This window comes from Micromonospora sp. RTBAU3-60, from assembly GCF_054963695.1.
Genome location: NZ_JBUEGB010000002.1, coordinates 339,707 through 389,859, shown reverse-complemented (window position 1 = coordinate 389,859; position 50,153 = coordinate 339,707). Strand labels below are relative to the sequence as shown.

The window sequence follows — 50,153 nt, the reverse complement described above, 5'->3', positions numbered from 1 at the left end:
TCGACAGTGGCGGCGGCCAATCGGCGGTGGACGGTCGCCGGGCGCCCCCTTCACCGTGACCACCCACGGCAACCGACAGTTGTGGACGGCCCGCTACAGACCTGATGTCGTAAACGAATCAGGGAGGTCGGGCCGTCCCGGCTCAGGCGCGGCCGCGCGGACCGCGATCACGTGAGCCGTCTGCGCCATCAGGTTGGTAGCCACCGACCGGGCCAGGAGCCGGCCCACCGGAACCGCACGCCAAGCCGGGCCTCGCAGCGGAGCCGGATCTGGCGGCGCAGCCGGGCCAGGCGACCGAGCCCCGACCACGCGGCAGAGCCGGGTCAGGCAGCGGCGAAGTAGCCCTGACGCAGGACCGGCACCACGTCGGAGACACCCACCTGGACGGCGACCTCCACGTCCCCGGCGAAGCCGCCCTCAACGAGTTCCCGCCCGGAGACGCACCCCCGCACGGCGGCGGGTACGTCGGGCGTGCTGGCCAGCGCGGCCAGGGCCATCGCCGCCTCCACCGAGAGCCCGCCCGGCACTCCGGACAGGGCGTCGAGCACGCTGGCCGCCCCGAGCTGGTCCTCCACGCAGGGGCGCAGTGAACCGTCCGGCCAGCGCTCACCGGCGGCCACCACACCGACCGGCGCGTCGTTCGAGCCGTACCCCTCGGCGCGCAGCCAGCGCCCGACGGCGGGTGCGTTACGCAGGCACGCCGCCACCACCGGCACGCCGGTGGCGCTCGCGGCGGCGCTGATCGCCGAGCCGTTCGGCGAGGGCAGGACCAGGTCGGCGACGACCGGTGCGGTCCGCAACGCCGCCGGCGAGAGCGACCACGGGTGCTCCGGGGTCACCCGCCGGCGGCCGACCGCGGCGACCGCCCCGACCCGGCGGGCGTACTCGGCGGCCTGCTCTCCCCAGGGGAACGGGTGCACCCGCATGCCGCGGCTGACCGCCACCTCCACGGCGGTGGTGAACGAGAGCACGTCCACCACCACCAGGGCGGCACAGACCCGGCCGAGTTCCGCCGCCCCGGTCAGCCCCCAGTCGAACCGGGCGCCGGCACCGGGTTGTCCGTAGACGGCCAAGGCCAGGGCCTCAGCGCTGATCTGCCGCAGGGGCCTGCTCGTCCGGGTCACCGGCAGCCGTCGCGGAACCCGCCGGCCCGGCCTGCGCCGGTCCGGACGCTGCCTCGGGGCCGTCGGCCGGGGCGTCGTCGGGCGCGTCGCTGGCCGGCGCGGCCGCCACAGCCTCCGCCTGGGCGTCGACCGCTGCGGAACCAGCCTCGGCCGGGGCATCGGCCGCTGCGGAACCAGCCTCCGCCGGGGCGTCGGCAGCCGCGGCGACGGCCGCTGCAGCGTCCGTGGCCGACCCGGGCTCGTCCGCCGCCACCGGCTCCGCCACCGGAGGAACCGCCGCCTCCACCGCAGTGTCCGGGGCCACGGCGGCGTCCGCGGCCTCCGCCGGGGCGTCACCGGTCGCCTCCGCCGCGCTGACCGCCGCCGCGTCGCCGAAGAGGCGCGGCAGGGTCGCGGTGTGCGCGGCGCGCAGCTCGTCGAGGCCGATCCGGAACTGGTCGTGCACCTCCAGCGCACCGCTGGCCGGGTCGGTGACCCCGATGAACTCCCACGGCACCCCGTGCTCGGCGCAGAGCGCGGTGAACGCCTTCTCGTGCCCGCGCGGCACCGACACCAGCGCGCGGCCGGCCGACTCGCTGAACAGGAAGACGAACGGCATCGACCCGCCGGCGAAGTGCTCGGGCACCGCGACCCGGGCCCCGACGCCGCGCCGCAGGCAGGACTCGACCAGGCTCTGGGCGAGGCCGCCGTCGGAGAGGTCGTGCGCGGAGCTGAGGTGCCCCACCCGGGCGGCGGCGGCGAGCAGCTCGGCGAGCTGCCGCTCGCGGCCCAGGTCGACCTGCGGCGGGATGCCGCCGAGGTGCTCGTGGGTCACCCACGCCCACTCCGAGCCGGAGAGTTCGACGTGCGTCTCACCGAGCAGGAAGAGCTGGTCGTGGTCGCCACCCGCGCGCGGCACGAAGCCCATCGGCACCCGGTCCGCGACGTTGTCCAGCACGCCCAGCACGCCGACCACCGGGGTCGGGTGGATGGCCGCCGCGTTGGTCTGGTTGTAGAAGCTGACGTTGCCGCCGGTCACCGGGATCCCCAGCTCCAGGCAGCCGTCCGCCAGGCCGCGGACGGCCTCGGCGAACTGCCACATCACGCCCGGGTCCTCCGGCGAGCCGAAGTTGAGGCAGTTGGTCACGGCGATCGGCTTCGCGCCGGTCACCGCCACGTTCCGGTACGCCTCGGCCAGCGCGAGCTTCGTCCCGTGGTACGGGTCGAGGCGCGCGTACCGGCCGTTGCCGTCGACGGAGAGGGCGACGCCGAGGCCGGTCCGCTCGTCGATCCGGATCACGCCGGAGTCCTCCGGCTGGGCGAGCACGGTGTTGCCCAGCACGTACCGGTCGTACTGCTCGGTGACCCAGGTCTTGTCGGCCAGGTTCGGCGACGCGATCATGCGCAGCACGGTCTCCCGCAGCGCCTCCGGGTTGCTCGGCCGGGGCAGCGTCTCCGCCCGGTCGGCCTGGAGCAGGATCAGGTCGGCCGGCTCGCGCATCGGGCGGGCGTACACCGGCCCGTCGTCGACCAGGGAGCCCGGCGGCACGTCCACCACCACGTGGTCGCGCCAGGTGATCAGCAGGCGGCCCGGCTGGCCGTCCGGCGCGGGCGGGGTGACCTCACCGATCGCGGTGGCGAGCACGCCCCACTTCTCGGCGGTCTTGAGCACCGCGTCGAGCTTGTCCGGGGCGACGACCAGCAGCATCCGCTCCTGGGACTCGCTGGCCAGGATCTCGTGCGGCTCCATCGAGGGCTCGCGCAGCGGCACCCGCTCCAGCCAGACCCGCATGCCGGTGCCGGCCGCCGCGGCGGTCTCGGTGAGGGCACAGGTCAGGCCGGCGCCGCCGAGGTCCTGGATGCCGACGACCAGCTCGGCGTCGTACAGCTCCAGGCACGCCTCGATCAGCAGCTTCTCGGTGAACGGGTCGCCCACCTGGACGGACGGGCGGCGCTGCTCGCTGCCCTCGTCGAAGGTGGCGCTGGCTAGCACCGACACGCCGCCGATGCCGTCCCGGCCGGTCTTGGCACCCATCAGCACCACGACGTTGCCGGGGCCGGCGGCCTCCTTCTTCTGCAGCCGGTCGACCGGCAGCACGCCGAGGCAGAGCGCGTTGACCAGGGGGTTGCCCTGGTAGCAGGGGTCGAAGACCACCTCGCCGCCGATGTTCGGCAGGCCGAGGCAGTTGCCGTACCCGCCGACGCCGGCGACCACGCCGGGCAGCACCCGGGCGGTGTCCGGGTGGTCGGCCGCGCCGAAGCGCAGCGGGTCCATCACCGCGACCGGACGCGCGCCCATGGCGAGGATGTCGCGGACGATGCCGCCGACGCCGGTCGCCGCACCCTGGTACGGCTCGACGAAGCTCGGGTGGTTGTGCGACTCGACCTTGAAGGTCACCGCCAGCTCGTCGGAGACCTGGACCACCCCGGCGTTCTCCCCGATGCCGGCCAGCAGCCGGTCGCTCGGCGGAGCCTTCTCACCGAACTGGCGCAGGTGCACCTTGCTCGACTTGTAGGAGCAGTGCTCGCTCCACATGATCGAGTACATGGCCAGCTCGGACTGGGTGGGCCGGCGGTCGAGGATGTGCCGGATCCGTTCGTACTCGTCGTCGCGGAGGCCCAGCTCCGCGTACGGCTGCAGTTCGTCCGGCGTGTCGGCGGCCCGGGGCACGGTGTCCACGCCCGGGGTCCAGTCGTCGGCCGGGCCGGCCTGCTGCACCACGGCGGCCGTACGCGGCTCCGCCGGGTCGGCCGGGAGGGCGCCCGGTGTCTCCCGCAGGGCCGGGTCCGGATGGGTGGTCATGACCTCTCCTCGCTGCGCTCGCCGCCGGGGCGACGGGTGAGCCGACCGTTGATCCCGCCGCGCACGGTCACGCCGGCGCCCCCACCAGGTGCTTGAGCACCGAGGTGAAGAAGCCGAGACCGTCCAGGGAGGGGCCGGTGAGCGCCTCCACCGCGTGCTCGGGATGCGGCATGATGCCGACCACGTTGCCGGCCTCGTTGGTGATCGCGGCGATGTCACGCTGCGAGCCGTTGGGGTTGCCGCCGAGGTAGCGGGCCACAACCCGGCCCTCGGCCTCCAGGCGGTCCAGCGTCGCCGGGTCGGCGACGTAGCAGCCCTCGCCGTTCTTGACCGGGATCAGCACCTCCTGGCCCGGCTGGAACGCGTTGGTCCAGGCGGTGCCGACGGCCTCGATGCGGAGGATCTGGTCCCGGTTACGGAAGTGCAGGTGCTGGTTGCGGGTCAGCGCGCCCGGCAGGAGGTGGGCCTCGCAGAGGATCTGGAAGCCGTTGCAGATGCCGAGCACGGGCAGGCCGCCCCGGGCGGCGTCCACGATCGTCTCCATCACCGGGGCGAACCGGGCGATGGCCCCGCAGCGCAGGTAGTCACCGTAGGAGAAGCCACCGGGCAGCACCACGGCGTCCACGCCGTGCAGCTGCGGGTCGCCGTGCCACAGCTGGACCGGCTCGGCGCCGGCGATGCGTACGGCCCGGGCCGCGTCGCCGTCGTCGAGCGAGCCGGGGAAGGTGACCACACCGATCCGGGCGGTCACTGGTGCGCGTCCACGGGCTCGTCGGTCTCCACCAGGCGGACCGTGAAGTCCTCGATGACCGGGTTGGCCAGCAGCTTGTCGGCGATCTCCCGGGCCCGGTCCAGGTCCGGTTCACCGGTGAACTCGATCTCGATCCGCCTGCCGATCCGGACCGAGGCGACGTCGCTGACGCCGAGCCGGGGCAGCGCGTTTGCGACGGCCTGGCCCTGCGGATCGAGGATCTCGGGCTTGAGCATGACGTCGACGACGACGCGAGGCACGGGGCACTCCTGACTGTGTACGCAGTTGGGTGCCGGCCCATCAACGGGCGAGCGCAGCCAGCCTACCTGGCAGATACCGCCCCGGCCGAACCGGCCGGGGCGCGTCCGGGCAGTGATCGACGTGACCGCCCCGAGGGGGCTGCGCCGGATGTCCCGCCCTGCGCGGAACGCCCCCTTACCAGCGCCGACGCTGCGAAATTGTTACATCGGTTAATCTCTATCGACTTCTTGCCAGCGCCGGGCCGGAGCCCTACCGTACATCGATGTAAGTCGATGCATTGCCCGGCGACCACCCGTCGCCCGCTCCCCGTCACCCGGCGACCCCGGGTGCCCCGACGTAAGGAGTCCCCCCGATGCGCATCCGTTCCCTGCTCGCCACCGTCGGCGTCGCCATGATCGGCGTCCTCGGCACGGCGTCCGGCGCCGTCGCCGCCCCGGCCGGGCCGCAACCGATCATCGGCGGCGGCACCGTCTCCTCCGCGCCCTGGGCCGCCGCGGTGTTCAGCAACGGCTCGTTCACCTGCTCCGGCAGCGTCATCGCGTCCCAGTGGGTGCTCACCGCCCGGCACTGCATCAGCGGCAGCATGTCCGTTCGGGTCGGCAGCGTCTACTACGCCTCGGGCGGCACCACCCGCACGGTCAGCGCCACCTACACCCGCTACGACCTCGCGCTGATGCGGCTCTCCAGCCCGGTGACCACCTCCGCCGTGTCGCTGGCCAGCAGCAACCCGCCCATTGGGTCGACCAACTCGATCTACGGCTGGGGCATGACCTGCTACAGCGGCTGCAACCCGTCCAGCCAGCTCAAGACCGCCACCGTGCAGGTGACCAGCAACAGCGCCACCGACGCGTACGGCGGGCAGGCGATCCGCAGCAGCAGGATCAGCGGCAACGCCTGGCGGGGCGACTCGGGCGGCCCGCAGTTCTACAACGGCCGGCAGGTCGGCGTCGCCTCCACCGCCGACGGCGTGAGCATCCAGAATTACGGCAGCGTCGCGTACAACCGGTCCTGGATCACCTCGGTGGCCGGTGTCTGACGGTTAGCGCCGGTCACGGCGCGGATGGTCGGTGCCGCGCCGACCGTCCGCGCCGCCTCGTTTCGCAGCATCCGATCAGGTGAACAAGGCTCGCGAACCGGCCGCCGACCGGCTGACAGCATCGGAACCGTGCTGGTCGTGACGACGGATCAACTGCCCGGCTACGAGATCCGCCAGATCCTCGGCGAAGTGGTCTCCTCAATGGCGAGAACGCGGAACCCGTACCGCGAGGGGGTCAAGAACCTGCGCGGTGGCGCCTACGACCCGATGGCGCCGGACAACCTCACCCGCTGGCGTACCGACTCGGTGGCGCGGCTGGGCGAGGAGGCCCGGCGGCTCGGCGCGAACGCGGTGATCGGCATGCGGTTCGACAGCCGGGACTGCGGCGAGATGTGGATGGAGATCTGCGCGTACGGGACGGCGGTGATCGTCGTACCCAAGATGCCGGACGTCATGCCGCCCGACCAGCCGCTCGTCGCGGCCGACACCGCCACCGAGCCGGAGATCGCGTCCGCCCCCGGCGGCATCGCCGAACCCGCGAGCGCCCCCAACCTCTCCTCCGCCGCCGAAACCCCCACCCCGGGCTCCTGACCACCGGGCCCGCACGCGTTGATCATGAAGTTGCGCCGAAGTGGATCTCCGGGACCGCCGCCAACCTCATGATCAACCGAGCGGAGGCAGGGGTCAGAGGATGGGGGGTGGGGAATAGGCCGCCGCGTGGGGGTGGGATTCGACGATCTTGGCGATGCGGGCGGTCACCCGGTCGACCTGGGTGGCGGCGGCGCCGACGAAGGCGTTCCGGTCGGCCACCAGGGCGTCGATCTCGGCCCGGGTCAGGCCCAGGCGGCCGTCCGCGGCGAGGCGGTCGAAGAGGTCGTTCTCGGCGGCGCCCTTCTCCCGCATGGCCAGCGCCACCGCGACCGCGTGCTCCTTGATCACCTCGTGCGCGACCTCCCGGCCGACGCCGCGCCGGACCGCCGCGACCAGGATCTTGGTGGTGGCCAGGAACGGCAGGAAGCGCTCCAGCTCCCGGTTGATCACCGCCGGGTACGGGCCGAACTCGTCCAGCACGGTGAGGAAGGTCTGGAACAGCCCGTCGGCGGCGAAGAACGCGTCCGGCAGGGCCACCCGGCGGACCACGGAGCAGGAGACGTCCCCCTCGTTCCACTGGTCGCCGGCCAGCTCGCCGACCATCGACAGGTAACCGCGGATGATCACGGCGAAGCCGTTCACCCGCTCCGACGAGCGGGTGTTCATCTTGTGCGGCATCGCGCTGGAACCCACCTGGCCTGGCTTGAAGCCCTCGGTGACCAGCTCCTGGCCGACCATCAGCCGGATCGTGGTGGCCAGCGACGACGGTGCGGCGGCCACCTGGGAGAGCGCGGCGATCACCGCCACGTCGATCGAGCGGGGATAGACCTGCCCAACGCTGTCCAGCACCCGGCTGAACCCGAGGTGCTCGGCGACCCGGCGCTCCAGCTCGGCCACCTTCTCGGCGTCGCCGTCGAAGAGGTCGAGCTGGTCGGCGGCCGTGCCCACCGGTCCCTTGATGCCACGCAGCGGGAACCAGTTGATCAGGTCATCCAGCCGCTCGTACGCAATCAACAGCTCCTCGGCGGCCGAGGCGAAGCGCTTGCCCAGCGTGGTGGCCTGCGCCGCGACGTTGTGCGACCGGCCGGTCATCACCAGGCCGGAGTACTCGTGGGCGTGCCAGGCGAGCCGGGCCAGGGTGGCGACCACCCGGTCCCGGATCAGCTCCAGCGAGGCACGGATCTGCAGCTGCTCGACGTTCTCGGTGAGGTCGCGGGAGGTCATCCCCTTGTGCACGTGCTCGTGCCCGGCGAGCGCGCTGAACTCCTCGATCCGGGCCTTCACGTCGTGCCGGGTGACCCGCTCACGTGCCGCGATCGAGGCCAGGTCGACGGCGTCGACCACCCGCTCGTACGCCTCGACCACCCCGTCCGGCACCGGCACGCCGAGGTCCCGCTGGGCCTTCAGGACGGCGAGCCAGAGCCGCCGCTCCATGCGGACCTTCTCCTCGGGCGACCAGAGGGCGACCAGCTCGGGCGAGGCGTACCGGTTGGCGAGCACGTTCGGGATCGTCGTCACGGCCCTCATTCTCCCGTACCCGCCCGGGACGCTCCGGGCGGGCCGCCGGCCGGACCGGTACCGGCCAACCGCTCAACTGGGGGCTGGATAAGGTGATCATCCGGTGCAATCGACTGACGAGAATGGGGAAGCGTGTCCAGACTTACCGGCAAGGTCGCCCTGGTCACCGGCGGGAGCCGCGGTATCGGTGCCGCCGTCGTACGCCGCCTGGCCGAGGACGGAGCCCACGTCGCGTTCACCTACCGCGAGGCGGGGGACAGCGCGAAGGCCGTGGTCGCCGACATCGAGGCGTACGGCCGCACCGGCCTGGCGATCCAGGCCGACAGCATCGACCCGGCGGCCGTGGTCGCGGCGGTCGAGCGGACCGTCGCCGAGCTGGGCCGGCTGGACATCCTGGTCAACAACGCCGGGGTGTTCGCGGCGGCGCCGATCGAGGAGGTCAGCCTCGACTACCTCGACCGGGCCATCGCCGTGCACGTCCGCGGGGTGTTCCTGGCCACCCAGGCGGCGGTACGCCACATGCGCGCCGGCGGGCGGATCGTCAACATCGGCAGCAGCTTCGCCAGCCGCGTTCCGGCCCCCGGCGTAAGCGTCTACGCCATGACCAAGAGCGCGGTCAACGGCCTGACCAGGGCCCTCGCCCGGGAACTCGGCCCGCGCGGGATCACCGTCAACGTGCTCCTGCCCGGGTCCACCGACACCGACATGAACCCGGCGGACAGCGCCGGCGCCGACGCGCAGCGGGCGCACATCGCCCTCGGCCGGTACGGGACGCCCGCCGACGTGGCGGCGACGGTCAGCCACCTGGTGGGCGACGGCGGCCGGCACATCAGCGGCGCGTCGATCGCCATCGACGGCGGCACCACCGCCTGACCCGGCGGCCCTGACCAGGGCACCACCTCGCCGATCCGGCGGCATCCCGGGCCACCCGATACCGCCATGTCGCCGACCCGGCGCCCTGGGCAGCGGCCGCGAACCGCGTGACCGCTGCCCAGGCAGATCGGCTACCGCACGGGGGCCAGGGCGATCGCGGTGTCGAACGCGACGGCCTGCTGCTGCGCGGCGGTCAGCGGGAACTTCCCGTCGGGCGGGTCGCCGGTGAGGGTGACCGCCAGCCAGGAGCCGTCCTTGCGCCGGACGCTGACCGTGCGCTCGGCCGAGCCCGCTCGGCTGTTGGTGACGGTGCGGTACCGCTCCCCGTGCGGCCCGGTGCCCGACTTGCAGCTGTAGACGGTGGTCGACTTTCCGCAGGTCGAGTCTCCGGAGAAATCCGGATCGCGCCGGCTGATCTGCACCGAGAAGAGCCCGGCCTCCGTGCCGACCAGAATCCGCCCCTGGCCCCAGTAGCTGTCGGCGGTGTTGTCACCCCCGGTGTCCGTCCAGGCCGATTCCAGGTCGGTGCCGTTGTCCGCCCTGACCTCGGGAGCCTGCCGGCGCAGCGCCAAGAACACCGCGCTGTCGATGCGCCGCTGCTGTGCGGAATCGAACGGGCCACTGAGCCGGGTCGGGGTCGACGTGGGAGTTGGCGTCCGCGGCGCCTCGGAAGGCAGCGGCGGCGGGGTCACCACCACTCCGGGCGGCAACGGGCCCAGGGCGACAGCCGGGTCGAGCGCGATGGCGGTCTGCTGCTCGACGGCCAGTGGCAGGCCGCCCTCCGGCGACGTGCTCAACAGGGTCACCGTGAGGTACGTGTTGTCCGGTCGGAGGACGGTCACGTCCCGGGTTGTGGATACCCGCGGCTGGCCCTTCCGGTCCTGGTCCACCCGGCTGCTGACCCGCGTCTTGATTCGCTCGCCGTGCGGCCCCGCACTCTCCCGGCAGGTCAGATGCTGTTCCGGCAGGTCCACACAGCGCCCGGTGAACAGGTCGGGCCGTTGCCGGTCGATTTGCACCATGAAGTGTCCTTCGATCCCGTCGACGCTGATCCCGCTCTGGCGGAAGTACGTCAGGAGGGTCTTTGGCTGTTTGCCGCCCTCCGAGCGCCAGCGGGGCGTACCCGGGGAGGCCGGGTTGATCCACACCGCTCCGGGCGCCTCACGCTTCACCGCCGCGACGACGGCGTCGTCCAGCCGCGCCAGGTCCTCCGGGGTGCCCGCCACGGTGGTGATCCCCGGGCGTACGGCGGGTGCCGGTGGCGGCTCGGCCACCGGTGACAGCAGGGCCGCCGTGGCGGTCACGCCCAGCACGGCCGCCGCCGCGGCACCGCAGGCCGCCCAGCGCCGCAACCGGAGGTTGCGGCGCTGCCGCGTGATCACCTGACCGACGTCGATCGTCGAGGCCGGCGAGTCGCCGATCGCCTCGTCCAGCAGTTGGCGATAGCTCATGCCCACTCCTCCATCGCTCGACCCGACGCGTTGGTGGCGAGGACGCGGAGCGTGTCGAGGCCGCGGGCCGCCTGGCTCTTCACGGTGCCGGGGCTGATCCCCAGCGCCTCGGCGGTCTCCTCCACCGACAGGTCGCAGTAGAAGCGCAGCACGATCACCGCCCGCCGCCGTGGCGGCAACTGATCCAGCAGTTCGAGCAGGGCCTGCCGGTCGGTCAGGGCCGCCTGCGGCAACGCCAGATCGACCTGGTCCGGCACCTCGTCGGTCGCCCGCTCCCGCCGCCACGGCCGGCGCCGCTCGTCCAGCCAGGCGTTGGTCAGCATCCCGCGCACGTACGCGTCGACGTTCTCCACCGCGCGGACCCGCCGCCAGTGCCGGTAGAGCTTGCCGATGGTGATGGAGACCAGGTCATCGGCCATGTGCCAGTCGCGGCAGAGCAGGTACGCCGTGCGCCGCAACGCCTCCAGGCGGGCGACCACGAATTGCCGGTACTCGTCCTCGTCGGCCCGGTTCACGATCCGGGGTCCCTCGTTCGCCTCATGCCCAGGTGACGGAGGGACCCTGGGCGGGGGTTGCCCGGGAGCGGATCAGGACGGCGCGGGTCGTCCGGTGAGGGAGGTGTACAAACCGGCAGACGCCTCCTCCTCGGTGTCGAACCGCTCGCGGACGTCGTACACGCCGCGCTCGTAGAGGCCGATCTCCCAACCGCCGCCGGGCGAGCGGCGGAGGAACCAGAAGTCGGGAGGAACCGGCACGTGCTCGTGCACATCCTCCAGTTCGAAGGCGTCCGGCGACAGCCCCGCCGCCAGCAGGGCGCCGCGCACCTGATGCCGGTCCACTCCCGACCTCAACCTCCCGATGAAGGACGATCTACACATCGCAGCCGGCCACGCCCTACCTCGTGGCGTTGTTCGCGGCTATTCTACGAGGATTGATGTCCTGCGGGGGGATTGAGTGACCAGGGCCGATTTGAAAATTCTAGTTCTCATTATTGGAATGTTTTTCATCCCATTGAGCTTGGCCGGATGCGGAACCAACGGGGAGTCGGGCGGGGAAACCAAGATCTTCGAAATTGCCAACACGGCAGAAGTGCTCGGAAAGCCGGATGAAGGAGAGGTGACCATCAGGAAGCATTATATGATCCTGAACCCACCCAAAGATCTGACCCAGTTGAAAGAATTGGTTGAAAAATACAGCAAGGACCACCCGATCGAGGGAGAACCTGAGGCAGCAGGACGCAAGGCCAGGTTCTTCCACATGTACTTCTATCGGGAAAGTGACGATCTGCCGAGAGACTGGCAGCCTGACGAAGGCTACCTGAGCACAGATCGCTTGGAACATCACAGGAACGATCTCATTGCCTCGATAACCTGGTCGGATGCCGACCCGCGAAAAGAATACGACAGCTACGACAAAACCAGCACGGGCAAGATCATCAAGAGGATGCGCTTCATTGAGGATCAGCTTGTCGGGTAATGCTGGGCGAGGCGCTGCGCCGCGACGGGTCGGCGTGAGCTGAAAGCGTCGGTTCGCCGCCAACCACAGCGCCGGGGTTGTTTGGAGTCAGCGCTCCAGGATCGCCGTCACGCCCTGCCCGCCCGCCGCGCAGATGGAGATCAGGCCCCGGCCGCTCCCCTTCTGATCGAGAAGCTTCGCGAGGGTGGCCACGATCCGGCCGCCGGTGGCCGCGAAGGGGTGCCCGGCGGCCAGCGAGGAGCCGTTGACATTGAGCTTGTCCCGGTCGATCGACCCGAGCGGCGCGTCCAGGCCCAGCCGCTCCTTGCAGAACTCCGGCGACTCCCAGGCGGCCAGGGTGGCCAGCACCTGCGAGGCGAACGCCTCGTGGATCTCGTAGAAGTCGAAGTCCTTGAGCGTGAGGCCGGCCCGGGCCAGCATCCGGGGCACCGCGTACGCGGGGGCCATCAGCAGCCCTTCGTCGCCGTGCACGAAGTCGACCGCCGCGGTCTCGCACCAGGAGAACCAGGCCAGCACCGGCAGGTGGTGCTCCCGCGCCCACTCCTCCGAGGCCAGCAGCACCGTCGACGCGCCGTCGGTGAGCGGGGACGAGTTGCCGGCGGTCATGGTGGCCCGCTCGGCGTCCGCGCCCTTCGCACCGAAGACCGGCTTCAGCGAGCCGAGCTTCTCCAGGCTGGTGTCCGGGCGCAGGTTCTGGTCCCGGGTCAGCCCGAGGTAGGGGGTCATCAGGTCGTCGAAAAACCCCTTCTCGTACGCGGCGGCGAGCCGCTGGTGCGAGCGGAGTGCCAGCTCGTCCTGGGCCTGCCGGTCGATGTTCCAGCGCAGCGCCGTCCGCGCCGCGTGCTCCCCCATGGACAGCCCGGTACGCGGCTCCGCGTTGCGCGGGATCTCCGGCTTGAACGGCTGGTGCGGGCGCAGCTTCGCCGCGATCTTCAGCCGCTCGCCGAGGGTCCGGGCGGAGTTGAGCGCGAGCAGCGTACGGCGCAGGTCCTCGTTGATGGCCAGTGGCGCGTCCGAGGTGGTGTCGACGCCGCCGGCGATGCCGACCTCGAGCTGCCCGAGGGCGATCTTGTTGGCGACCAGGATGGCGGCTTCGAGCCCGGTGCCGCAGGCCTGCTGGATGTCGTACGCCGGGGTGTGCGGGTCGAGCCGGGAGCCGAGCACCACTTCGCGGGTGAGGTTGAAGTCCCGGGAGTGCTTGAGCACCGCGCCGGCGACCACCTCGCCGACCCGCTGCCCCGCCAGGCCGAACCGGGCGACCAGCCCGTCGAGCGCCGCGCCGAGCATGTCGGCGTTGGACGCGTGCGCGTAGCGCGAGTTGGACCGGGCGAAGGGGATGCGGTTGCCGCCGATGACCGCAACCCGCCGGACACTCTGCACGATCGGCCTCCTCGATTCGGTTGCCCGTACCCTACTCGCCAGTAGGCTACGCCGCCGGACGGCGGCCGCGCGAGTCCTCAACGCATCGACCCGGCACGCACCGCCACGTGCCGGCCCGGCGCGGACCGGCAGTTGTCAACGGGCCCCCGGTACGACGCGAGGCGTTGACCGGGGGCCTTCCATTCAGCTCAGCGGCCGAGGTCGCGCTGGGCGAACCGCAGGATGCCCATCCCGAGCAGGACGGCGGTGGCGGCGGCCAGGACCAGCGGGCCGGTCGGCTCGAAGCCGTACCGCAGCGGTTCGCCACCGAGGTAGTGGTGGAACGGGGTGAGGTGACGCGCCCACTCGGCGCCGAGTTGAGGAGCGAACCCGTTCAGGGCGTAGCCGAGCACGCCCAGGCCGGCGGTGAGCCCGAAGACCGTGGCCCGGCTCTTCCCGGTGGCCGCACCGAAGGCCGTCGCGAGTGCGCCGAAGAAGACCCCGAGCAGCGCCAGGTTGACCGCCTGGGCGGTGAAGTTGGCGACGCTGATCGAGTCCAGGCGGGCGGACGCCCGCACGGCGAGCACGGCGGCCAGGACGGCCGCGGAGATCACCACAGCGCCGACGGCCAGGGCGGCGAACCGGTGCAGCACCAGCCGGGCCCGCCCGATGGGATGCGCCAGCAGCAGGTCGAGGTAGCCGGACTCCTCGTCCGAGGAGATCATCCGAGCTCCGGTCGCCGCGCCGTAGAAGGTGGCGAGCAGCGGCACGAGCAGCCCGAACACCGCCCCCTGGAGGTAGCCGGCAGCACTGGCGGTGTCGTCCAGCCCGAAGCCTCGCATCGCCTCCGGCACGCTCGGCGCGGACTCGGCGGACAACTGCGGGTAGAAGATGGCGTACGCCATGGCAAGCAGACCAGTGGCCAGCGCCCAGACGGTCAGGACCCGGCGGTTGTCGTAGATCGTCTTGCCGAACATCGACCGGCTGAAGACCCAGGCCAGCCTCGACGTCCCGGGGACCGGGCCGGCAGCGGTGGGGCCGATCTGCGTCGCTGGTGAATTCATCGTGCCGCCGTTCGTCGTCGCGCCCTTTCGGGCGGCGGAGTGGGTGGAGGGGAGGGAGGTGCGGGCATCAGGCGACATCGGCCATCTCCCGCCGCGCCGGGTGGCCGGTGTAGTAGCCGTGGAACAGTTCCTCCAGGTCCGGGGTGTCGGCGTGCAGGCCGGTAACGGTGTGCCGGGCGGCCGCTTTCAGCAGCGCGTCCGGGGTGCCGTCGATCCGGCAGTCGAGGTCGGAACCCCGTACGACCAGGTCCCGGACGCCGGGCAGGCCCGTGAACTCCGCGGCCCGGACCGGCTCGGCGAAGGTGATTCGGACCCGCAGATGGGACCGAGCGCGCAGGTCGGCGACGGTGTCCAGGGCGACGAGCCGCCCCTCGCGGATGATCGCGACCCGGTCGGCGACCGCCTCGACCTCGCTCATCACGTGGCTGGACATGAAGACGGTCCGCCCGTCCTGCCGGGTCTCGGCGACCAGTTCCAGGAACGTCTGCTGCACCAGTGGGTCCAGCCCCGACGTCGGTTCGTCCAGGATCAGCAGTTCCGGCCGGTGCATGAACGCCTGCACCAGCCCGACCTTCTGCCGGTTGCCCTTGGACAGGCTCCTGATCCGGGCGGTCAGGTCCAGTTCGAGGCGGTCGGCCAGCTCGATGATCCGAGCCGCGGGCACGCCGCCGCGCAGGTTGCCGAGGAAGGTCAGGCACTCCCCGGCCCGCTGGCGGCCGTCGACCACGAAGTCACCGGCGAGGTAGCCGATCCGGCGGTGCAGGTCGACGGCGTCGGCGGCGGGATCCAACCCGAGTACGCGGGCGGAGCCCGCGGTGGGGCGGATCAGGTCCAGCAGCAGCCGGATGGTGGTGGACTTCCCGGCCCCGTTGGGGCCGAGGTAGCCGAACACCTCGCCCGGCTGCACGTCGAGGGTCAGGCCGGCCAGGCCACGCCGGGATCCGTACGTCTTGGTAAGCCCGTTGAGCTCGATAGCGGGAGGCATGAGGAGAAGTTATCAGAGGTTTCAGAGGTTTTTGAAGACTGAGAGATGCTAGAGTTGGGCCGATCACACCGGAGGAGGGCGACAACCTTGGCGGACACCACGGCGGCGGCCGAACACATGGCGCTGATCCTGTCCCAGGGCGGGCTACAGAAAGCGACCGCGCGGGTGATGGCGGCCTTTCTCTTCGCCGACTCGGAGAGCGTGACCGCCACCGAGCTCACCGAGCAGCTCGGCGTCAGCTCAGGCTCGGTGTCGGGCGCCATCAAGATGCTGTCGACGGTGGGCCTGATCGAACGGGTGCCGGCACCGGGCAGCCGCCGGGAACACTACCGGCTGCGGGAGGGCGCCTGGGCGACCCTGATGTCCACGCAGAACGGCATGGTCAAGTCCATGTTCGAGGCGGCCGACCAGGGGATAGCCGCCGCGGGGAAGGACAGTCCCGCCGCCCGGCGGCTGGCCGAGATGCGCGATTTCTACGGCTTCATGTTCCGCGAACTCCCCGCCCTGGTGGACCGCTGGCGGGCCGAACGAAACGCCGGACCGAGTTCCGGCACCTGACGACCGGCTGGGGCGTGGCAGGGGTTGCGTCCAACCTACTCGTCAGTAGGCTACGGTCATGAGCGACCGCTACGCGAGCTTCGTCCAGACGGGGGCCGGCCGCGCGCTGGTCAAGCGTCTCGGGCTGCCCGACCCGCCCCGACTGCGCCGGCACACGCCCGGCGACCCGCTCGTTCCCGGGCCGGTCCTGCTCGGCTCGTCGACCAGCGGCCGGCTCGCCGAGCCGGTCGGCAAGACCCTGACCGCCGCCGGGGTCGAGCTGCCCGACCCGGCCGCCGTCACCGGCGCCACCTCGCGCTTCGCCGCCCTGGTGTACGACGCGACCGGCATCACCGACTCCACCGAGCTGCACCAGCTCTACGACTTCTTCCACCCGCACGCCCGGGCGCTGCTCCCCTGCGGTCGGGTGATCGTGCTGGGCACCCCGCCGGCCGAATGCGACTCGCCCCGCGAGGCGACCGCACAGCGCGCCCTGGAGGGGCTGACCCGCAGCATCGGCAAGGAGTTCGGCCGGGGCGTCACCGCCCAGCTCGCGTACGTCACGAGGAACGGCGACGGCGGCACCCCGGTCAGTCTGGAGTCCACGCTCTGGTTCCTGTTGTCGGGCCGGTCCGCGTACGTCTCCGGGCAGGTGATCCGGGTCGGCACCGGCACCGCCACCGCACCTGCCGACTGGGACCGGCCGCTGGACGGCCAGGTGGTGCTGGTCACCGGGGCGGCCCGGGGCATCGGCGCGGCCCTGGCCCGGGTGCTCGCCCGGGACGGCGCCCGGGTGGTCGCGCTGGACATCCCCGCCGCCGGGGACGAGTTGGCCGCCGTCGCCAACGAGGTCGGCGGCAGCGCGGTGCAGCTCGACCTGACGGCGGCGGACGCCCCGACCCGGCTGGCCGAGCACCTGGCGCGCCGGCACGGCCGGGTCGATGTGGTGGTGCACAACGCCGGCATCACCCGCGACCGGACCCTCGGCCGGATGGACGCCGACCGCTGGGACTCGGTGATCGACGTGAACCTGTCCAGCCAGGAGCGGATCAACGACGTGCTGCTGGAGCGAGACCTGATCCCGGCCGGTGGGCGGATCGTCTCGGTCTCCTCGATCGCCGGCATCGCCGGCAACCGGGGGCAGACCAACTATGCGACCAGCAAGGCCGGCGTGATCGGCCTGGTCGACTCGCTCGCCCCGGTGCTGCGCGAGCGCGGGATCAGCCTCAACGCGGTCGCGCCCGGGTTCATCGAGACCCGGCTGACCGCCCGGATCCCGCTGATGATCCGGGAGGCGGGCCGCCGGATGAACAGCATGGCCCAGGGCGGCCTGCCGGTGGACGTGGCCGAGACGATCGGCTGGCTCTCGTGGCCCGCGACCGGCGCGGTCAGTGGCAACATCATCCGCGTGTGCGGCCAGAGTCTGCTGGGGGCGTGATGGCGCGGCGTAAGCAGCGGCGGTCGGCGGAGCCGATCGAGGAACTGTCGGTGCACGAGCTGATCGAGGGGCCGACCCAGGACCTCACCGCGGCCCGGGCCGCCGTGGCGGGGGCGGACGCCGACCCGCGCCCGTCCGCCGAGGCGACCCAGGACCTCTCCGGCCTTGCCGCCGAGGCCACCCGAGACCTCTCCGCGGCGGCCGCCGAGGTCACCCGGGACCTGTCGACCGTCGCCGGGGCGGCGGTCGCACCGGCGACCGGCGGCACCGAGGGACGGGTCCGGATCGACCTGCCCCGGATGCCGGCGGCCGGCGTGCTCTACCGGCGGGCCCTGCTCGGCGCGCTGCCCGGGATGGGCGGCCGGCGCGGCCGGGAACTGCCCGAGGTGGAGCTCGGCGTCACCGGCGTGACCGTGGACCCGGCACACCTGGCCGACTACGACCGGGTCTGCGGCTTCCGGCTCACCGACCGGCTGCCGGCGACGTACGTGCACGTGCTGGGCTTCCCGCTGGCGCTGCGGCTGATGACCGCGGCGGAGTTCCCCATCCCGCTGACCGGGGTGGTGCACGTGGCGAACCGGATCACCGTGCACCGGCCGATCGAGGCCGGCGAAACCCTGGACTTCCACACGTACGCCGAGAACCTGCGCCCGCACGAGCGGGGCCGGCAGCTCGACGTGGTGCTGGTCGGCTCGGTCGACGGCGCGGAGGTCTGGCGGGGCGTCTCGACGTACCTCGGGAAGGAGCGGACGGCGGGCGGCGGTCCGCGGCGCGACCGGGGTGACCGCCCGAGCCCGCCGGCCGCCTCGGCGCACTGGCGGGTGACCCGCCGGGTGGGGACCGACTACGCCCGGGTCTCCGGGGACCACAACCCGATCCACACCTCGCGGCTCGGGGCCCGCCTGTTCGGCTTCCCCCACCCGATCGCCCACGGCATGTGGAGCAAGGCGCACTGTCTGGCCGCGCTGGAGAGCCGGCTGCCGGAGGCGTTCACGGTGGACGTCGCGTTCAAGCTGCCGGTGCCGCTGCCGTCCACGGTGGCCTTCAGCGCCACCGCGGCCGACGCGACCTGGGACTTCGCCCTGCACGACGCGCGGTCCGGCGGACCGCAGTTGGTGGGCGCCGTCCGCTGAGGGAAGAAGGGCTTGGCGTTCCCCCCTTCGTACGCTAGGTTGTTCTCACCTTGAGTTGTTCTCATAGTGAGAGAGATACCGTGAACGAGCAGGACTACCTCGCCGCGTACGACCCTCGGGACTACCCGGCGGTGGCGGTCACCGTCGACGTGGTGGCGCTGACCATCCGCGAGGGCGCGCTGCACCTGCTGCTGATCCGCCGCGGCGCGCCGCCGTACGAGGGGCACTGGGCGCTGCCCGGCGGCTTCGTCCGCCCCGACGAGGACCTGGCCGCCGGCGCCCGGCGGGAGCTGGCCGAGGAGACCGGGCTCGGCGGCGAGCGGCTGCGCCGCATCCACCTGGAACAGCTCGGCAGCTACGGCGACCCCGACCGCGACCCCCGGATGCGCGTGGTCTCGGTGGCCCACCTGGCCTTCGCCCCCGACCTGCCCGACCCCGCGGCCGGCACCGACGCCGACGAGGCGATCTGGCTGCCGGCGACCGCGCTGACCAGCCGGCAGCTCGCCTTCGACCACGCCCGGATCATCGACGACGGCCTCGAACGCGCCCGCTCCAAGCTGGAATACACCCCGCTGGCCACCCGCTTCCTCGAACCCGAATTCACCATCACCGAGCTGCGGGCCGTCTACGAGACGGTCTGGGGGCACCCCCTGCACGCCGGCAACTTCCACCGCAAGGTGCTCTCCGTGCCGGGCTTCGTGGAGAGCACCGGCGCCAGCACCGAGCGCGGCGGCGCGCGGGGCGGACCCCGGGCCAGGCTCTACCGGGCCGGCGACGCCCGGCTGCTCCACCCGGCGCTGCTGCGCCCCGCCCGGGAGGAGACGGTGCGGTGAGAACCGAGGAGGCCATCCGCCTGGTCGCGGCGGCCCGCAACGACGCCGACCTGTTCGGCACCGACGCGCCGGCCCGCCGCTACCGGAAGCTGGTCGCGGCCCTGCACCCGGACCGGCTGGGCGCGGCCGACCCGGACGTACGCGCCGCCGCCACCGACGCGCTCGTCGAGGTCACCACCCGGTGGCGGGGAGGAGGCGGGACCATGCTCGGCGACTATCCACTCCGCCGGCTCGCGTACGTCGGAGACCTGGCCGACCTCTACGACGTGGGGGCGGACCGGCTGCTCAAGCTGCCCCGCAACCCGGCCGACAACGACCTGACCGTCCGCGAGGCCCGGGCCCTGAAGGTGATCGAGGAACGGGGCGACCCGCGACACCTGCCGTACGTGCCCCGGCTGGTCGACTCGCTCACCGCCCGGGACCCGGCGACCGGCGCAGCACGGTGGGTCAACGTGCTGGCCACCGCGCCCGGGCTGCACAGCCTGGACGAGGTGCGCCGGGCGTACCCGGACGGGCTGGACCCGCGCGACGCGGCCTGGATGTGGCGGCGGCTGCTGGTCGCCCTCGGCCTGGCCCACCGGGCCGGGGTGGTGCACGGCGCGGTGCTGCCCCGGCACGTGCTGATCGAGCCGGACGCACACGGCCTGGTGCTGGTCGACTGGTGTTTCTCCGTGGTCGGCGAGGGGGCGGTCCCGGCGCTGGTCCCCGGCCACGAGGACTGGTACCCGCCGGAGGTGACCGGGAAGCGGTCCTGCGGCCCCGGCACCGACCTGGCCATGGCCGCCCGCTGCATGACCTGGCTGATGGCCGACCGCATCCCACCCGAGCTGCGCGCCTTCGCCGCCGGCTGCGCGCGACCGGCCCTCAACGCCCGGCCCGACGACGCCTGGCGGCTGCTCGGCGAACTCGACGAGGTGCTGGAGCGGCGCTACGGCCCCCGCACCTTCCGACCCTTCACCCTCAATCCCTAGGGAGGCTGCCATGGGCAGCGGAATCTGGTCCACCGACGTGTACGACGCCGCCGACCGCTACCGCCGGGCCACCGGCACGAGCGCCTTCTCCTACAGCGACAGCGGGGCCCGCGCCGTCCACCCGGCGCTCGACCCCCGCGGCGCCGTACGCGAGAGCCGCGACTCGGCCGAGCACCCGCAGTCGCTCGCCATCGCGGTCCTGTTCGACGTGACCGGCTCGATGGGGCACGTCCCCCGGATGCTGCAGACCAAGCTGCCGCAGCTGCTCGGCCTGCTGCTGCGCCAGGGGTACGCCCGCGACCCGCAGCTCATGTTCGGCGCGATCGGCGACGCCACCTGCGACCGGGTGCCGCTGCAGATCGGCCAGTTCGAATCGGACAACCGGATGGACGACGACCTCGGCCGGATCGTGCTGGAGGGTGGCGGCGGCGGCCAGATGACCGAGTCGTACGAGCTGGCCCTGTACTTCATGGCCCGGCACACGGTCACCGACTGCTGGGAGAAGCGGGGCCAGCGCGGCTACCTCTTCCTCATCGGCGACGAGCTGGCGTACCCGCGGGTGGACCGGCGGCAGGTGGCCCGGCTGATCGGCGACGAGTTGGCCGAGGACGTGCCGGTACGGCAGATCGTCGACGAGGTGACCCGCCGCTGGGACACCTACTATCTGCTCCCAGCCGGCAGCGCGTACGCCGGCAGCCGCAAGGTGCTGGACTTCTGGCGCGGCCTGCTCGGGCAGCGCGCCGTCGAACTGGACGACCTGGACGCGGTCTGTGAGACCATCGCGCTCACCGTCGGCCTCGGCGAGCAGGCCGTCGACCTGGACGAAGGGCTGCGCGACCTGGCCCGGGCCGGCTCGACGGCCGGCCGGACGGTCTCGAAGGCGCTGGCGAAGCTGGGCGGCGACCGGCCGGCGTCGGTGGCGACGGTGCCGTTCACCCCGACCGCGGAAAGCGGGGTCACCCGGCTGTGAAACACGTGATGGTGGTCGACCTCGGCTACGGCGACGCCGGCAAGGGCACCGTCGTGGACTGGCTCTGCGGGAGCCGGCCGGTGCACACGGTGGTCCGGTTCAACGGGGGCGCGCAGGCGGCGCACAACGTCGTGCTGCGCGACGGACGACACCACACGTTCGCGCAGTTCGGCTCCGGGACGTTCCGCCCCGGGGTTCGTACCCATCTGTCGCGGCACGTGGTGGTGGACCCGCTGGCGCTGGCCGCCGAGGCCGACCACCTCGCGGCGGTCGGTGTGTCCGACGCGCTCGACCGGCTGACCGTGGACGGCGAGGCGTTGCTGGCCACCCCGTACCACCGGGCCGCGAACCGGGCCCGGGAAATCGCCCGGGGAGCCGACCGGCACGGCTCCTGCGGGCTGGGGGTGGGTGAGGCCGTCGCGTACGGCCTCACCCACCCCGACGAGGCGCCCCGGGTGGCGGACTGCCGCCACCCGGCCGTGCTGCGCCGCCGGCTCGCCACGCTCCGGGACCGGCTCACCGCCGAGCTGGGCCCGCTGGACGCGCCGCCGGTCGAGGACTGCCTGCCCGCGTACGCCGGGTTCGCCGCGCGGGTGGCGATCGTCGACCGGTCCCACCTGGCCCGGGTGCTCCGGGCCGGGGCCTGCGTCTTCGAGGGGGCGCAGGGGGTGCTGTTGGACGAGTGGCACGGCTTCCACCCGTACACCACGTGGAGCACGACCACCTTCGCGAACGCGGAGACGCTGCTCGCCGAGGCGGGCCTGGCGGGCGGCGCTCGGCGGCTCGGGGTGCTCCGGGTGACGACCACCCGGCACGGGCCCGGGCCGCTGGTCACCGAGGACCCGGACCTGCCGTACACGGACCCGCGCAACCCGACCAACCCCTGGCAGGGCCGGTTCCGGTTCGGCCACTTCGACGCCGTCGCCCACCGGTACGCGCTGGCCGTGGCGGGTGGGGTGGACGGCCTGGCGCTCACCCACCTCGACCTGGCCGGCCCGGAGCTGCGGATCTGCCGCCGCTACGACACCCTCGACCGGATCGTTCCGGGTCCGGCCGGCGACCTGGACCGGCAGGCCGCCCTCACCGCCCGTCTGCTGCGGGCCCGCCCGGTCTACGACGACCCGCCCGCCGACTGGCCGGCGGCGGTGGCCCGGGAGCTGGGCGTCCCGGTGGTGCTCACCTCGCACGGCCCGACCGCGGCGGACAAGGTCAGTGCCGACCGGCGTACCCCGGTGCCCGCCTGATCCGTCGACTCGGCCCGCCGGCCGCCGCCTGGCACCAGCATGAGGGCATGGAGGACGCGCTCGACCTGCTGCGCCAGACGGCGACCTCGCCGTGGGCGTACCTGGTGATCTTCGCGATCACCGCGATCGACGCGTTCTTCCCGGCGGTGCCCGGCGAGACGGTGGTGATCACCGCCGCGGTCTTCGCGGCGGACGGGGAGCCCGCCCTGGTCCTGGTGATCGTGGCCGCCGCGCTCGGCGCGCTCGCCGGCGACCACGTCTCGTACGCCATCGGGCGCGGCGGCGGCGGGCACCGGCTGGCCCGGCTACCCGCCGACAGCCGGCGGCGCGCGAGTTCCGAGTGGGCCCGCCGGGCGGTCGACCGGCGCGGCGGCCTGATCCTGACCACCGCCCGCTACGTTCCGGGCGGCCGGACCGCGGTCACCCTGACCATGGGCGCGGTCCGCTACCCGGTGCGCTGCTTCCTGATGTACGACGTGCTCGCCTGCGCCGCCTGGGCGCTCTACTGCGGGCTGCTCGGCTTCTTCGGCGGGCTGGCCTTCAAGGAGAACCCGATCCTGGGCCTGCTCGTCGGGGTGGGCCTGTCGCTCGTGGCCACGGGCCTGTTCGAGGCGGTCCGCTGGGCCCGCCGCCGGTCCCGATCCCGCGCTGCCGCCCGCCGCTGAGCCGATCGGCCCTCACAGCAGATCGGCGTCGTGGACCAGGATGGCGAGCTGGACCCGGTTGCTCACCCCGAGCTTGGCCAGGGCCCGGCTGACGTACGCCTTGACGGTGCCCTCGCTCATCCCGAGCCGCCGGGCCACGTCGGCGTTCGCATCTCCCCGGGCCACCTCCCGGACGACCACCGCCTCCCGGTCGGTCAGTCGGGCCAGCCGCTGCCGGGCGACCTCGCGCCGATCCGGGCCACGTTCGGCGAAGGAGCTGATCAGCCGCCGGGTCACCGTCGGCGCGAGCATGGCGTGGCCGGCGGCGACGGTCCGCACGGCGGCGGCGAGTTCCCGCGGCGGGGTGTCCTTGAGCAGAAAGCCGACCGCACCGGCGCGCAGCGCCTCGTGCACGTACTCGTCCAGGTCGAAGGTGGTCAGCATGACGACCTTGGAGCCCTCCGCGACGATCCGGGCCGCGGCGGCCAGCCCGTCGGTGCCCGGCATGCGGACGTCCAGCAGCACCACGTCGGGCCGCAGTCGGACGGCCGCGGCCAGCGCCTCGTCGCCGTCGGCGGCCTCGCCGACCACCGCGATGTCCGGCGCGGCCTCGAGGATCAGCCGCAGGCCCGCGCGGATCAGTTGCTCGTCGTCGGCGATCAGGGTACGGATCAAGACCCCACCTCCATCGGGATGAGCGCCCGGAGCAGGAATCCTCCGTCCGGGCCCGGCCCGGCGGCCAGCCGCCCGCCGACCAGCTCGACCCGCTCCCGCAGCCCGACCAGGCCGAATCCCGCGCCGGGCAGGGTGGGACCGGGCCGGGTGGACGGGCCGTTGCGGACGCTCACCTCGACCCCGTCGGGCAGGTGGCGCAGGTGGACGGTGACCTCGGCATCCGGGGCGTGCTTGCGCGCGTTGGTCAGCCCTTCCTGCACCACCCGATACGTGGTTCGCGCGACCGCGCCTGGCACCGGCCGCGCCGTCCCCTCGTCGTGGCGGTGCACCCGGAGTCCGGCCGCCCGGGATTCCTGTACGAGTTCGTCGACCGCGTCCAGTCCCGCGGGTGGGGACATCCCGGCGGAGGCGAGCTCCCGGTCACCGGTGGGCTGAGGCGGCTGACGCAGCACGCCGAGCACCTCGCGCAGGTCGGCCAACGCCGCCCGACCGGTGGACCGGATCAGGGCGGCCGCCTCGATCGTGGCGGGCTCGGCCGCGGTCACCTCCAGCGCACCGGCATGCACCACCATCAGCGAGACCCGATGCGCCACCACGTCGTGCATCTCCCGGGCGATCCGGGCCCGCTCCTCGGCCCGGGCCCGGTCGGCCCGCGCCTCCTGCTCGCGTTCCAGCCGCTCAGCGCGGTCCCGCAGCGCGGCCAGGGTGTCCCGCCGCGCCTGGATCCACAGCCCGGCGACCAATGGGAAGATCACCAGCCAGGCGAAGAGCGCCAGGGCGTTCGCCGGAGTGGCCGTGGTCAGCCGGCGCTCCCCGCCCACCGCCGCGCCGATCGCCATTCCCGCCAGCACGACGAGCCCGGCCCCGAGCAGGTAACCGGCGAGCCGGCGACCGCGCAGGCGTACCCCGGCCCGCCAGGAGGCGAGGACGGCGGCCGGCCACGCGGCCAGGACGAGCAGGCTGATGGCGGCCATGGCGACCAGCGGCCACCGGCGGGACGCGAGGACCGCCGCGCCCGAGGCCAGCGCGATGCCAAGGACGAGCACCCGGGGCAGCGGCGAGCGGACGCCCAGCGCCCCGGTCGCCGCCGCCCAGGTGCCAGCGGTCACCAGCGCGGCGAGCAGCAGCGGCGCGTACCGCTCGGCCCACCGGAGCAGGGCGGCGCGCGAGGTCACGCCACGAGCCTAGGCGGGCGGCCGGGGGTGGTGGAATTCCGCGGGGAGCAGGTCCGGGGAGGGCTGGGTGCCGACCCCGAGACCGCCTCGGGGTACGACGCAACGAAAGTGACCCCCGCCGGCCGACCGACGGCAGATGGCCCGGGCGGGCGGCGCGACCAGCATCGGAGCCATGGATTCGGTGCTCGACCTGCTCCACCAGACGATGTCCTCACCCTGGGTCTACCTGGCACTCTTCGCGATCGCGGTGGTCGATGGCTTCTTCCCGGCGGTGCCAAGTGAGACCGCAGTGATCACCGCCGGGGTCTTCGCGGCGACCGGTCAGCCCGACCTGCCGCTGGTGATCGTGGTGGCCGCCTGCGGCGCGCTCGTCGGGGACCACATCTCGTATGCCATCGGCCGGCACACCGGCGGGCGGCTGCTGGCGACCGCTCCGGATCGCGGCGCGGCATCCGACGCGCCGAGCCGGAATGGTCGTTGGCGGGGTCGCCGGCGTGCGGCGCTGGAGTGGGTCCGGCGCGGCATCGCGGTCCGCGGCGGCCTGCTCCTGATCGTGGCCCGTTACGTCCCCGGTGGACGCACAGCCGTCACCCTCACCATGGGGGCGACCCGTTTCTCCCGGCGCCGGTTCTTCGCCTTCGACGCGCTGGCCGCCGCCTCCTGGGGCGTCTACTCGGCGCTCGTCGGCTACCTGGGCGGGCTCGCCTTCGAGCGGGACCCCCTACGCGGCCTGCTGCTCGGGCTGGGGCTCGCACTGACCGTGACCCTGGTCGTGGAGACGGTGCGCTGGGTGCGTGGCCGCCGGCGGGTGCACGCCGACGCCCCGCTCAGTCAGCCGGGGGGTGCCAGGTGACGCCGCGCAGCAGGCGGTCGGCGCCGAGCCAGGCGACGTTCATCATCCGGGTGGCGGTCTTCTCCGGATCCGCCTCCGGGTGGTCGGCGAGCCAGTCGGCCAGCGACTCGCTCGCCCCGACCAGGGCGTACGCGACCACCTCCAGGTCGATGGCACGCACCTCGCGCCCCTTCGCGCGCAGCGCGTGGTCGAGCATGCCGGCGACCACTTCGATCAGCCGGCCGCGCATGGTGGCCACCTCGGCGGCGAACGGCCGCTCGCCGCGGGCCTGCCGGTAGAGCACCGCCCAGCCGTCCCGGTGTGCGCCGACGAAGCCGAAGAAGGCCCGCAGCCCGCGCCAGAGCCGTTCGTCGGCGGGCAGGTCGGGGGCGGCCGCGCCGGCGATGGCCTCCATCAGCCGGGTGCCCTCCCGGTGCAGGCAGGCGACGAAGAGTTCCTCCTTCGTGCCGAGATACGCGTAGACCATCGGCTTGGAGATGCCGGCGTCGTCGGCGATCTCGTCCATGCTGGCGGCGTGGAAACCCCTGCGTGAGAACACCTTGACCGCCGCGTCGAGCATCTGCTGTTCGCGTACGGCCCGGGGTAGGCGCTTGAAGGTCGGGCTGGACACCCTTGCGAGCATACCTACCCGTGCGTAAGGTTACGCCAGAGTAACCAAAGTCGGCCCGCTCCGGAAGGTGCAATCCCCCATGACTGACTTCGACCCGGCCAACTTCGCGAACGTCGGCCCGAAGGAGTTCGCGCAGCTGGTCAAGTCCACTCCCGACGACAAGATCGCCGGGGTCATGACCGGCGACCTGCGCGGCAAGATCCTGAGCGAGGTCTTCAACCGGATGCCGACCCTGTTCCGGGCCGACCGCGCCGGCTCCACCAACGCGGTCATCCACTGGAACGTCACCGGACGCCCCGACGGCGGCACCGACACCTACGAGATCGTCATCGAGAACGGCACCTGCGCCGTCTCCGACACCCCGCAGCGGGACCCGAAGCTCAGCCTCACCATGGGCCCGGTCGAATTCCTGAAGATCGTTTCCGGTGGCGGCAACCCGGTCATGATGTTCATGACCGGCAAGCTGAAGGCCAAGGGCGACCTGGGCCTCGCCGCCAACATCGCCAACCTGTTCGACATCCCGAAGGCCTGAACATGGTGGAGTTCTCGCTCGACCTGAACGAGGAACAGCGGGACCTCCGCGACTGGGTGCACGGCTTCGCGGCCGAGGTCGTGCGCCCGGCCGCGGCCGAGTGGGACGCCCGCGAGGAGACGCCCTGGCCGATCATCCAGGAGGCGGCGAAGGTCGGCCTGTACGGCTTCGAGTTCCTCGCCACCTGCTGGGCCGACCCCACCGGGCTCTCCCTCCCGATCGCCAGCGAGGAGCTGTTCTGGGGCGACGCCGGCATCGGGCTGAGCATCTTCGGCACCTCGCTGGCGGTCGCCGCCATCTACGGCGCCGGCACCCCGGACCAGCTCGTCGAGTGGGTGCCGCAGTGCTTCGGTGACGTCGACCAGCCGGCGGTGGCCGCGTTCTGCACCACCGAGCCGGAGGCCGGCTCCGACGTCGGGTCGATGCGTACCCGCGCCGTCTACGACGAGGCCACCGACGAGTGGGTGCTGAATGGGCAGAAGGCGTACGCCACCAACGGCGGCATCGCCGGGGTGCACGTGGTCACCGCCTCGGTCGACCCCGAACTGGGCTCGCGTGGCCAGGCGGCGTTCGTCGTACCGCCCGGCACGGCGGGGCTCAGTGCCACCCGGAAGCTGCGCAAGCTCGGGCTGCGCGCATCCCACACCGCCGACGTCTTCCTCGACGACGTACGGGTGCCGGGGCGCTGCCTGCTCGGCGGCCGGGAGGCGCTGGACGAGCGGCTGGCCCGGGCCCGCTCCGGGCAGCGCGCCTCCGGCCAGGCGGCGATGCGCACCTTCGAGCTGTCCCGCCCGACCGTCGGCGCGCAGGCACTCGGCGTGGCCCGCGCCGCCTACGAGTACGCCCTCGACTACGCCAGGGACCGGGTCCAGTTCGGCCGACCGATCATCGAGAACCAGGCGGTCGCGTTCGCGCTCGCCGACATGAAGATGGAGATCGACGCGGCGCGGCTGCTGGTCTGGCGGGCCTCCTGGATGGGTCGCAACAACCGGCCGTTCACCGCTGGCGAGGGCTCGATGTCCAAGCTCAAGGCCGGCGAGGTGGCGGTCTCGGTCACCGAGAAGGCGGTCCAGCTCCTCGGCGGGGCCGGCTTCCTGCGCGACCACCCGGTGGAGCGCTGGTACCGGGACGCCAAGATCTACACCATCTTCGAGGGCACCTCCGAGATCCAGCGTCTGGTCATCTCCCGGGCCATCTCCGGAATGCAGATCCGCTGATCGCCGGCGGACCCAGGCCCGATCCGCGACGATCCACCGCTGTGCCGAGCGGCGACACGTCGCGGGTCGGGCCGCCGGTCCCACCGACTCCCGAAGGAGGGTTGCGGCTTGGACCTGCCGTTCATCGTCGCCACGCTGACCCGACGCGGCCTGCTCAACCCGGGCCGGCCGATCCGGGTCGCCTCCCAACTGGGCGCGCTGCGGAAATGGGGCTGGAGCCTCGCCGGTGAGCTGCGCCAGGCCGCCGCCCGCGACCCCGGGCGGACTGCGGTCGTCGACGAGCACGGCGCAACGCTGACGTACCAGGAACTGCTGGACCGGGCGGAACGGCTGGCCCGGTCGATGCGGGCGGGGCTCGGCGTACGGGCCGGCGACCGGGTCGGCGTGCTCTGCCGCAACCACCACGGGCTGATCGAGGCGGTCGTCGCGGCGATGCTGCTCGGCGCGGACGCCGTACTGGTCAACACCGGGCTGTCCGCGGCGCAGCTCGCCACCGTGGCGGACGAGCAGGCGCTGCGGGTGCTGGTGCACGATGGCGAGTTCGCCGAACGGATCCTCGGCCTCCCCGCCGACGTGCACCGGGTCGACGAGCGCGGCCGGGAGGAACTGATCGCCGCCGCCCTCCCCGGGGACCGGCTCCAGCCGCCGGAGCGGGACGGACGGACCATCGTCCTCACCTCCGGCACCACCGGCGCGCCCAAGGGCGCCCGCCGGCCCACGCCGAACGGCTTCGGCCCGCTCGTCTCCATCATCGACCGGATCCCGCTGCACGCCCGGGACACTGTGATGATCGCCGCGCCGCTCTTCCACACCTGGGGGTACGCCGCCCTCCAGGTGGCGTTCGCGCTGCGGGCCACCATCGTGCTGCACCGCCGCTTCGACCCGGCCGCCACGCTGACCGCCCTGGCGGCGCGGTCCTGCGACGCGCTGTTCGCCGTACCGGTGATGCTGCAACGGCTGATGGAGGTGCCCGCGCCGGCCCCCCGGCCGCCGCTCAAGGTGGTCGCGGTCAGCGGCTCCGCCCTCCCCGGCGGGCTGGCCACCGCGTTCATGGACCGCTACGGCGACGTCCTCTACAACCTCTACGGCTCGACCGAGGTCTCCTGGGCGTCCATCGCCGGCCCGGCCGACCTGCGCGCGGCGCCCAGCGGCGCCGGCCGACCGCCGCACGGCACCCGGCTGGCGATCCTCGACGACGCCGGCGAGCCGGTCCCGGAGGGGCAGGTCGGGCGGATCTTCGTGGGCAACGAGATGCTCTTCGAGGGCTACACGTCGGGGGCCAGCCGGGAGCGCCAGGGCGGCCTGATGGACACCGGCGACCTCGGCCGGCTCAACGGCGACGGCCTGCTCTTCGTCGACGGGCGGGCCGACGACATGATCGTCTCCGGGGGCGAGAACGTCTTTCCCTCCGAGCTCGAGGACCTGATCGCCCGGCTGCCGCAGGTCCGCGAGGTCGCGGTGATCGGCGTACCGGACGCCGAGTACGGCCAGCGGCTGGCCGCGTTCCTGGCCCTGCACCCAGGCGAGACCCTCGACCCGGAGGCGGTCCGCGAGTACGTGCGGCACTACCTGGCCCGCTTCTCGGTGCCCCGGGACGTGGTCTTCGTGAAGTACCTGCCGCGCAACGCCACCGGCAAGGTACTCACCCGCGAGCTACGCCGTTACTACGGCTGAAGTCAAGGGGCCAAAAGGGAGATTTGGCCCCGCCCCACGGGGTGATACCTTCGCATCCGCCGGCGGTCCCCGGCAGGTCCGTTCTCGTGTTCGGGAGCTGCGCGATGGTCCGACTCCGCCGACGCTGGGCACTCGGTCTCCTCCTCGGCGGCGCCTCCGCCACGGCGTTCGGCGCCACCGAACCCGTCCTCGGCCGGCGCCGCGCCGGCACCCTCGTCCGCCGCCAACCCCCGCCCGTCGAGGTGGAGAACCACGCGGCCGGGCAACCCTGGTGGCCGCAGACCGGCCCGCCCGCCGCCGACGACCGGCAGCGCCAGATCCAGGGGTACGCCTCGAAGACCAGCATCGTCCCCGGCGAGACCGTGGACTTCCACGTGGCCGTCAACCCCGCCGGCCCGTTCCGGATCACCGTCCACCGGCTCGGCTGGTACGACGGCGCCGGCGCGCGCACCATGCTGACCAGCCCGGACCTGGCCGGGGTGCCACAACCCGTGCCAGCGGCCGACCCGGCGACCGGGACCATCGCCTGCCGGTGGCCGGTGTCCTGGAGCCTGCGGATCCCCGAGCACTGGACCTCGGGGCTCTACCAGGCGGTGTTCACCTCGGCCGCGGGGTCGCGTGCCTGCACCCCGTTCGTCGTCCGCGACGACGGGCGGACCGCCGCGCTCTGCGTGGTGCTGCCGGTCACCACCTGGCAGGCGTACAACCAGTGGCCGACGGACGGGCTGAACGGCAGGAGCCTCTACAACGGCTACACGAACGGTCGGCGGGACCCCCTGGTCCGGGCCCGGGAGGTCTCGTTCGACCGGCCGTACGCCGACGACGGCGTCCCGAGCCACCTCACCCGGGACCACGACGTCATCCAGTGGCTGGAGCGCAACCGGTACGACGTCAGCTACGCGACCAGCTTCGACCTGCACTCCGGCCGACTCGACCCGACCCGACACCGGGGGATCGTGTTCGGCGGGCACGACGAGTACTGGTCGGTGGAGATGCGCCGGGCTGCGGAACGGGCGGTCGCGGCCGGCAAGAGCCTGGCCTTCCTCGGCGCCAACAGCGTCTACTGGCACATCCGGGTCCGGTCGGCTGCCGACGGGCGCGCCGAGCGGCTGGTCGCCTGCACCAAGTCCACGCCCGACCCGGGCCAGGACGCCGCCGGCCCCACCATCCGCTGGCGCGACATGGGCCAGCCCGAACAGGAACTGATCGGCGTGCAGTACAACGGCATCGTCGGCGCGCCGCAGCCGCTGGTGGTCCAGTCGGCGAGCCACTGGTTCTGGGCCGGCACCGGAGTGGCCGACGGCGACCGGATCCCCGGGGTGGTCGGCGGCGAGGCCGACGGTCGCTACCCCACCGCGCCCCGGCCGCCCGCCGTCGCCGCCACCGTGCTGAGCCGGTCGCCGTACCGCACCCGGGAGGGCGCCCAGCGGCTGCAGAGCACGCACCTGTACGAGACGCCGCAGGGCGGACTCGTCTTCGCCACCGGCACACTCTGCTGGACGATGGCGCTGAACCGCCCCGGGCACCGTGACGAGCGGATCGAACGGGCCACCGCCAACCTGCTCGACCGGATCATCGGCCGCGCCCGGACGTCAGCCGAGGTCCGGCCGTCCGAGCCCGTGGTGGGATAGCACGCCGGCCCGACCGCCCGTCTCCCCCGGTCGCACCGCGATCGCGGGGGCGGCCGGTCAGGGCGCTCGGGCTCGACCGCTCGGGCGGACCCGGCGGTCAGGCGGGGACAGTGATCCGGCCGGCCACCGCGTCGGCGGCGATGTCGGTGCGGTGGTGCGAGCCGGCCAGCCCGATGTCGCGTACCAGGGCGTAGGCGGCGTCCCGCGCGGCGGCCAGGTCCGGGCCGGTGGCCGTACCGCAGAGGACCCGGCCCCCGGCGGAGCGGAGCGTGCCGTCGGCGTCCCGACGGGTGCCGGCGTGGATGACCCCGGCGCGGTCCGCGCCGGTGATCACGTCACCGGTACGCGGTGCCGCCGGGTATCCCTCGGCCGCCACCACGACGGTGACCGCCGCGCCGTCCCGCCAGCGCAGCGGCGGGTGCGCGGCCAGCGTGCCGGTGGCGGCGGCGTGCAGCAGCCCGGCGAGCGGCGTCTCCAGCAGGGCGAGGACGACCTGGGTCTCCGGGTCGCCGAAGCGGGCGTTGAACTCGATCACGCGAGGGCCGGCGGCGGTGATCGCCAGGCCCACGTAGAGCAGGCCCGCGAACGGAGTCCCCCGACGGCGCATCTCGGCCAGCGTCGGGTGCACGACGTCGCGCATCACCTCGTCCACCAGGCCGGGCGGCGCCCACGGCAGCGGCGCGTACGCCCCCATGCCGCCGGTGTTCGGGCCGGTGTCGCCGTCGCCGACCCGCTTGAAGTCCTGCGCGGGCAGCAGCGGCAGGGCCGCCTCCCCGTCGGTGACCACGAAGAGGGAGACCTCGGGCCCGGAAAGGTACTCCTCGACCACCACTCGGCCGCAGTCCTGCGCGTGCCGTTCGGCGACCGCCCGGTCGGTGCTCACCACGACGCCCTTGCCGGCGGCCAGCCCGTCGTTCTTCACCACGTACGGCGGCCCGAACTCGTCCAGCGCCGCGCCGGTGCTCTCCTGATCCGCGCAGGTGTACGCCCGGGCGGTGGGCACCCCGGCGGCGGTCATCACGTCCTTGGCGAACGTCTTGGAACCCTCCAGCCGGGCCGCCTCCGCCGACGGGCCGAACGCGGGGATGCCCTTGGCGCGTACCGCGTCGGCGACCCCGGCCACCAGCGGCGCCTCCGGCCCGATCACCACCAGGTCGGCACCCACCTCGACGGCGAGCGCCGCCACCGCCGCCGGATCGGTCGGCGCGACCTCCCGCAGCTCAGCCACCGCCGCGATCCCAGGATTCCCCGGCGCCGCGATCAACGCCGTGACGGCTGGATCACCGGACAACCCGAGCGCGAGCGCATGCTCCCGCCCCCCACCACCCACAACCAAAACCCGCACACCCAGATCCTACTGACCCACCCACCCCACCCCGTTGATCATGAAGTTATTGCTGCGACACGCCGACGCGACAGACAACAACTTCATGATCGACGGTATGCAGCGGCGGCGATCGCCTGGCGGACCGTGCCGGGGATGTAATCGGGACGGAGGGTGTCGGACCAGGTGAAGCGGAGGATCGTCCAGCCGGCGTTGATCAGGCGATTCTGGCGGTGACGATCGGCGAAGAGGGCGTCCGGGCTGCGGTGCACCTCACGGCCGTCCGCCTCGGCGATGACGTGCGGGCCTTGCCAGCCCAGATCACCGATACCGATGAGGTAGCCGCCGTGGTCGCGTACCGGAAGCTGGAGGACACCTGGCGGCACCCTCCCGTCCACGCAGCGCAGGCGGGTGCGCGTCTCCAACGGCGACTGCGCCAGGCCGTTGGCCTCCACCAGGTAGCCACGAGCTGCGACCGCACCCCGTCGACCCCTCAACAGGGATGGCACCCGTGCGAGATCGGCAACGGAGATCAGACCGCGGTTCAACGCGGAGTCCAACAGCGAAACCGCGGTGTACCGCTCCGCACGGAGTATGAGGTCGGCGAGGGTGCGCAACGGATCGGTGGTCATGATGCCGACGACCCGCTCGAACTGCGCCGGGGCGATGACCAGTTGATGGACCACCACGTCGGGTTGGGCGAGTCGGGCTGGTCGAGCTGCCGGCCCGGACAAGGACAGGTGGATTTCGTCAGTTCGGGGAAGCCCCTCGATGCCGTGCAGTTCAGCCGCGGTGCCGGGTACAGCAGCCGCACCGGGGCCGAACGAGGCCACAGCAGCCCTGATCCGAGCACGTCGGGGAATGCCGTCGTAACGATCCGCGTCAACGAGGTACCCGGTCCGGGAAAACCCGCCAACGGCCACTGCGGCACAACCGGTGCACCTCGTGCACGTTGAGCCCGGCAGCCCGCGCCTGAGCCGGCGTGACCACGCCGTCCCGGGCGGCGGCCATCCTTCGCACGATCGTCAGAGCCTCCACACCCGCCGACGATCCGCCCCACCCGGCCCACACCGACACCCCTGTGGATAACCCGCCCACCCCCTGTGGACAACGCCCGGGGCGCCTCGCCGTTGATCATGAAGTTATTGCCGGCGACACCGGCGTGTCACCACAACAACTTCATGATCAACGAGGCGAATCTCCCGGGGTTAGGGGAGGAGGGGGTGGCGGAGGACGTTTTCGTCGCGGCCGGGGCCTACGCCGACCACGCTCACGCGGGTGCCGGTCAGGTCCTCGATCCTGGCGATGTAGCGGCGGGCGTTCTCGGGGAGTTCGTCCTCGGTCCGGGCCTTGGTGATGTCCTCCCACCAGCCGTCGAGCTCTTCGTAGATCGGCGTCGCGTGGTGGAAGTCGGTCTGCGTCATCGGCATGTCGTCGACGCGCTCGCCGTTGATCTGGTACCCGACGCAGATCGGCACCTTGGGCAGGCCGGTGAGCACGTCCAGCTTGGTGACGACCAGGTCGGTGACGCCGTTGAGGCGGCACGCGTACCGGGCCACGACCGCGTCGAACCAGCCGGCGCGGCGCTCCCGGCCGGTGGTCGTGCCGTACTCGTGGCCGATCTTGACGAGGTGCCGGCCGTTGTCGTCGAAGAGTTCGGTCGGGAACGGCCCCGCGCCCACCCGGGTGGTGTACGCCTTGCTCACCGCGATGACCTTGGTGATCGCGGTCGGCGGGATGCCCGCGCCCACGCACGCCCCGCCGGCCGTCGGGTTCGACGAGGTGACGAAGGGGTACGTGCCGTGGTCCATGTCGAGCATGGTCGCCTGGGCACCCTCCAGCAGGACCGTCTCGCCACGGTCCAGCGCGTCCCAGAGCATCGCCCGGGTCTCGGCGATGTACGGCTTGAGCCGCTCGGCGTACCCCAGGTATTCCTCGATCGTCGCGTCGACGTCGATCGCCTTACGGTTGTAGACCTTGAACAGCACCTGGTTCTTCTCGCGGAGCGTCAGCTCCAGCTTCTTCCGCAGGATGCCGGGGTCGAGCAGGTCCTGGAGCCGGATGCCCATCCGGGCGACCTTGTCCCCGTACGCGGGGCCGATGCCGCGGCCGGTGGTGCCGATCCGGGACGAGCCGAGGTAGCGCTCGACCACCCGGTCCAGCGCCCGGTGGTGCGGCATGATCAGGTGCGCGTCGCCGGAGATGCGCAGCCGGGAGACGTCCACACCCCGCTCGGCGAGGCCGTCGATCTCCTCCAGCAGCACCTTCGGGTCGACCACCACGCCGTTGCCGATGACGATCATGGCGCTCGGCGAGAGAGCGCCGGACGGCATGAGGTGCAGTGCGTACTTCTGGCCGTCCGGGGTGATCACCGTGTGCCCGGCGTTGTTGCCGCCGGAGTAGCGCACCACGTAGTCGACCCGCCCACCCAGCAGGTCGGTAACCTTGCCCTTGCCCTCATCGCCCCACTGGGCGCCGAGGAGCACGATCGCTGGCATCTTCTCCGCCTCCAGAAGGCTCGGGTGCCAGGTGGCGACCGGTCAGCGAGCCCGGGGTGTCAGGCTAACAAGTAGTGACGGCGAGGCCGGCAGGGGTTCGCCGAGAAGCAGGAGGCTCCTTCGTGTACGACGTAGTGCTGCTCAGCCTCGGCTCGGAGCGGGATGCTCCCGGTGGCGGCTGTGGCAGCGGCGGAGCCTGCTGCGGTGGCGCCGACGAGGCCGGCGACGCACGGCCCGAGGAGCGCTGCGAGACCCCGCGCGTACCGGTGCTGGCCTGCGCGGACGCGCTGACCGCCCGGGGTGCCCGGGTGGAAATGGTCACCGCCCGCTCGGACGCCGAGATCGACGAGGTGCTGGCCCGGCTCGACGGACCGCCACGGGAGGACGGCCTCACCTGGCCCGACCCGGACGGCAAGACCCGCCTGGTGATCGCCACGGCCAGTGACGGTCAGTTGCGCGCCGTGCTACGCCGGCTGGTCCGGCGGTACGCCCCGCCGCCCACCCGCCGCCCCGCCGACCTGCCCGGCAACCGGACGGTCCCGGACCTGCCCCCGATCGGCGTACTCCCGCTCGATCCGGCTCGCGGCGGGACGGCGGGTGACCTGGCCGCGCAGCTCGGGTTGCCGCGCGACCCGGCGGCGGTGGCCGCGACGGTGCTGGACGGCACCGCCCGCCGGCTCGACCTGCTGCGCAACGACGGCGGCTCGGTGACCCTGGACGGCGCGCTGCTCGGTGCCGCCGACGACGCGGGCCGGCCGCTGCACTGGCGCGGCCGGGTGGAGGTCGACGACGCGATCCTCTCCGACGGCGAGGAACCGATCATGGCCTGCGCGATCGGCAACGCCGCCGGGTACGCGCGCCTCGACGACGTGACGCTGCTGGCCGACCCGGACCCGACCGACGGCCGGGTCGAGGTGGCGGTGGCCGTTCCCGTGGTCACCCGCTCCGCGCTGGGCAGGAAGCGGGTACGCCTAGAAGTGCGCCGGGCCCGAGGCCGGGCCGTGGCGGTCGTGCCCCGCGATGAGAAGGTGCCCTTCCTCGACGACGGCGTCGAGGGCGAGCTGAGCCGGAAGCGGTCCTGGTGGACCGAGCCGGGCGCCTGGGCGGTCTGGACGGCCTGACCTCCGTCGATCTCGCGGCGCCTCCCGGTCAGCCGGACCGCCTATCCTCGGCGGGAGGCATGGGGAGGAACCGTGGTGCACGAGAACGCCGACCGGGCCCACGTACCGGGCCAACCGCAGGTGCCGGAGCGGGACATCGAACCGCTCTGGCCGCCGGAGCAGACCGACCGCGTTCCGCCCTGGGCGGCCCCCACCCAACCGGGCGCGCCCGCCTGGCCCGCCCCGCCCCCGGACGCCACCGCACCGGCACCCGCGGCGGGTAGACCGCCCGGCGTGACGGTGGACGGCGCGGCCACCGGACCGGCCCCGGACGACATGGCCGGTGCGGCCCCGGACGGGGTCGCGGGCACGGGTCCGAACGGCCTGCCTGATCCGGCCCCGGACGGCGCGGCCGCTGCAGCCTTGGACAACGCGACGGGTGCGGTCCTGGACGGCGGGGCGGGTGCGGGCCCGAACGGCGCGGCGGGTGCGGGCCCGAACGGCCCATCCGATCCGGCCCCGGACGGCGTGACCGGGGCGGCGCCGGAACGGGCGGCCACGGGACCGGCCCGCGACGCCACGGCCACCGGCGCGGCCGCGGACGACGGGACGCGGGCGGGCGGCGCCGGCAACGGGGTGCCCGCGCCCCGCGCGGCGCAGCTTCCGGTCGACCTGGATCTCCCGTTCACCCTCGACCAGCCCGCGACCAGCGCCACCCCGGCAGTCACCGGAGGCACGCCCCTCGACCAGCCCGCGACCGGCGCCGCCCCGGCGGTCGCCGGAGGCACGTCCACGGGCGCCGATGACACGTCGGCCGGCACCCCGGCGACCGGGTCGGCAGCGGGCAGCGCGGGAGCGGACGGCGGAACCGGCGACCCGGACCGGTCCCCGAACGGGTCCGGCCAGGCCGGCGACACCCCAGCCAGCACCGGCAGCCGGACGGACTCGCCCTGGGCCCAGCCGCCGCAGCGGTCGACCACCGCGCCGGCCGAGTCGGCCACCGACACGCCAGGATCAGGCACCGTGACCCCGCCGGTGGAGCCCCTCGCCACCGGCCCCACACCCGCCACCGGACCGCCCACCCCGGTCACCCCCACCGCCGGCGCATCCACCGCCGGACCGCCCACCCCGGCGACGCCCAGCCCCGCCGCACCGAGCGCCGGGCCGCCAGCCGCCGCACCGCCCACCGACGGGCAGCCGGACGCTCCGCCGCCGCCCCGGCTCGGGCCGTTCCCACCCTCCCGGGGCGTGCCGCCCCCGCCGTCCCCGTACGGGAACGGCAACGCGTACCCGCCGGGGCCGGTCGGGTACGGGCAGCCGGACCCGTCGGCGTACCCGCCGCCCGGGGCGGGCGGGCCCGTGCCGCCCAGCCCGTCGCCGGGCTGGTATCCGCCCGCCTGGCCGCAGCAGGGCACTCCGCCGCAGCAGTCCGGCCCACCGGCACCGCAGCCGGGCACCTCGCCGCAGCAGCCCGGCCCCCCGATGCCGCAGCAGCAGCAGCCGGCGCCGGCCGGGTTCCCGGAGCCCGCCTGGACGCCGGAGGGCGGGGCCACCCCAACCGCCGAGGACTTCGCCCGGCGCCGGCAGGCCAGGCCGGTCGATCCGGTGGCCACCATGGGCGTCCGGGCGGTGGTGAACCGGATCGGCCTGGTCCGGCTCCCGCCCGGGCGGCACGAGCAGGAGGTGCGGCGCGATATCGAGATGGTCCGGCGCAACTTCGGCGGGTTGCGCCAGGTGACCGTTGTCAACCCGAAGGGTGGCGCCGGCAAGACGGTCGCCATCCTGCTGCTCGCCATGACCTTCGGCCAGAAACGCGGCGGCTATGTGCTGGCCTGGGACAACAACGAGACCCAGGGGACCCTCGGCATGCGGGCCCAGCAGGACTTCCACTCGCGTACGGTGCGGGACATGCTGCGCGACCTGGCCCAGTTCCAGGGCGCGCAGGGGCGGGTCGGCGACCTGTCGCAGTACGTCCGCTCGCAGGGCGAGGGGATGTTCGACGTGCTCGCCTCGGACGAGTCGGCGACCGGCGGCGAGATGCTCACCGCCGCCGCGTTCGCCGAGATCCGCGAGGTGGTCAGCCGCTTCTACAAACTGATCTTCGTGGACACCGGGAACAACGTCCGGGCGCAGAACTGGCAGGCCGCGATGGACGCCACCGACCAGCTCGTGGTCACCATGTCGGCGCGGAACGACTCGGCGGAGACCGCCGCGCGGATGCTCGACCACCTGGAGCAGAGCGGCCGGCAGCGGCTGGTCCGGCAGGCGGTGACGGTGGTGTCGATGCCGCCGTCGCGCAAGGAGATCGACCTGCCGGCCATCCAGGGGCACTTCGCCGCCCGGACCCGGGCGGTGCTGCTCGCGCCGTACGAGCGGCTCATCGACACCGGCGAGCCGATCCGGTACGGGCACCTCTCCTCGGCCACCCGGGACGCCTGGCTGAAGATCGCCGCCGCGGTGGCGGAAGGCCTGTGAACCGGCGCGACGGCCGGCCCGACCGGATGGGTCGGACTGGCCGTCGCCGCAGGTCAGAGGCTGGCGAGGGCGTCTGCGGCGGCCGGGTCGCAGTCGCGGAGGAACTGGGCGCAGCGGGCCGCCTCGTCCGCCTCGCCGATCTCGCCGGCCGCCCGGGAGAGCACGTAGAGGCAGCGGAGGAAGCCCCGGTTGGGCTTGTGCGACCAGGGCACCGGGCCGAATCCCTTCCAGCCGCTGCGGCGCAGCTGGTCCAGCCCCCGGTGGTAGCCGGTACGCGCGTAGGCGTACGCCGGGATCACCTGGCCCGCGGCGAGCGCCCGGGCGGCGAGCGCCGCCCAGCCCGCGCTGTAGACCGGGAAGTGGGCAGCGACGTCCTGGTACGCCCTATCGGTGTCCTGCTGGGCGGCGGCGGCCAGCGCGGCGTCGGCCTCCTCGTGCGCGGGCAGGAGGGTGGCCGGTGGCTCAGGCAACAGGTTCTGCATCGCCCCATTCAACCCGCTTCGCGCGGGGGTACGCGAGGGGGTCCGGCGAGCCGGTCAACTGAACGGCTGAGGGGTTCGTCACGCCTGCGGCGCGCCGGCACGTACCCGCGGCCCATGCCACGCGGAGATGCTTTCCACTACAACTAAAGATCCGGAGCCTCCCCAGGACCCGGTTACGCAGGAGCCCGGTGGCCTGGCCGCCGGGCTCCTGTCCGTCCGGCCGGAGTTTGCCGGCTTGCCCGGCCGGGGCAGGATGATCTCGTGCCGACCCCACCTCCCGCGGACGTCATCGAGCCGCACGACACCAGCATCGACGAGATCGAGACCCGCGCCGAGCTCGACCGGCGGCTGGCCGAGGGGACCCTCGCCGGCCTGACCGTGCAGGGCCTCCGCCTCGACCTCGACCCGGTCCCCGACCTGCGCGACGTCGAGGTCGCCGGAGCCCTCTTCGTGGGCTGCCGGTTCGCCGGGCGGGAGGTCGGCGCGGACCTGGTCCGGCGCGGCGCGAACGTGGTCCCGCCCTTCTCCGGGCTGCCCTACCCCACCCAGCCGGCCCACCTCTACACCGCCGACGACCTGGCAGCCGGCTTCGCCGACGGCGGCTTCGCCGGGATGTACGACACCCGGGTGTACGCGCACTTCCGCGCGCACGGCGGCGCGCTGCCGGACGTCCGGGAGGCGCTCGGCCAGCGGCTGCACGACCACGGGGTGGACAACGCCCTGGCGGACGCCACCCGGACCTGGCTGGCGGTGCACGGGCCGCAGTCCGTGGTGGGCGTGATGGGCGGGCACGCGGTGCCGCGCGGCAGCGCCGCGTACCGGATGGCGGCGGTGCTGGGCTGGGAGCTGGCGCGGGCGGACCGGCTGGTGGTCACCGGCGGCGGGCCCGGCGTGATGGAGGCGGCCAACCTGGGCGCGTTCCTCGCGGCCTGGCCGGCGGAGGAGCTGACCGGGGCGATCGACCTGCTCGCCACCGCCCCCGACTTCACCGACCACGACCGCTACACGGAGGTGGCGCTCCGGGTCCGGGAGCGGTACGCCGCCGGGCCGACGCTGCCCGCCCCGCGCCCCGCCGCGGCCGGCACCGAGTGGGCCCGCTCGGGCGGACTGGCCATCCCCACCTGGCTGTACGGGCACGAGCCGGCGAACCTGTTCGCCGGGCGGATCGCCAAGTACTTCTCCAACGCGATCCGGGAGGACACGATCCTGCGGCTGGCCCGGGGCGGGATCGTGTTCGCGCCCGGCCGGGCCGGGACCGTGCAGGAGGTGTTCCAGGCGGCCACCAAGACCTACTACGGCACCGACGGCGCGAGCGGGGCGTACGTCTTCCTCGACCGGACCTACTGGACCACCGAGCTACCGGTCGAGGCGCTGCTGCGGCCGCTGCTGGCCGCGTCCCCCTTCGGCGATCTGTCGTCCACCGTGCACCTCACCGACGACGTGCGGGAGGCGGTCCGGCTGCTCACCGCCGGGTGAGACACGAACGGCCGGCCCCCGATCCGGGAGCCGGCCGTCGCGACGTGCTGGCGGACTACTTGTTCATCGTGGTGCCGGTGGAGCGCAGTGCCTCGCAGGCCTCGACGACCCGGGCGGCCATGCCGGCCTCGGCGGCCTTGCCCCAGACCCGCGGGTCGTACATCTTCTTGTTGCCGACCTCGCCGTCGACCTTGAGCACGCCGTCGTAGTTGCGGAACATGAAGTCCACCACGGGGCGGGTGAAGCAGTACTGGGTGTCGGTGTCGATGTTCATCTTCACCACGCCGTAGTCCAGCGCCTCGCGGATCTCGGACAGCAGCGAGCCGGAACCGCCGTGGAAGACCAGGCTGAGCGGCTTCTCCTTGCCGTACTTGGCGCCGACCGCCACCTGGATGTGGTTGAGCACCTCGGGACGCAGCTTGACGTTGCCCGGCTTGTAGACGCCGTGCACGTTGCCGAAGGTCAGCGCCGCCATGTAGCGGCCCTTCTCGCCGAGGCCGAGCGCGTCGACCATGGCCAGGCCATCCTCGACGGTGGTGTACAGCTTCTCGTTGATCGCGTTCTCGACGCCGTCCTCCTCGCCGCCGACCACGCCGACCTCGATCTCGAGGACGATCTTGCCCTTGGCCGCCTCGTCGAGCAGCTGCGCGGCGATCTCCAGGTTCTCCGCCACTGGCACGGCCGAGCCGTCCCACATGTGCGACTGGAACAGCGGCTCCTCGCCGCGCTGCACCCGCTCCTGCGAGATCTTCATGAGCGGCCGGACGAACTTGTCCAGCTTCTCCTTCGGGCAGTGGTCGGTGTGCAGGGCGATGTTGACCGGGTAGTTCTTCGCCACCTCGCGGGCGTACAGGGCGAACGCGGTCGCGCCGGTGACCATGTCCTTCACGGACGGCCCGGAGAGGTACTCGGCGCCACCGGTGGAGACCTGGATGATGCCGTCGCTCTCCGCGTCGGCGAAGCCCTTCAGCGCCGCGTTCAGCGTCTGCGACGAGGTCACGTTGATGGCGGGGTACGCGTAGTGGCCGGCCTTGGCGCGGTCCAGCATCTCCGCGTAAGCCTCGGGGGAAGCGATGGGCATGTCGAACGCTCCTTACTTACCACTGTCGGCCGTGCAGGCCGCTGTCTTCCTTGGGTGCGCCGGACCGCGCTGTCCACCGCGGGCAGTATCCCGTAGGAGGCGGCGACCGGCACAACCGGCCCGGGAACCGCTCACCGGCGATCCGGCCGGTCCGGCACCACGACGTTGATCAGCCAGCTCACCACGGCCATCACGATCGCTCCCCAGAAGCCGGCCCAGAAGCCGTCCACCTGGAACGGCAGCTGCAGCTGCCGGGCGATCCAGCCGGTGAGCAGGAACAGCAGGGCGTTGACCACGAGCGCGAACAGACCGAGCGTGAGCAGGTAGAACACGCAGCCGAACACCCTGATGACCGGCTTGAGCACCGCGTTGACCACGCCGAAGATGAGCGCCACCACGACCAGGGTGAGCACCGTGTCCGCACCGGTGCGCCCGGTCACCTCCACCCCGGGCACGATCAGCGTGGTGATCCACAGCGCGAACGCGGTGATCACCAGTCGGATCAGGAGGCCCACGCCACCATCCTGGCATCGGAAACCGGGCCCGGAGGGACAATCCGCCGACTCGCCCGGGCGGCGGTCCGGGCCCGCCGGCAGGCAGGCCCGCCGGGCCCGGCCGCGCTGGTTCGGTCCGGCTCCGAGCGGGGACCGGAGCCAGCCCGTACGGTGTGGTGGTAACTGCCCGCACCGAGATCCAGGGAGGGACGATGGGTCAGCCCGACGAGGACTTCGCCCCGAGCGACCACCTCGCTCCGGAGGAGCGGGATCTGGAGGCGGAGCCGGCCGACGCGGTCGAGCAGGCGACGGTGATCAACCCGGAGGACGGCGAGATCGAGCCGCACCGCGGCATGGAGGTCGACGACTGGGACGCGATGGAACAGGCCCGGGTGGTCACTGCCGACGAGGACGACTACCGCTGACGCCGTGGGAGGGGCCGCGGCGCCCCTCCCACGTCAGCGCAGGGTGTTGACCTGGTCCGGGTGGGCCTCCGTCCACTCGCCGAGCCGGTCGTTCCGCAGCGCGTCGAGGAAACCCGGGGCGAGAGCGGGGTCGAGGCCGAACCCGATGGTCGGTTTATCCACGTACCGGACCGGCAGCCCGAGCGCGACCGGCTCGGCGTCGGCCGCCTGCCCGGCCATCGACACCAGACTGGGCAGGGACAGGTCCCCGGTGTCGGTTACCAGGCCGGAGCCGACCTGCCTGATCAGCTTCGAGAACAGCACCGGATCGGTCAGTCCACCGCGCTCGTGGATCCGGCGGAGCAGCCCGGCCGCGTACCGTTCGGCGTTGCGGTCCCGGTCCCGGGCGGCGTCACGTAGCCCGTAGCGCTGGCGGAGCAGGTCTACCGCCTCGGCGCCCCCGAGTTGCTGACAGCCGGCCGGAAAGCGCCGGTCGGTGTGCACCGAGCGCACCGGGGCGGGCAGGCAGACCGGTACGCCGCCGACCGCGTCGGTGAGGTCGCGCGCCGCCCGGTACGTCAGCACCGCACCCGCGTCGATCCGTACGCCGGTGAGCTGGGCGACCACCTGTCGGGTGCGGTCGTAGCCGCGGGTCAGGTCGCCGCTGCCCGACGTGGCACTGGAGGTGAACGACTTGTTGAGCTTGTCCGTCCCCTGTCCGGGGATCGGCACCAGCAGGTCACGCGGGAGCGAGACGAGGTAGAGCCGGCTCCGATCCACTGGAACATGCACCAGCAGGACGGAGTCGGCCCGGCGGGATTCGTCGGGGCCGGCCGCGTCGACGCCGAGCAGCAGCACGTTCAGCGCGCCGGTGGGTGCCGAGGCGGTGGGCTCCGCCAGCAGGGTCCCGGCCTCGCGGTGCTGGGGAGCGATCGCGGTGAAGCCGGTCAGGGCTGCGGCGACCACCGCCATCGCCGTACCGGCGAGCTGGAGCCGGAGGCGGCGCCGGCGGACCACGGCCTGGTCGATGGCGGCCCGGACCGGACCGGCGGGCGGGGCCAGCGACTCGTGCCGGGCGAAGGCGGCCCGCAGGTCGTCCTCGATCATGAGCAGACCTCCACGTACTCGGCTCGGAGGGTGGCCAGCGCGCGGGAGATGCAGGAGCGGACCGTCCCGACGGCGCAGCCGAGGATCTCGGCGATCTCCGCGTCGGGCAGGTCCTCGTAGTAGCGGAGCACCAGCGTGGCGCGCTGCCGGCGGGGCAGCCGGGACAGCCAGGACCAGACCTGGTCACGGTCCACCGCGGACTGCGCGTGGTCGGTCGGCGCCGGCACCGCCTCGTCCGGGTCGCCGCGCAACAGCACCCGGCGGGCCCACGAGCCGCGCCGCCAGTCGACGTACTGGTTGGTGAGCATCCGGCGGACGTACCGCTCCGGGGCGTCGGTGCGGGCCACCCGCCGCCAGTTCAGCTGGACCCGCACCAGGGTCTCCTGCACCAGGTCCTGCGCCTGGTGCGGATCGCCGGTCAGCATCACCGCGTACCGCAGCAGAGCACCCAGCCGCGCGTCGGCGAACTCCTCGTACGTCACCTGCACCTCCCGGTGTCCCGCCTTGTTGACGGACCCGGGGCGACCGAACATTGCACCGGCGGCGATCAACCTTTCGGTCGGTTCGGCGGGCCGACCAGCCAATCGGGACAGCGACGCGACTTAAGGATTCTTTAAGCTCCACGGGCTCCCCCTGAAAATCACTGGAGGAACCCCCACATGCTCAGCAACTCCACCCGGCGCTGGCTCGCCGGGTTGGGCGTCGCAGGCGCGTTCGTCGCCGCCTCCGCCAACCCGGCCGCCGCCGCCGAGGCGCCTTTCGAGATCGTCACGCACGACCTGCTCGTCGCGCCCGGCCACATGGACTACGGCTGGTTCTTCGCACACTCGACCGACTTCGAGTCCGAGCCGAAGTTCGGCCCCACCACCGTGGACATCGACCTCTCCAAGGTCGCGGACTTCGCCACCGTCGAGCCGTCTTGGGGCTGGACATGCGACGTGTCGCCGACGAAGCTGCACTGCGAGGCCGACCTCATGGACGGCGAAGAGCCATGGTTCGACTACATGGTCACGGGCAAGGACGACGCGAAGCCGGGACAGCAGGGTGATCTGGCAATCAGCATCACCTCCGGCGGCAAGACTGCCACCGCGACGGCCGGCATCACGATCGCCGAGGGTGTCGACCTGGTGAGCGACGAGACCGTCGAGGCCAGCGGGGCCCCGGGCACCCGCGCGGGCGTTCCGGGCGTCGTGCGCAACGCCGGTGACACCACCGTCGACGGCACCGTTCTCGTCGTGCAGGCCGATTGGCTCGCCTCCTACGGCGGTGACTTCTCCAACTGCAAGTCAGACGAGTTCGGCATGTACGCCTTCTGCACCTTCGACACCAAGATCGAGCCGGGCAAGTCGTACCAGCTCTCGGAGAACCTTCCGATCAAGTTGCGGCCCGAGACGCGTACCGGGGCCAAGTTCCCGATCTGGCTGGATTGGTGGACCACGGACGACTGGAACCAGGCGTTCAAGGACTGGCCGCAGGACGACGTCAAGCCCGGCAGTGGCGGCGAGCTCCGGCTGGTCGAGCAGACCTCGCGCGCGGCGCGGGTGCCGCAGACCGACCTGGACAAGCTGAACAACATGACCCTGGCGATGGTCCGGGTGACCGGCAACAACCCGGCGGACCTGGAGGCCAAGGGCGTCACGGCCAAGGGCAAGAAGGGTGACGTCGTCACCGTCCGGCCGAGCTTCACCAACCTGGGGCCGGCTGTGCTCGAGTACCAGGGCCAGGGGACGCCGGGCATCGAGCTCGAGGACCTGCCGGTCCGGATCTCCATCCCGGAGGGCACCACGGCTGTCGAGGCGCCGTTCGATTGCGTGCCGTACGCGCCGGGCAAGGAGTGGGACCCGTGGAACGCCGGCTGGGGCGAGCCGGGCGCCAAGGAGTACGCCTGCCAGGTCACCGAGAGCCCGAAGGACATGAACAACCCTTACGAGTTCGGGCTTCGCATCGACAAGGTGCTGCCGGACGCCACCGGCACCATCACCACGAAGCTGGCCGGTGACCCGAACACGCAGAACAACACCGCCAAGATCATCATCAACCCGGTCGGCGCGGGTACCCCGGGCGACGGCGGCCAGGGCGGCGGCGGCCAGGGCGACGGTGACGGCGGCACGCTGCCGATCACCGGTACCGCCACCGGCCTGATCGCCGGTGTCGGCGCCCTGCTGCTGGTCGCCGGCCTCGGCGGCTACGTGGTGGCCCGCCGCCGCAAGACCCGCTTCGTCGCCTGACCCCAGGCACCCGACGAAACCAAGGTGCCCCGCCGACCCCCGGTCGGCGGGGCACCGTCATATCCAGCTCCAGGCCACCCCGGCAGTCCGCCACCATCAGCGGCAGCAGCACCAACCCGCAACGCCCGGACGGCGGCCGACCCCCGACGGGTTTCCGGGGAGCCCCGCCCGCGGAGGGATCAAGCCTGACCGCCCGGAGCGGGCGGGGCTCCCCGGAAACCCCACCGACAAAAAGAAATCGACACCCCTGAGAGCATCGAAACCGTGCTGCTGACCCTGACCACGACCCACCGCCCCGCGACCGACCTCGGCCATCTCCTCGTGAAGCACCCGGACCGCGTGCAGAGCTTCGACCTGCCGGCGGGTACCGCCCACGTGCTCTACCCCGAGGCGGACGAGCATCGGTGCACGGCGGTCCTGCTGGTCGAGATCGACCCGCTGCGGCTGGGCGGCGGTCGCGGTCGCGGCCGGGCGCAGGCGGCCACCCCGGAGACCTTCACCCTCGGCCAGTACGTCAACGACCGCCCGTACGCCGCGTCGAGCCTGCTCTCCTCGGCCCTGGCCAAGGTGTTCCGGTCGGCGCTGCGCGGCGAATCCCGCGAGCGGCCGGAGCTGGCCGCCACCCCGATCCCGCTGGAGGTACGCGTCCCGGTGCTGCGCTGCCGGGGCGGCGCCGAGCTGGCCGTACGGGTCTTCGCCCCGCTCGGCTGGACGGTGACGGCCACCCCGATCCCGCTGGACGAGGCGTACCCGGAGTGGGGCGACAGCCGTTACGTGGACCTGACCCTCGCCGGCACGCTGCGGCTCGCCGACGCACTCAACCACCTCTACGTGCTGCTGCCCGTGCTGGACGACGCCAAGCACTACTGGGTGGCGCCGGACGAGGTGGACAAGCTGCTCCGGGCCGGCGCGGGCTGGCTGGCCGACCACCCGGAGCGGGGCCTGATCAGCCGCCGCTACCTGGCCCACCGCCGGGCACTGGCCGGCGAGGCCCTGGCCCGGCTGGCCGAGCTGCGCCTCGCCGACGAGGCGCCCGCCGACGACAGCGTCGACGACGACCAGCCGCGCGAGGCACCCCGCGCCGCACTGGCCGTACGTCGGCGCGAGGCGGTGCTGGCCGCGCTGCGGGCCAGCGGGGCCGGCCGGGTGCTGGACCTGGGCTGTGGGGGCGGGGCGCTGCTCACCGCGCTGGTCGCCGACCGGCGGTTCACCGAGATCGTCGGCACCGACGTCTCCAGCCAGGCGCTCACCCTGGCCGCCCGGCGGCTGCGGCTGGACCGGCTGCCGGAGCGGCAGCGGGAGCGGATCCGGCTGTGGCAGTCGGCGCTGACCTACCGGGACGACCGGCTGCGCGGGTACGACGCGGCGGTGCTGATGGAGGTGATCGAGCACGTCGACCCGCCGCGCCTGCCGGCGCTGGAGGACGCGGTGTTCGGGCACGCCCGGCCCGGCACGGTCGTGGTGACCACCCCGAACGTCGAGTACAACGTCCGCTACGAGGGGCTGGGCGCGGGCCGGTTCCGGCATACCGACCACCGATTCGAGTGGACGCGGGCCGAGTTCGCCGCATGGGTCGAGCGGGTGTCGACGAGCCACGGCTACACCGCCACCATCGACGGCGTCGGCGACGAGGACCCGGAGGTGGGCAGCCCGACGCAGATAGCGGTGCTGACCAGCACGGAACACACGACCCGGAAGGAGGAGATCAGCGCATGACCACCCTGGACATTCCCGAGCTCGCCCTGGTGGCGCTGGTCGGCGTCTCCGGGTCGGGCAAGTCCACCTTCGCCCGGCGGCACTTCCGACCCAGTCAGGTGCTCTCCTCGGATGCCTTCCGCGGGATGGTGGCCGACGACGAGAACGACCAGTCCGCCTCGGGCGACGCGTTCGACGCGCTGCACCACGTCGCCGGGCTCCGGCTGCGCCGGGGCCGGCTCACCGTGGTCGACGCGACCAACCTCCAGCCGCACGCCCGAGCCGCCCTGGTGAAGGTGGCGCGCGAGCACGACGTGCTGCCGGTGGCGATCGTGCTGGACGTGCCGGAGGCGCTGGCCTGGGAGCGTACGCAGGGGCGGGCCGACCGGACGCACGGCCGGCAGGTGCTCGCCCGAATGCAGCGGGACCTGCGACAGTCGTACGGGCGGCTGGCCCGGGAGGGCTTCCGCAAGGTGCACGTGCTGCGCGGGGTCGACGAGATCGACGCCGCCGAGATTCGCTACGAGAAGCTGTTCAACGACCGGCGGGAGCTGACCGGCCCGTTCGACATCGTCGGCGACGTGCACGGCTGCCGGGAGGAGCTGGAGGCGCTGCTGCTCCGGCTGGGTTACGCGCTGCATCGCGACGACGCGGGCCGCCCGGTGGACGCGGTGCACCCCGCCGGGCGTACCGCGGTCTTCGTCGGCGACCTGGTGGACCGCGGCCCGGACTCCCCCGGCGTGCTCCGCCTGGTGATGGGCATGGTGGCCGCCGGCCACGCGATCTGCGTGCCGGGCAACCACGAGCAGAAGCTGCTCCGCAAGCTGCGCGGCCGGGACGTGCGGCTCACCCACGGCCTGGCCGAGACGATGGACCAGCTGGCGGCGGAGCCGGAGCGCTTCGTCGCCGAGGCGGCGGCCTTCATCGACGGCCTGGTCAGCCACTACGTGCTGGACGGCGGCCGGCTGGTGGTCGCGCACGCCGGCCTCAAGGAGGCCTACCAGGGCCGCGCGTCCGGCCGGGTCCGCGCCTTCGCGCTGTTCGGGGAGACCACCGGCGAGACCGACGAGTACGGCCTGCCGGTGCGCTACCCGTGGGCGCGCGACTACCGGGGCTCGGCCATGGTCGTGTACGGGCACACCCCCACCCCGGAGCCGGAGTGGGTGAACAACACCATCTGCATCGACACCGGCTGCGTCTTCGGCGGGCGGCTCACCGCGCTGCGCTACCCGGAGAAGGAGCTGGTCTCCGTCCCGGCGGCGAAGGAGTGGTACGCCCCGGCCCGCCCGCTGGTCGCGTCGGCGCCGGCCCGCCCGGACACCGTGCTGGACCTGGCCGACGTCACCGGGCGACGGCACCTCACGCACGCGTACGGGACGCTGACCGTGCCGGCGGAGAACGCCGCCGCCGCGCTGGAGGTAATGAGCCGGTACGCGGTCGACCCGGGCCGGCTGGTCTGGCTGCCGCCGACCATGGCGCCCTGCTCGACGTCGACGGTCGAAGGGTTCCTGGAGCACCCGGAGCAAGCCTTCGCCGACTACCGCTCGGCCGGGGTCGAGCGGGTGGTCTGCGAGGAGAAGCACATGGGCTCGCGGGCCGTGGTGCTGGTGGAGCGGGAGCCGGGGCGGTTCACCGGCGGGGCGGTGCACACCCGTACCGGTCGCCCGTTCTTCGGCCCGCCGCTCGACGACGAGCTGCTGGCCCGGGTCCGCGCCGCGGTCACCGCGGCCGGGCTCTGGGCGGAGCTGGACACCGACTGGCTGCTGCTCGACTGTGAGCTGCTGCCCTGGTCGGCGAAGGCGGGCGGCCTGATCCGCGAGCAGTACGCCGGGGTGGGCGCGGCCGGCCGGGCGGCGCTGCCGGCGGTGCTCGCCGCGCTGGACGCCGCCGCCGGGCGGGGGTTGCCGGTCGGGGAGCTACGCGGCCGGATGGCCGACCGGGCGTCCGAGGTCCGGGCGTACTCGGCGGCGTACCGGGCCTACGTCGGGCCGACCGACGGGCTGCGCGGGGTGACCCTGGCGCCGTTCGCCGTGCTGGCCGGGGCCGGGGCGAGCTACGCCGACCGGGACCACGGCTGGCACCTGGCCCTGGCCGACCGGCTCTGCGCGGCGGACCCGGAGTTCTTCACCGCGACCCGGCGGCAGGTGGTCGACCTGACCGACGAGGCGGCGGTGACGGCGGCGACCGACTGGTGGCTGGCGCTCACCGCGGCCGGCGGCGAGGGCATGGTGGTCAAGCCGTACGCCGGACTCGCCGCCCGCTCGCCGAAGGGCGCGCTGCTCCAGCCGGGGATCAAGTGCCGGGGCCGGGAGTACCTGCGGATCATCTACGGTCCCGGGTACACCGAGCCGGGGCAGCTCGCCGCGCTGCGCAAGCGCTCG

47 protein-coding genes (1 of these 47 cut by a window edge) are annotated in these 50,153 nt (G+C 73.1%); 24 read left to right on the top strand and 23 right to left on the bottom strand.

The genetic code is table 11. The annotated features are described in order from the left end of the window. Positions 1 to 323: 323 nt before the first annotated feature. The 4 genes from ACY34I_RS03990 to purS all read right to left on the bottom strand — a co-directional run bounded on the left by ACY34I_RS03990 (position 324) and on the right by purS (position 4,917). Entirely contained in the window at positions 324 to 1,073 is a 750-nt protein-coding gene (locus ACY34I_RS03990; RefSeq protein WP_148793944.1) for a 2-phosphosulfolactate phosphatase, read from the bottom strand. Between the two features lie 10 nt (positions 1,074 to 1,083). Beyond that, on the bottom strand, positions 1,084 to 3,906 hold the full coding sequence (gene purL, locus ACY34I_RS03985) for a phosphoribosylformylglycinamidine synthase subunit PurL (RefSeq protein ID WP_462752518.1): 2,823 nt from the start codon (positions 3,904 to 3,906) through the stop codon (positions 1,084 to 1,086). 67 nt (positions 3,907 to 3,973) lie between these two features. Next, positions 3,974 to 4,657, bottom strand: a complete 684-nt coding sequence (gene purQ / locus ACY34I_RS03980) for a phosphoribosylformylglycinamidine synthase subunit PurQ (protein WP_462752516.1) — start codon at positions 4,655 to 4,657, stop codon at positions 3,974 to 3,976. Next, positions 4,654 to 4,917, bottom strand: coding sequence for a phosphoribosylformylglycinamidine synthase subunit PurS (gene purS / locus ACY34I_RS03975; RefSeq protein WP_148793941.1), 264 nt, complete (start codon positions 4,915 to 4,917; stop codon positions 4,654 to 4,656). Before purS ends, purQ begins: the two co-directional genes overlap by 4 nt. Before the next feature lie 353 nt (positions 4,918 to 5,270). On the opposite strand from purS, the gene ACY34I_RS03970 reads away from it, so the two are divergent. Continuing rightward, complete coding sequence (locus ACY34I_RS03970) at positions 5,271 to 5,954, top strand: S1 family peptidase (RefSeq protein ID WP_462752513.1); 684 nt, start codon at positions 5,271 to 5,273, stop codon at positions 5,952 to 5,954. A gap of 24 nt (positions 5,955 to 5,978) precedes the next feature. After that, entirely contained in the window at positions 5,979 to 6,545 is a 567-nt protein-coding gene (locus ACY34I_RS03965) for a YbjQ family protein (protein ID WP_462752511.1), read from the top strand. Between the two features lie 93 nt (positions 6,546 to 6,638). Here the strand turns inward: ACY34I_RS03965 and purB are convergent, their stop codons facing one another. Further along, positions 6,639 to 8,063, bottom strand: a complete 1,425-nt coding sequence (gene purB / locus ACY34I_RS03960) for an adenylosuccinate lyase (protein WP_462752509.1) — start codon at positions 8,061 to 8,063, stop codon at positions 6,639 to 6,641. Positions 8,064 to 8,195: 132 nt separating this feature from the next. Between purB and ACY34I_RS03955 the strand changes: the two genes are divergently transcribed. Continuing rightward, the gene (locus ACY34I_RS03955; RefSeq protein ID WP_462752507.1) at positions 8,196 to 8,936 is read left to right on the top strand and encodes an SDR family NAD(P)-dependent oxidoreductase; all 741 of its coding nucleotides are present in this window, start codon (positions 8,196 to 8,198) and stop codon (positions 8,934 to 8,936) included. A gap of 131 nt (positions 8,937 to 9,067) precedes the next feature. Here the strand turns inward: ACY34I_RS03955 and ACY34I_RS03950 are convergent, their stop codons facing one another. The 3 genes from ACY34I_RS03950 to ACY34I_RS03940 all read right to left on the bottom strand — a co-directional run bounded on the left by ACY34I_RS03950 (position 9,068) and on the right by ACY34I_RS03940 (position 11,226). Then, positions 9,068 to 10,387, bottom strand: a complete 1,320-nt coding sequence (locus tag ACY34I_RS03950; RefSeq protein WP_462752505.1) for a hypothetical protein — start codon at positions 10,385 to 10,387, stop codon at positions 9,068 to 9,070. Continuing rightward, positions 10,384 to 10,902, bottom strand: coding sequence for a SigE family RNA polymerase sigma factor (locus tag ACY34I_RS03945; RefSeq protein ID WP_462752503.1), 519 nt, complete (start codon positions 10,900 to 10,902; stop codon positions 10,384 to 10,386). The genes ACY34I_RS03950 and ACY34I_RS03945 overlap by 4 nt, the downstream gene beginning before the upstream one ends. Positions 10,903 to 10,974: 72 nt before the next feature. After that, a complete protein-coding gene (locus ACY34I_RS03940) occupies positions 10,975 to 11,226 on the bottom strand; it encodes a hypothetical protein (protein ID WP_148793934.1) in 252 nt (83 codons plus the stop codon). A 115-nt stretch (positions 11,227 to 11,341) separates the two neighbouring features. Between ACY34I_RS03940 and ACY34I_RS03935 the strand changes: the two genes are divergently transcribed. Continuing rightward, complete coding sequence (locus ACY34I_RS03935) at positions 11,342 to 11,863, top strand: hypothetical protein (RefSeq protein ID WP_462752500.1); 522 nt, start codon at positions 11,342 to 11,344, stop codon at positions 11,861 to 11,863. Positions 11,864 to 11,950: 87 nt separating this feature from the next. On the opposite strand, the gene ACY34I_RS03930 is transcribed toward ACY34I_RS03935, so the two are convergent. From ACY34I_RS03930 to ACY34I_RS03920, 3 genes are all read right to left on the bottom strand, one after another. After that, complete coding sequence (locus tag ACY34I_RS03930; protein ID WP_462752498.1) at positions 11,951 to 13,243, bottom strand: acetyl-CoA C-acetyltransferase; 1,293 nt, start codon at positions 13,241 to 13,243, stop codon at positions 11,951 to 11,953. 188 nt (positions 13,244 to 13,431) lie between these two features. Then, complete coding sequence (locus ACY34I_RS03925) at positions 13,432 to 14,286, bottom strand: ABC transporter permease subunit (protein WP_462752496.1); 855 nt, start codon at positions 14,284 to 14,286, stop codon at positions 13,432 to 13,434. Positions 14,287 to 14,353: 67 nt separating this feature from the next. Then, a complete protein-coding gene (locus ACY34I_RS03920) occupies positions 14,354 to 15,271 on the bottom strand; it encodes an ABC transporter ATP-binding protein (protein WP_462752493.1) in 918 nt (305 codons plus the stop codon). Between the two features lie 87 nt (positions 15,272 to 15,358). Here ACY34I_RS03920 and ACY34I_RS03915 point away from each other — a divergent pair, with 87 nt between their 5' ends. From ACY34I_RS03915 to ACY34I_RS03880, 8 genes are all read left to right on the top strand, one after another. Beyond that, positions 15,359 to 15,829 carry a GbsR/MarR family transcriptional regulator gene (locus ACY34I_RS03915; RefSeq protein ID WP_462752491.1) on the top strand — a complete coding sequence of 157 codons (471 nt, stop codon included), beginning with the start codon at positions 15,359 to 15,361 and terminating at the stop codon, positions 15,827 to 15,829. A 58-nt stretch (positions 15,830 to 15,887) separates the two neighbouring features. Then, a complete protein-coding gene (locus tag ACY34I_RS03910) occupies positions 15,888 to 17,246 on the top strand; it encodes a 3-oxoacyl-ACP reductase (protein WP_462752489.1) in 1,359 nt (452 codons plus the stop codon). Next, positions 17,246 to 18,379, top strand: a complete 1,134-nt coding sequence (locus ACY34I_RS03905; protein ID WP_462752555.1) for a MaoC/PaaZ C-terminal domain-containing protein — start codon at positions 17,246 to 17,248, stop codon at positions 18,377 to 18,379. The genes ACY34I_RS03910 and ACY34I_RS03905 overlap by 1 nt, the downstream gene beginning before the upstream one ends. Positions 18,380 to 18,459: 80 nt before the next feature. After that, positions 18,460 to 19,212, top strand: a complete 753-nt coding sequence (locus tag ACY34I_RS03900) for an NUDIX hydrolase (protein ID WP_462752487.1) — start codon at positions 18,460 to 18,462, stop codon at positions 19,210 to 19,212. After that, the gene (locus tag ACY34I_RS03895) at positions 19,209 to 20,183 is read left to right on the top strand and encodes an RIO2 family protein (RefSeq protein ID WP_462752485.1); all 975 of its coding nucleotides are present in this window, start codon (positions 19,209 to 19,211) and stop codon (positions 20,181 to 20,183) included. The genes ACY34I_RS03900 and ACY34I_RS03895 overlap by 4 nt, the downstream gene beginning before the upstream one ends. Positions 20,184 to 20,193: 10 nt before the next feature. After that, on the top strand, positions 20,194 to 21,153 hold the full coding sequence (locus tag ACY34I_RS03890; RefSeq protein WP_462752483.1) for a hypothetical protein: 960 nt from the start codon (positions 20,194 to 20,196) through the stop codon (positions 21,151 to 21,153). Further along, on the top strand, positions 21,150 to 22,397 hold the full coding sequence (locus tag ACY34I_RS03885) for an adenylosuccinate synthetase (protein ID WP_462752481.1): 1,248 nt from the start codon (positions 21,150 to 21,152) through the stop codon (positions 22,395 to 22,397). Before ACY34I_RS03890 ends, ACY34I_RS03885 begins: the two co-directional genes overlap by 4 nt. A 47-nt stretch (positions 22,398 to 22,444) precedes the next feature. Further along, the gene (locus tag ACY34I_RS03880) at positions 22,445 to 23,062 is read left to right on the top strand and encodes a DedA family protein (RefSeq protein WP_462752479.1); all 618 of its coding nucleotides are present in this window, start codon (positions 22,445 to 22,447) and stop codon (positions 23,060 to 23,062) included. Positions 23,063 to 23,074: 12 nt separating this feature from the next. Here ACY34I_RS03880 and ACY34I_RS03875 read toward each other — a convergent pair whose 3' ends face one another. Continuing rightward, the gene (locus ACY34I_RS03875; RefSeq protein ID WP_462752553.1) at positions 23,075 to 23,755 is read right to left on the bottom strand and encodes a response regulator; all 681 of its coding nucleotides are present in this window, start codon (positions 23,753 to 23,755) and stop codon (positions 23,075 to 23,077) included. Further along, positions 23,713 to 24,891: a sensor histidine kinase gene (locus tag ACY34I_RS03870; protein ID WP_462752477.1), complete on the bottom strand. Its 1,179-nt coding sequence runs from the start codon at positions 24,889 to 24,891 to the stop codon at positions 23,713 to 23,715. The genes ACY34I_RS03875 and ACY34I_RS03870 overlap by 43 nt, the downstream gene beginning before the upstream one ends. 172 nt (positions 24,892 to 25,063) lie before the next feature. Between ACY34I_RS03870 and ACY34I_RS03865 the strand changes: the two genes are divergently transcribed. Continuing rightward, positions 25,064 to 25,744, top strand: coding sequence for a DedA family protein (locus ACY34I_RS03865; protein WP_462752475.1), 681 nt, complete (start codon positions 25,064 to 25,066; stop codon positions 25,742 to 25,744). Here the strand turns inward: ACY34I_RS03865 and ACY34I_RS03860 are convergent. Then, positions 25,719 to 26,366, bottom strand: coding sequence for a TetR/AcrR family transcriptional regulator (locus ACY34I_RS03860; RefSeq protein ID WP_462752473.1), 648 nt, complete (start codon positions 26,364 to 26,366; stop codon positions 25,719 to 25,721). The two genes, ACY34I_RS03865 and ACY34I_RS03860, sit on opposite strands and share 26 nt — an antisense overlap. Positions 26,367 to 26,433: 67 nt before the next feature. Between ACY34I_RS03860 and ACY34I_RS03855 the strand changes: the two genes are divergently transcribed. The 4 genes from ACY34I_RS03855 to ACY34I_RS03840 all read left to right on the top strand — a co-directional run bounded on the left by ACY34I_RS03855 (position 26,434) and on the right by ACY34I_RS03840 (position 31,408). After that, entirely contained in the window at positions 26,434 to 26,886 is a 453-nt protein-coding gene (locus tag ACY34I_RS03855; RefSeq protein ID WP_462752471.1) for an SCP2 sterol-binding domain-containing protein, read from the top strand. 2 nt (positions 26,887 to 26,888) lie between these two features. Continuing rightward, complete coding sequence (locus ACY34I_RS03850; protein WP_462752469.1) at positions 26,889 to 28,103, top strand: acyl-CoA dehydrogenase family protein; 1,215 nt, start codon at positions 26,889 to 26,891, stop codon at positions 28,101 to 28,103. A 108-nt stretch (positions 28,104 to 28,211) separates the two neighbouring features. Further along, on the top strand, positions 28,212 to 29,777 hold the full coding sequence (locus ACY34I_RS03845) for an AMP-binding protein (RefSeq protein ID WP_462752467.1): 1,566 nt from the start codon (positions 28,212 to 28,214) through the stop codon (positions 29,775 to 29,777). 104 nt (positions 29,778 to 29,881) lie between these two features. After that, positions 29,882 to 31,408 carry a N,N-dimethylformamidase beta subunit family domain-containing protein gene (locus tag ACY34I_RS03840; protein WP_462752465.1) on the top strand — a complete coding sequence of 509 codons (1,527 nt, stop codon included), beginning with the start codon at positions 29,882 to 29,884 and terminating at the stop codon, positions 31,406 to 31,408. Positions 31,409 to 31,505: 97 nt separating this feature from the next. Here the strand turns inward: ACY34I_RS03840 and purD are convergent, their stop codons facing one another. The 4 genes from purD to ACY34I_RS03820 form a co-directional block, all read right to left on the bottom strand. Then, the gene (gene purD, locus ACY34I_RS03835) at positions 31,506 to 32,753 is read right to left on the bottom strand and encodes a phosphoribosylamine--glycine ligase (RefSeq protein ID WP_462752463.1); all 1,248 of its coding nucleotides are present in this window, start codon (positions 32,751 to 32,753) and stop codon (positions 31,506 to 31,508) included. An 83-nt stretch (positions 32,754 to 32,836) separates the two neighbouring features. Beyond that, positions 32,837 to 33,655 (bottom strand): hypothetical protein, encoded by an 819-nt coding sequence (locus ACY34I_RS03830; protein WP_462752461.1) that lies wholly within the window; start codon positions 33,653 to 33,655, stop codon positions 32,837 to 32,839. Next, the gene (locus ACY34I_RS03825; protein WP_462752459.1) at positions 33,615 to 33,743 is read right to left on the bottom strand and encodes a type IV toxin-antitoxin system AbiEi family antitoxin domain-containing protein; all 129 of its coding nucleotides are present in this window, start codon (positions 33,741 to 33,743) and stop codon (positions 33,615 to 33,617) included. The genes ACY34I_RS03830 and ACY34I_RS03825 overlap by 41 nt, the downstream gene beginning before the upstream one ends. 197 nt (positions 33,744 to 33,940) lie before the next feature. Beyond that, positions 33,941 to 35,230, bottom strand: a complete 1,290-nt coding sequence (locus tag ACY34I_RS03820; RefSeq protein WP_462752457.1) for an adenylosuccinate synthase — start codon at positions 35,228 to 35,230, stop codon at positions 33,941 to 33,943. Positions 35,231 to 35,352: 122 nt separating this feature from the next. Here ACY34I_RS03820 and ACY34I_RS03815 point away from each other — a divergent pair, with 122 nt between their 5' ends. Beyond that, positions 35,353 to 36,351, top strand: coding sequence for a diacylglycerol kinase family protein (locus ACY34I_RS03815; protein ID WP_462752455.1), 999 nt, complete (start codon positions 35,353 to 35,355; stop codon positions 36,349 to 36,351). Positions 36,352 to 36,858: 507 nt separating this feature from the next. Then, positions 36,859 to 38,805 (top strand): MinD/ParA family ATP-binding protein, encoded by a 1,947-nt coding sequence (locus tag ACY34I_RS03810; protein WP_462752551.1) that lies wholly within the window; start codon positions 36,859 to 36,861, stop codon positions 38,803 to 38,805. Positions 38,806 to 38,858: 53 nt separating this feature from the next. Here the strand turns inward: ACY34I_RS03810 and ACY34I_RS03805 are convergent, their stop codons facing one another. Beyond that, positions 38,859 to 39,287: a DUF3151 domain-containing protein gene (locus ACY34I_RS03805; RefSeq protein WP_462752453.1), complete on the bottom strand. Its 429-nt coding sequence runs from the start codon at positions 39,285 to 39,287 to the stop codon at positions 38,859 to 38,861. Positions 39,288 to 39,548: 261 nt separating this feature from the next. On the opposite strand from ACY34I_RS03805, the gene ACY34I_RS03800 reads away from it, so the two are divergent. Continuing rightward, entirely contained in the window at positions 39,549 to 40,763 is a 1,215-nt protein-coding gene (locus ACY34I_RS03800; RefSeq protein WP_462752451.1) for an LOG family protein, read from the top strand. A gap of 55 nt (positions 40,764 to 40,818) precedes the next feature. On the opposite strand, the gene fbaA is transcribed toward ACY34I_RS03800, so the two are convergent. Together fbaA and ACY34I_RS03790 are read right to left on the bottom strand one after the other, a co-directional pair. Next, positions 40,819 to 41,844 carry a class II fructose-bisphosphate aldolase gene (fbaA, locus tag ACY34I_RS03795; protein ID WP_148793913.1) on the bottom strand — a complete coding sequence of 342 codons (1,026 nt, stop codon included), beginning with the start codon at positions 41,842 to 41,844 and terminating at the stop codon, positions 40,819 to 40,821. A gap of 131 nt (positions 41,845 to 41,975) precedes the next feature. Beyond that, positions 41,976 to 42,359 carry a phage holin family protein gene (locus ACY34I_RS03790; protein ID WP_148793911.1) on the bottom strand — a complete coding sequence of 128 codons (384 nt, stop codon included), beginning with the start codon at positions 42,357 to 42,359 and terminating at the stop codon, positions 41,976 to 41,978. 191 nt (positions 42,360 to 42,550) lie between these two features. On the opposite strand from ACY34I_RS03790, the gene ACY34I_RS03785 reads away from it, so the two are divergent. After that, a complete protein-coding gene (locus ACY34I_RS03785; RefSeq protein WP_148793910.1) occupies positions 42,551 to 42,763 on the top strand; it encodes a hypothetical protein in 213 nt (70 codons plus the stop codon). A 33-nt stretch (positions 42,764 to 42,796) separates the two neighbouring features. Here the strand turns inward: ACY34I_RS03785 and ACY34I_RS03780 are convergent, their stop codons facing one another. Both ACY34I_RS03780 and ACY34I_RS03775 read right to left on the bottom strand, forming a co-directional pair. Then, entirely contained in the window at positions 42,797 to 43,849 is a 1,053-nt protein-coding gene (locus tag ACY34I_RS03780) for an LCP family protein (protein ID WP_462752448.1), read from the bottom strand. Continuing rightward, positions 43,846 to 44,331, bottom strand: coding sequence for a SigE family RNA polymerase sigma factor (locus ACY34I_RS03775; RefSeq protein ID WP_462752446.1), 486 nt, complete (start codon positions 44,329 to 44,331; stop codon positions 43,846 to 43,848). Before ACY34I_RS03775 ends, ACY34I_RS03780 begins: the two co-directional genes overlap by 4 nt. Before the next feature lie 177 nt (positions 44,332 to 44,508). On the opposite strand from ACY34I_RS03775, the gene ACY34I_RS03770 reads away from it, so the two are divergent. From ACY34I_RS03770 to ACY34I_RS03760, 3 genes are all read left to right on the top strand, one after another. Next, positions 44,509 to 46,077 (top strand): LPXTG cell wall anchor domain-containing protein, encoded by a 1,569-nt coding sequence (locus ACY34I_RS03770; RefSeq protein WP_462752444.1) that lies wholly within the window; start codon positions 44,509 to 44,511, stop codon positions 46,075 to 46,077. A gap of 264 nt (positions 46,078 to 46,341) precedes the next feature. Continuing rightward, the gene (locus ACY34I_RS03765; protein WP_462752443.1) at positions 46,342 to 47,793 is read left to right on the top strand and encodes a 3' terminal RNA ribose 2'-O-methyltransferase Hen1; all 1,452 of its coding nucleotides are present in this window, start codon (positions 46,342 to 46,344) and stop codon (positions 47,791 to 47,793) included. Beyond that, positions 47,790 to 50,153, top strand: partial view of a polynucleotide kinase-phosphatase gene (locus ACY34I_RS03760; protein WP_462752440.1) — the 5' portion only. The gene runs 153 nt beyond the window's last position; only the first 2,364 of its 2,517 coding nucleotides appear in the window; it begins with the start codon at positions 47,790 to 47,792; its stop codon lies beyond the right edge, outside the window. Before ACY34I_RS03765 ends, ACY34I_RS03760 begins: the two co-directional genes overlap by 4 nt.

Excerpts from the sequence above, each read along its gene's own strand:
- ACY34I_RS03820 (WP_462752457.1), bottom strand. The coding sequence starts at position 35,230 with ATGCCAGCGATCGTGCTCCTCGGCGCCCAGTGGGGCGATGAGGGCAAG.
- fbaA (WP_148793913.1), bottom strand. The coding sequence starts at position 41,844 with ATGCCCATCGCTTCCCCCGAGGCTTACGCGGAGATGCTGGACCGCGCC.
- ACY34I_RS03890 (WP_462752483.1), top strand. The coding sequence starts at position 20,194 with ATGGGCAGCGGAATCTGGTCCACCGACGTGTACGACGCCGCCGACCGC.
- ACY34I_RS03925 (WP_462752496.1), bottom strand. The coding sequence starts at position 14,286 with ATGAATTCACCAGCGACGCAGATCGGCCCCACCGCTGCCGGCCCGGTC.
- ACY34I_RS03905 (WP_462752555.1), top strand. The coding sequence starts at position 17,246 with ATGGCGCGGCGTAAGCAGCGGCGGTCGGCGGAGCCGATCGAGGAACTG.
- ACY34I_RS03825 (WP_462752459.1), bottom strand. The coding sequence starts at position 33,743 with ATGGCCGCCGCCCGGGACGGCGTGGTCACGCCGGCTCAGGCGCGGGCT.
- ACY34I_RS03855 (WP_462752471.1), top strand. The coding sequence starts at position 26,434 with ATGACTGACTTCGACCCGGCCAACTTCGCGAACGTCGGCCCGAAGGAG.
- ACY34I_RS03970 (WP_462752513.1), top strand. The coding sequence starts at position 5,271 with ATGCGCATCCGTTCCCTGCTCGCCACCGTCGGCGTCGCCATGATCGGC.
- ACY34I_RS03770 (WP_462752444.1), top strand. The coding sequence starts at position 44,509 with ATGCTCAGCAACTCCACCCGGCGCTGGCTCGCCGGGTTGGGCGTCGCA.
- ACY34I_RS03860 (WP_462752473.1), bottom strand. The coding sequence starts at position 26,366 with ATGCTCGCAAGGGTGTCCAGCCCGACCTTCAAGCGCCTACCCCGGGCC.
- ACY34I_RS03805 (WP_462752453.1), bottom strand. The coding sequence starts at position 39,287 with ATGCAGAACCTGTTGCCTGAGCCACCGGCCACCCTCCTGCCCGCGCAC.
- purL (WP_462752518.1), bottom strand. The coding sequence starts at position 3,906 with ATGACCACCCATCCGGACCCGGCCCTGCGGGAGACACCGGGCGCCCTC.
- ACY34I_RS03865 (WP_462752475.1), top strand. The coding sequence starts at position 25,064 with ATGGATTCGGTGCTCGACCTGCTCCACCAGACGATGTCCTCACCCTGG.
- ACY34I_RS03785 (WP_148793910.1), top strand. The coding sequence starts at position 42,551 with ATGGGTCAGCCCGACGAGGACTTCGCCCCGAGCGACCACCTCGCTCCG.
- ACY34I_RS03965 (WP_462752511.1), top strand. The coding sequence starts at position 5,979 with ATGGTCGGTGCCGCGCCGACCGTCCGCGCCGCCTCGTTTCGCAGCATC.
- ACY34I_RS03840 (WP_462752465.1), top strand. The coding sequence starts at position 29,882 with ATGGTCCGACTCCGCCGACGCTGGGCACTCGGTCTCCTCCTCGGCGGC.
- ACY34I_RS03950 (WP_462752505.1), bottom strand. The coding sequence starts at position 10,387 with ATGAGCTATCGCCAACTGCTGGACGAGGCGATCGGCGACTCGCCGGCC.
- ACY34I_RS03920 (WP_462752493.1), bottom strand. The coding sequence starts at position 15,271 with ATGCCTCCCGCTATCGAGCTCAACGGGCTTACCAAGACGTACGGATCC.
- ACY34I_RS03850 (WP_462752469.1), top strand. The coding sequence starts at position 26,889 with ATGGTGGAGTTCTCGCTCGACCTGAACGAGGAACAGCGGGACCTCCGC.
- ACY34I_RS03780 (WP_462752448.1), bottom strand. The coding sequence starts at position 43,849 with ATGATCGAGGACGACCTGCGGGCCGCCTTCGCCCGGCACGAGTCGCTG.
- ACY34I_RS03910 (WP_462752489.1), top strand. The coding sequence starts at position 15,888 with ATGAGCGACCGCTACGCGAGCTTCGTCCAGACGGGGGCCGGCCGCGCG.
- ACY34I_RS03880 (WP_462752479.1), top strand. The coding sequence starts at position 22,445 with ATGGAGGACGCGCTCGACCTGCTGCGCCAGACGGCGACCTCGCCGTGG.